The 57671-nt window shown below is 63.7% G+C and carries 49 protein-coding genes (2 of these 49 cut by a window edge); 28 read left to right on the plus strand and 21 right to left on the minus strand.

All coding sequences use genetic code 11. The annotated features are described in order from the left end of the window. From CHB87_RS19420 to CHB87_RS19435, 4 genes are all read left to right on the plus strand, one after another. Positions 1 to 3106, plus strand: partial view of a TonB-dependent receptor gene (locus CHB87_RS19420; protein ID WP_245818108.1) — the 3' portion only. Its footprint begins 860 nt before the window's first position; the window shows 3106 of its 3966 coding nt (coding positions 861-3966); the start codon falls outside the window, past its left edge; its stop codon occupies positions 3104 to 3106. Positions 3107 to 3210: 104 nt separating this feature from the next. Continuing rightward, positions 3211 to 4218: a family 43 glycosylhydrolase gene (locus tag CHB87_RS22790; protein WP_089410173.1), complete on the plus strand. Its 1008-nt coding sequence runs from the start codon at positions 3211 to 3213 to the stop codon at positions 4216 to 4218. Between the two features lie 77 nt (positions 4219 to 4295). Then, complete coding sequence (locus tag CHB87_RS19430) at positions 4296 to 6497, plus strand: glycosyl hydrolase (RefSeq protein ID WP_089410118.1); 2202 nt, start codon at positions 4296 to 4298, stop codon at positions 6495 to 6497. 260 nt (positions 6498 to 6757) lie between these two features. Next, positions 6758 to 8287 carry a hypothetical protein gene (locus tag CHB87_RS19435; RefSeq protein ID WP_142988438.1) on the plus strand — a complete coding sequence of 510 codons (1530 nt, stop codon included), beginning with the start codon at positions 6758 to 6760 and terminating at the stop codon, positions 8285 to 8287. Positions 8288 to 8361: 74 nt separating this feature from the next. Here the strand turns inward: CHB87_RS19435 and CHB87_RS19440 are convergent, their stop codons facing one another. Beyond that, complete coding sequence (locus CHB87_RS19440; protein WP_176441874.1) at positions 8362 to 10677, minus strand: choice-of-anchor D domain-containing protein; 2316 nt, start codon at positions 10675 to 10677, stop codon at positions 8362 to 8364. Positions 10678 to 11204: 527 nt separating this feature from the next. Here CHB87_RS19440 and CHB87_RS19445 point away from each other — a divergent pair. Genes CHB87_RS19445 through CHB87_RS19455 form a run of 3 tightly spaced genes read left to right on the plus strand, consistent with a single transcriptional unit; the run spans position 11205 to position 13316 of the window. Beyond that, positions 11205 to 11855, plus strand: coding sequence for a ParA family protein (locus CHB87_RS19445; RefSeq protein ID WP_089410121.1), 651 nt, complete (start codon positions 11205 to 11207; stop codon positions 11853 to 11855). Between the two features lie 32 nt (positions 11856 to 11887). Beyond that, the gene (locus CHB87_RS19450) at positions 11888 to 12322 is read left to right on the plus strand and encodes a hypothetical protein (protein ID WP_089410122.1); all 435 of its coding nucleotides are present in this window, start codon (positions 11888 to 11890) and stop codon (positions 12320 to 12322) included. Between the two features lie 10 nt (positions 12323 to 12332). Beyond that, positions 12333 to 13316 carry a replication protein RepA gene (locus CHB87_RS19455; protein ID WP_089410123.1) on the plus strand — a complete coding sequence of 328 codons (984 nt, stop codon included), beginning with the start codon at positions 12333 to 12335 and terminating at the stop codon, positions 13314 to 13316. Positions 13317 to 14072: 756 nt separating this feature from the next. On the opposite strand, the gene CHB87_RS19460 is transcribed toward CHB87_RS19455, so the two are convergent. From CHB87_RS19460 to CHB87_RS19470, 3 genes are all read right to left on the minus strand, one after another. Next, positions 14073 to 15080, minus strand: coding sequence for a LacI family DNA-binding transcriptional regulator (locus tag CHB87_RS19460; protein WP_176441875.1), 1008 nt, complete (start codon positions 15078 to 15080; stop codon positions 14073 to 14075). Position 15081: 1 nt separating this feature from the next. Next, a complete protein-coding gene (locus CHB87_RS19465; RefSeq protein WP_089410125.1) occupies positions 15082 to 16650 on the minus strand; it encodes a glycoside hydrolase family 43 protein in 1569 nt (522 codons plus the stop codon). Between the two features lie 161 nt (positions 16651 to 16811). Beyond that, on the minus strand, positions 16812 to 18050 hold the full coding sequence (locus CHB87_RS19470) for a YHYH protein (protein WP_089410126.1): 1239 nt from the start codon (positions 18048 to 18050) through the stop codon (positions 16812 to 16814). 200 nt (positions 18051 to 18250) lie between these two features. On the opposite strand from CHB87_RS19470, the gene CHB87_RS19475 reads away from it, so the two are divergent. Further along, positions 18251 to 19282, plus strand: a complete 1032-nt coding sequence (locus CHB87_RS19475) for an LLM class flavin-dependent oxidoreductase (protein WP_089410127.1) — start codon at positions 18251 to 18253, stop codon at positions 19280 to 19282. On the opposite strand, the gene CHB87_RS19480 is transcribed toward CHB87_RS19475, so the two are convergent. From CHB87_RS19480 to CHB87_RS19495, 4 genes are read right to left on the minus strand one after another with little or no spacing between them, the layout of a single operon-like run. Continuing rightward, the gene (locus CHB87_RS19480; RefSeq protein WP_089410128.1) at positions 19283 to 19678 is read right to left on the minus strand and encodes a HEPN domain-containing protein; all 396 of its coding nucleotides are present in this window, start codon (positions 19676 to 19678) and stop codon (positions 19283 to 19285) included. Then, complete coding sequence (locus CHB87_RS19485) at positions 19590 to 20006, minus strand: nucleotidyltransferase domain-containing protein (protein WP_089410129.1); 417 nt, start codon at positions 20004 to 20006, stop codon at positions 19590 to 19592. Before CHB87_RS19485 ends, CHB87_RS19480 begins: the two co-directional genes overlap by 89 nt. Positions 20007 to 20047: 41 nt before the next feature. After that, positions 20048 to 21016 carry an ABC transporter substrate-binding protein gene (locus CHB87_RS19490; protein ID WP_089410130.1) on the minus strand — a complete coding sequence of 323 codons (969 nt, stop codon included), beginning with the start codon at positions 21014 to 21016 and terminating at the stop codon, positions 20048 to 20050. A 3-nt stretch (positions 21017 to 21019) separates the two neighbouring features. Beyond that, positions 21020 to 22291 carry an amidase gene (locus CHB87_RS19495; RefSeq protein WP_089410131.1) on the minus strand — a complete coding sequence of 424 codons (1272 nt, stop codon included), beginning with the start codon at positions 22289 to 22291 and terminating at the stop codon, positions 21020 to 21022. A gap of 52 nt (positions 22292 to 22343) precedes the next feature. Between CHB87_RS19495 and CHB87_RS19500 the strand changes: the two genes are divergently transcribed. Genes CHB87_RS19500 through CHB87_RS19520 form a run of 5 tightly spaced genes read left to right on the plus strand, consistent with a single transcriptional unit; the run spans position 22344 to position 27136 of the window. Continuing rightward, complete coding sequence (locus CHB87_RS19500) at positions 22344 to 22862, plus strand: nucleoside deaminase (RefSeq protein WP_217897078.1); 519 nt, start codon at positions 22344 to 22346, stop codon at positions 22860 to 22862. A 58-nt stretch (positions 22863 to 22920) separates the two neighbouring features. Then, on the plus strand, positions 22921 to 24246 hold the full coding sequence (locus CHB87_RS19505; RefSeq protein WP_176441876.1) for an FAD-binding oxidoreductase: 1326 nt from the start codon (positions 22921 to 22923) through the stop codon (positions 24244 to 24246). 16 nt (positions 24247 to 24262) lie between these two features. Next, on the plus strand, positions 24263 to 25057 hold the full coding sequence (locus CHB87_RS19510; protein WP_089410133.1) for a creatininase family protein: 795 nt from the start codon (positions 24263 to 24265) through the stop codon (positions 25055 to 25057). A gap of 10 nt (positions 25058 to 25067) precedes the next feature. Next, positions 25068 to 25889 (plus strand): DUF3891 family protein, encoded by an 822-nt coding sequence (locus tag CHB87_RS19515; RefSeq protein WP_089410134.1) that lies wholly within the window; start codon positions 25068 to 25070, stop codon positions 25887 to 25889. 20 nt (positions 25890 to 25909) lie between these two features. Next, complete coding sequence (locus CHB87_RS19520) at positions 25910 to 27136, plus strand: dicarboxylate/amino acid:cation symporter (protein WP_089410135.1); 1227 nt, start codon at positions 25910 to 25912, stop codon at positions 27134 to 27136. Here the strand turns inward: CHB87_RS19520 and kdpC are convergent. The 5 genes from kdpC to CHB87_RS19545 form a co-directional block, all read right to left on the minus strand. Then, a complete protein-coding gene (kdpC, locus tag CHB87_RS19525) occupies positions 27108 to 27662 on the minus strand; it encodes a potassium-transporting ATPase subunit KdpC (protein WP_089410136.1) in 555 nt (184 codons plus the stop codon). The genes CHB87_RS19520 and kdpC overlap by 29 nt on opposite strands. Positions 27663 to 27704: 42 nt before the next feature. Continuing rightward, complete coding sequence (gene kdpB / locus CHB87_RS19530) at positions 27705 to 29735, minus strand: potassium-transporting ATPase subunit KdpB (protein WP_089410137.1); 2031 nt, start codon at positions 29733 to 29735, stop codon at positions 27705 to 27707. A 42-nt stretch (positions 29736 to 29777) separates the two neighbouring features. Further along, the gene (kdpA, locus tag CHB87_RS19535; RefSeq protein ID WP_089410138.1) at positions 29778 to 31535 is read right to left on the minus strand and encodes a potassium-transporting ATPase subunit KdpA; all 1758 of its coding nucleotides are present in this window, start codon (positions 31533 to 31535) and stop codon (positions 29778 to 29780) included. A 138-nt stretch (positions 31536 to 31673) separates the two neighbouring features. Continuing rightward, positions 31674 to 31760 carry a K(+)-transporting ATPase subunit F gene (gene kdpF, locus CHB87_RS22950; protein ID WP_089410139.1) on the minus strand — a complete coding sequence of 29 codons (87 nt, stop codon included), beginning with the start codon at positions 31758 to 31760 and terminating at the stop codon, positions 31674 to 31676. A 162-nt stretch (positions 31761 to 31922) separates the two neighbouring features. Next, a complete protein-coding gene (locus tag CHB87_RS19545; protein ID WP_176441877.1) occupies positions 31923 to 33794 on the minus strand; it encodes a TonB-dependent receptor in 1872 nt (623 codons plus the stop codon). Positions 33795 to 34040: 246 nt separating this feature from the next. Between CHB87_RS19545 and opgC the strand changes: the two genes are divergently transcribed. Next, a complete protein-coding gene (opgC, locus tag CHB87_RS19550) occupies positions 34041 to 35222 on the plus strand; it encodes an OpgC domain-containing protein (protein WP_142988441.1) in 1182 nt (393 codons plus the stop codon). 20 nt (positions 35223 to 35242) lie between these two features. Here opgC and CHB87_RS19555 read toward each other — a convergent pair whose 3' ends face one another. Both CHB87_RS19555 and CHB87_RS19560 read right to left on the minus strand, forming a co-directional pair. After that, positions 35243 to 35962 (minus strand): response regulator transcription factor, encoded by a 720-nt coding sequence (locus CHB87_RS19555; protein ID WP_089410142.1) that lies wholly within the window; start codon positions 35960 to 35962, stop codon positions 35243 to 35245. Next, positions 35959 to 37113, minus strand: coding sequence for a universal stress protein (locus tag CHB87_RS19560; protein ID WP_089410143.1), 1155 nt, complete (start codon positions 37111 to 37113; stop codon positions 35959 to 35961). Before CHB87_RS19560 ends, CHB87_RS19555 begins: the two co-directional genes overlap by 4 nt. 43 nt (positions 37114 to 37156) lie before the next feature. Here CHB87_RS19560 and CHB87_RS19565 point away from each other — a divergent pair, with 43 nt between their 5' ends. After that, on the plus strand, positions 37157 to 38572 hold the full coding sequence (locus tag CHB87_RS19565; RefSeq protein ID WP_245818110.1) for a sensor histidine kinase: 1416 nt from the start codon (positions 37157 to 37159) through the stop codon (positions 38570 to 38572). A gap of 73 nt (positions 38573 to 38645) precedes the next feature. Continuing rightward, complete coding sequence (locus CHB87_RS19570) at positions 38646 to 39122, plus strand: DinB family protein (protein WP_089410145.1); 477 nt, start codon at positions 38646 to 38648, stop codon at positions 39120 to 39122. A gap of 11 nt (positions 39123 to 39133) precedes the next feature. Here CHB87_RS19570 and CHB87_RS19575 read toward each other — a convergent pair whose 3' ends face one another. From CHB87_RS19575 to CHB87_RS19585, 3 genes are read right to left on the minus strand one after another with little or no spacing between them, the layout of a single operon-like run. Next, entirely contained in the window at positions 39134 to 39412 is a 279-nt protein-coding gene (locus tag CHB87_RS19575; protein WP_089410146.1) for a helix-turn-helix domain-containing protein, read from the minus strand. After that, positions 39409 to 39747: a type II toxin-antitoxin system RelE/ParE family toxin gene (locus tag CHB87_RS19580; protein ID WP_089410147.1), complete on the minus strand. Its 339-nt coding sequence runs from the start codon at positions 39745 to 39747 to the stop codon at positions 39409 to 39411. The genes CHB87_RS19575 and CHB87_RS19580 overlap by 4 nt, the downstream gene beginning before the upstream one ends. A gap of 52 nt (positions 39748 to 39799) precedes the next feature. Then, a complete protein-coding gene (locus tag CHB87_RS19585) occupies positions 39800 to 40960 on the minus strand; it encodes a glycerophosphodiester phosphodiesterase family protein (protein ID WP_176441878.1) in 1161 nt (386 codons plus the stop codon). A gap of 69 nt (positions 40961 to 41029) precedes the next feature. On the opposite strand from CHB87_RS19585, the gene CHB87_RS19590 reads away from it, so the two are divergent. Then, a complete protein-coding gene (locus CHB87_RS19590; protein WP_089410149.1) occupies positions 41030 to 41644 on the plus strand; it encodes a nitroreductase family protein in 615 nt (204 codons plus the stop codon). Positions 41645 to 41666: 22 nt separating this feature from the next. Here CHB87_RS19590 and CHB87_RS19595 read toward each other — a convergent pair whose 3' ends face one another. Both CHB87_RS19595 and CHB87_RS19600 read right to left on the minus strand, forming a co-directional pair. Next, positions 41667 to 43922 (minus strand): GH92 family glycosyl hydrolase, encoded by a 2256-nt coding sequence (locus CHB87_RS19595; protein ID WP_176441879.1) that lies wholly within the window; start codon positions 43920 to 43922, stop codon positions 41667 to 41669. 55 nt (positions 43923 to 43977) lie between these two features. Beyond that, positions 43978 to 44838, minus strand: a complete 861-nt coding sequence (locus CHB87_RS19600; RefSeq protein WP_089410151.1) for an inositol oxygenase family protein — start codon at positions 44836 to 44838, stop codon at positions 43978 to 43980. Between the two features lie 324 nt (positions 44839 to 45162). On the opposite strand from CHB87_RS19600, the gene CHB87_RS19605 reads away from it, so the two are divergent. The 4 genes from CHB87_RS19605 (at position 45163) to CHB87_RS19620 (ending at position 47977) form a co-directional block, all read left to right on the plus strand. Further along, on the plus strand, positions 45163 to 45276 hold the full coding sequence (locus CHB87_RS19605) for a translocated intimin receptor Tir (protein ID WP_089410152.1): 114 nt from the start codon (positions 45163 to 45165) through the stop codon (positions 45274 to 45276). Between the two features lie 115 nt (positions 45277 to 45391). Then, positions 45392 to 46693 (plus strand): GRP family sugar transporter, encoded by a 1302-nt coding sequence (locus CHB87_RS19610; RefSeq protein WP_089410153.1) that lies wholly within the window; start codon positions 45392 to 45394, stop codon positions 46691 to 46693. Between the two features lie 31 nt (positions 46694 to 46724). Then, on the plus strand, positions 46725 to 47732 hold the full coding sequence (locus tag CHB87_RS19615; RefSeq protein WP_089410154.1) for a LacI family DNA-binding transcriptional regulator: 1008 nt from the start codon (positions 46725 to 46727) through the stop codon (positions 47730 to 47732). A gap of 65 nt (positions 47733 to 47797) precedes the next feature. Continuing rightward, the gene (locus CHB87_RS19620; RefSeq protein ID WP_142988442.1) at positions 47798 to 47977 is read left to right on the plus strand and encodes a PIN domain-containing protein; all 180 of its coding nucleotides are present in this window, start codon (positions 47798 to 47800) and stop codon (positions 47975 to 47977) included. A gap of 152 nt (positions 47978 to 48129) precedes the next feature. Here the strand turns inward: CHB87_RS19620 and CHB87_RS19625 are convergent, their stop codons facing one another. Beyond that, positions 48130 to 51567, minus strand: coding sequence for an outer membrane beta-barrel protein (locus tag CHB87_RS19625; protein ID WP_089410175.1), 3438 nt, complete (start codon positions 51565 to 51567; stop codon positions 48130 to 48132). Positions 51568 to 51713: 146 nt separating this feature from the next. On the opposite strand from CHB87_RS19625, the gene CHB87_RS19630 reads away from it, so the two are divergent. The 7 genes from CHB87_RS19630 to CHB87_RS19660 all read left to right on the plus strand — a co-directional run. Continuing rightward, complete coding sequence (locus CHB87_RS19630; RefSeq protein ID WP_089410156.1) at positions 51714 to 52808, plus strand: glycoside hydrolase family 88/105 protein; 1095 nt, start codon at positions 51714 to 51716, stop codon at positions 52806 to 52808. Between the two features lie 104 nt (positions 52809 to 52912). Continuing rightward, entirely contained in the window at positions 52913 to 53587 is a 675-nt protein-coding gene (locus CHB87_RS19635; RefSeq protein ID WP_089410157.1) for a dihydrofolate reductase family protein, read from the plus strand. A gap of 25 nt (positions 53588 to 53612) precedes the next feature. Then, entirely contained in the window at positions 53613 to 54062 is a 450-nt protein-coding gene (msrB, locus tag CHB87_RS19640) for a peptide-methionine (R)-S-oxide reductase MsrB (RefSeq protein WP_089410158.1), read from the plus strand. Between the two features lie 4 nt (positions 54063 to 54066). After that, positions 54067 to 54570 (plus strand): peptide-methionine (S)-S-oxide reductase MsrA, encoded by a 504-nt coding sequence (msrA, locus tag CHB87_RS19645; RefSeq protein WP_089410159.1) that lies wholly within the window; start codon positions 54067 to 54069, stop codon positions 54568 to 54570. 181 nt (positions 54571 to 54751) lie between these two features. Then, positions 54752 to 55243, plus strand: a complete 492-nt coding sequence (locus CHB87_RS19650) for a (2Fe-2S)-binding protein (protein WP_089410160.1) — start codon at positions 54752 to 54754, stop codon at positions 55241 to 55243. Beyond that, positions 55230 to 57551, plus strand: a complete 2322-nt coding sequence (locus CHB87_RS19655) for a xanthine dehydrogenase family protein molybdopterin-binding subunit (protein WP_176441880.1) — start codon at positions 55230 to 55232, stop codon at positions 57549 to 57551. Before CHB87_RS19650 ends, CHB87_RS19655 begins: the two co-directional genes overlap by 14 nt. An 86-nt stretch (positions 57552 to 57637) precedes the next feature. Next, positions 57638 to 57671 carry the 5' portion of an SDR family oxidoreductase gene (locus tag CHB87_RS19660; RefSeq protein WP_245818113.1) on the plus strand. Its footprint extends 1028 nt past the window's final position, so only the first 34 of its 1062 coding nucleotides appear in the window; its start codon is at positions 57638 to 57640; the stop codon falls past the right edge of the window.

Raw genomic sequence — 57671 nt, forward strand, 5'->3', positions numbered from 1 at the left:
CGAATATGGCGTCGCTCTCGGCGGCCCGATCACGATTCCGCACCTTATCAACGGCCACGACAAGCTGTTCTTCTACGCTACGTTCGACAAGTTCCGTTCGCGCCTCGCGCCCAACTACGTCCCCAGCTCCATCCCCACGCTGCTGGAGCGTCAGGGCAATTTTCAGGAGTTGCTTCCAATCAACGCCGCCAACCCGGCAGCCGGCGGTCTATGCAATCCCGCCACGCAAACCTGCCTGAACTACGCCATCTACGACCCTACCTCGCAGGCCTCCTGCACCGCGCACAGCACCAACGGCCCGTGCCGATACCAGTATGGATACGGTCCAGGAACGGCCATTGGAATGAACGGCAATCCCGTCCTCAACGGCAGCCCGGTCAACGTAATCCCTACCGGCCAGCTCTCGCCGATCACGCAATACATGGCGAAGTTCCTGCCCCAGCCGCTCGATACCACCATCGGCCATGTCACCAATAACTATTCCAGCGGTGTCCCCACCGGCTTCGACAACTATCTTTACTCTGTTCGCGTCGACTACACCGTTTCGCCCAAGCAGACCCTCTCGGCCGCATACACCCAGGGCAGCCGTCACGCCGTTCCCTATACCTCTTCCTCGGTCACCCCACAGGTCAACGTACTTCCCTACATCCAGACCACGCTCTCGACCATCACCGGCAACATCGTCGACCTGCAGCACACCTACCAGATCACGCCTCACCTCGTGAACCAGGCCCGCTACGGCTTCTTCTACTTCGGTGGCCCGCCGGTCCAGAACATCACCGGCACGACGAACCCCGGCCTGTATGGCCTGGCCGCCTCCGGCATCACCGGTCTGCCTGCGGGTCAGGCCTCCATGAACGCCGCCAACCTCAGCTTCTCGGGCACTAACGCGCCCACCAGCTGGGTCGGCAACACCCCCACCACCACCAGCCGCTCCCTCACCTACGAGGCGCTCGACAACATCTCCTGGACCAAGGGCATCAACTCGATGAACTTCGGCGGCCAGGTGCAGTGGCTGGAAGATAACGCCGACACCGCTGACGGCGCATCGACCCCCACCTCGCTCGCCTTCGGCGTCAACGAGACCGCCAACCTGTCCGGTTCTACCTACGCGACCAACACCGGCTACTCCTACGCCAGCTTCCTGCTCGGCGCCGTCGCCAGCGCCGGCACGACGCAGCAGGCCTTCAGCGTCGTCGGCGGTCGCTTCCGTCCCGCCGCGCTCTACTTCCAGGACGACATCAAGGTCACCTCGAAGCTCACCATCAACGCCGGTATCCGCTGGGACTACATCCCGCCCTACCATGAGACGCTGGACCGCTGGTCGTTCCTGAATCCCAGCCTCACCAACGCCATCACCGGCAACGCCGGCGCCCTGCAGTTCGCCGGCCACCGCGGCGCGGGCCTGAGCTGCCAGTGCACCACCCCCGTCAACACCTACTGGAAGAACTTCCAGCCTCGCTTCGGCTTCGCCTATCAGGTCGATCCGAAGACCGTATTCCGCGGCGGCTACAGCCTCATCTACTCGCATGGCGGCGCAACCGGCGGCGCGGCGGGAGCGGGCACTGGAACCGGTCAGACCGGCTTCAACACCCCGATCTCCTACACCGACAGCACTGCCGGCCCGGCCTTCTATCTGAACAACAACCCCTCTTTCTCCGCCCCGAACGCCAACTTCGGCGGTCCGACGGCGACGCTTCCCGGCACCTCGCCCATCTCCGCCGCTTCACAGACCCTCGGCACCGGCTTCTACACCACCAGCACCGGCGCCTCGGGCGGCAACGGCACCAGCATCAACTATGCCGATCCCTACGTCGGCAGCCGCGCGCCGGAGTTCTCCTTCTACAACTTCGGCATGCAGCGCGAGATCACCAAGGCCATGACGATCTCGCTCGACTACTCCGGCAGCCAGAGCCACTTCATCTCCGGCGCCGCCGGTATCCGCGGCCTGTACGCCGGTCAGCTCAATCCCAAGTACCTCACCGCCTACGGCAACGTCAACTGCAGCACGACCACCACCTTCGTCTCCTGTCTGACGGCCCCTGCGACCGCAGCCAATCTCGCGAAGGTGCAGGCAGCGACCGGCTCGTCCCCGGCCGTTCCTTATGCCGGCTACACCGCGGCCGCCGGCGTCAACACCAACGCGACCCTCGCCCACATGCTGACCTGGATGCCGCAGTACTCCGGCACCTCGGACTTCTGGGGCAACTACGTCGCCAACGGAAACTACAACGCCTTCCAGGTCGCTCTCGCCATGCGCGCAAGCCACGGCCTGACCTTCAACGTCAACTACACCTACTCGCAGAACATCGACGATGCAGGCACCCAGCGCTCGGGCTACGATATCCCCGGATCCGTCCTGCTGAACGGCCAGTCCTACAGGAAGAACCGCATCGATCGTTCGCTCTCCGTCAACGACCAGCCCGAAAGCCTCAGTGTCTATGGCGTCTATTCGAGCCAGTACGGCAAACATAGCTGGGGTGGCGAGCACTTCGTCAACCGGGCGCTCCTCAGCGGCTGGCAGACCTCCTGGATCTTCCAGTACAGCTCCGGCGCGCCTCTCCCCATCGTCGCCACCTGCAACGCGAACCAGAATGTCGGTCAGGGAACCTGCATGCCCGACGTCAACGCCAACTTCACCGGCGATGTCCGCATCAATGGCAAGTGGGGCCAGGGCGTTACCGCCGCGACCCTCGGCAAAACCCAGTACCTGCAGGGCGGTCTGCCGAACACCAGCTCCGGCCACGGCGTCAACGTCGCGGGCGCGGGCGGAACCGACGCACCCACCTGCGCAGGCTCCACCGGACCGTTCTGCAACTCGGGCAACTACATGATCGGCGACGCCGGACGCTTCGCGTACGGTCTGCGCGGACCCGACATCTACCGGCTCAGCATGGCGCTGCGCCGCACCTTCCCCATCCACGACCGCGTCAACTTCATCTTCGGAGTCGACGGTTCGAACCTCACCAACCACACCACCTTCGGCAACAACGCCGGCAACAATACGGTCGGCGTCAACGTCAACAGCCAGGCCACCTTCGGAACCGTCGGATTCGCCAGCGCGGACTCCCGCGACTTCCAATTCTCGGGCCGCATCCAGTTCTAACAATCGCCTCATCCAACCCGACGCCCAGGCTGCTCTCTCAGCCTGGGCGTCGTTTTCTGCATGCTGTTCCGCACTCGAACATGTTTCCCTTTAGGATGGACTGCATGAATCGCCCGCCCTTCCTTCGCGCTTTGCTCCTCGCCATGCTCCTGCTCTCGACCGGTCTGATGCAGGCCCAGCAGCCCGCCGCCAAGCCGCTCTTCCGCGACCCGGTCCACGATGGCGCCGCCGACCCGACCCTCATCTACAACCGCGCGAAGCACGAGTGGTGGATGTTCTACACCAACCGCCGCGCCGACCTCGCCACCGGCGACCCCAAGGACGTCGCCTGGGTCCACGGGACGCGCATCGGCATCGCCGTCTCCAAAGACCGCGGCGCCAGTTGGACCTATCGCGGCGAGGCCGCCATCCCCTACGGCACGCCCGACTACACCCACTGGGCGCCGGACATCGTCTTCTGGCAGGGCAAATATCACATGTTCCTCGTCATCGTCCCCGGCACTTTCAAGGACTGGAACGCGCCGCGCGAGATCATCCACCTGACCAGCCCGGATCTCGAACACTGGAGCTATCTCGGCAAGATCGACTCAGGCTCCGACCGCATCATCGACCCTTCGCTCTTCCAGCTCCCCGGCGGCCCTTGGCGCGTCTGGTACAAGGACGAGCGCGACCACAGCCACCTCTATTCCTCGGACTCAACCGACCTCGTCCACTGGAGCAAAGGCGTCCCGGTCATCACCGACCGCTCCAGCGAAGCCCCCAAGGTCTTCCGCTGGAAAGACCAGTACTGGATGATCACCGACCCGTGGCGCGGCCTCGGCGTCTACAGCTCGAAGGACCTCGAACACTGGACGCATCAGCCGGAAAACATCCTCCAGGCGCCCGGAACCCTGCCCACCGACCGCACCGAAGGCCACCACTGCGACGTCGTCGTCCACGACGGCCACGCCTACATCTTCTATTTCACGCACCAGAAGGGCGCGGACCTCGACCCCAAGCTGCCGCACTCCGAAGACCGCACGGTCATCCAGGCCGGCGAACTCGAACTCGTCGACGGCAAGGTCGTCGTCGACCGCGATAAACCCGTCCACGTCGACCTTGGCACGCAGTAGCGGTATTTTCCCTTTGTTTTGTCATTCCCGCGGGGAATCCGCTTTTGTTCTTGTTTCCAGCCCCAAAGAGGCCACCCATGCATCTCCGCCCCATCCTCGCCCTTCTCGCCCTGACCACCGCCGCCCACGCCCAGCAGCCCTGGCAACACCTGCAGAACCCCACCGCCGCCGAGGTCCAGGCCGCATGGAAGACCCCGCCGCCCGAGTACGGCCCCGAACCCTACTACGGCCTCAACGGCCCATTCGACCTCGCCACCGTCCAGCGCGATCTCGACACCATGCAGAAGCTCGGCTTCCGCGCCGTCACCGTGCAGTATGGCTTCGGCTCGAAATATCCCTACCTCTCGCCCGAGTACATGCAGTTCTTCAAGCTCTTCGTCGACGAGGCCAAAAAGCGCGATATGCGCATCTGGATCGTCGACGACGCCGGCTACCCCAGCGGCTTCGCCGGCGGCAAGTTCACCGCCGAGCACCCGGAGCTGCGCATGCAGGCGCTGGTCGCCCAGCGCATCCCCATCAAGGTCGCCGGCACGTTCGACCAGGCCCTGCTCCCCGGCACGGTCGCCGCCACCGCCATCGATGCGAAGACCGGCGAGTCGGTCGACCTGCCCATCGTCAACGGCCACGCGCACTGGAACGCGCCCTCCGACACCTGGACCGTCTACCTCGTCACGCACGAGTTCAAGACCTCGCCCACGCGCTCCGACACCAACCCCAAACGCGTCAAGGACGGCTCGCAGTCGCTTGAGGACTACCTCGATCCCGCCGCCACCGGCCAGTATCTCAAGTTCACGCACGAGGCCTATAAGGCCGCCGTCGGCGACGAGTTCGGCAAGACCATCCTCGGCTTCCGCGGCGACGAGCCCGACTACTCCATCGCCGGCCTGCCCTGGACCCCGCAGTTCTTCGCCCGCTTCGCCGCCGTCAAAGGCTACGACATCCGCCCCTACGTCGCCGCCTTCCTGCAGCCGAAGGACGCGACCCTCACCCCGCGCCAGCTCAAGGCCAAGGCCGACTACTACGACGTCTTCGCCCTCATGTTCCGCGACGGATTCTTCAAGCCGCAGGGCGACTGGTGCGCCGCCAACCACCTCGAATACCAGGTCCACCTCAACCACGAGGAGATGGAGCTGCAACTCGTCCGCAGCGAAGGCGACTTCTTCCGCGACATGCGCTTCGTCCAGAACCCCGGCATCGACACCATCTGGCACCAGATCTGGACCGATACCGTCTCGGACTTCCCGCGCCTCGCCGCGTCGGCGGCCCACGTCTACGGCCACCCCCGCGCCTTCACCGAGAGCTTCGCCGCCTACCGTCCGCTGCCCGACGTCAACATGGCCCGCTACATCCTCAACGAGCAGTTCGTGCGCGGCGTCAACCTCGTCGAAACCATGTACTTCCCCGCCACCAGCACCCCCGGCAAGGGCGGCCCCATGGACTTCATGCGCGACCCCGCCTATCCCGCGCTCATGCAGTACACCAGCCGTCTCAGCTACCTGATGAGCATGGGCAAACCCGCCGCGTCCGTCGCGCTGCTGCTCCCCACCGCCTCGCTCTGGATGGGCGACACAGCCGCCGACGACGCCTTCGTCTCCACCGAGCGCCTGCTCTCCGAACACCAGATCGACTTCGACAGCGTCGACGAAGACGCCTTCGCCACGGTCCTGAAGCCCACTCCAGACGGCGCCCTCGAAACCGCCAGCGGCAACCGACTGCGCACGGTCATCGTCCCCCATGCCTCCGCCCTCTCGCAGGGCACGCTCGACCGGCTGCGAACCCTCGTCAGAACCGGCGGCCACGTCCTCTTCCTCGGCGGCACGCCCACCCAGATCGCCGCCCGCACCTACCTCGACGACCGCGCAGCCACCGAAAAAGACTTCGCCTGGGCCACCGTCACCAACGCAACGCTGGCCCCCACGCCCACCCCGCCAGCCTATCCGCCAACGGCGCCGCCACCCCCGCAGACCGTCCCCGCCGAACTGCTCGCAGCCCTGAAGCAGGCCGTGCCCACAAGCGACCTCACCCTCGCCACGCCGGACGCGGCCCTGCGCTACATCCACCGCACCCTGAACGGCGCCACCGTCTTCCTGCTCTTCAACGAATCAGCCGCGCCGATCCACAATCAGCTCAGCCTGAAAGCCGAGGGCAGCAAGATCGAGCAATGGGACCCGCAAACCGCAACTACCCAACCCGCCGCCGGAGCCGCCGCCGCAAACGGAGCCGTCACACTCCCCTTGGACCTGCCCCCCTACGCCACCGAGATTCTCGTCGTCCGTTGAAGGCATCTCCAACAGAAGACACACGTGGTCCGATCATGAATTTCCGTCGCGACCTCTCGCCGTTTCGCGTACGTTTTTTGCGGGCCGATATACTGGCTCGCAGAAATGCGTTCCTTGAATGACCAAATCTGAATAGAGGCGACGACTCATGCAGAGAATTTACGTCGAAGACTTCGGGGCGGTTGGTGTCGCGGGTCAAAAACGATCAGCCGGCAATCCAGGCAGCCATCAATTTTTGCGAACAATACGGATACACAAGCTTGTACTTCTCCAAGCCTTATTACGAGCTGTGGTGTCCGGTTCGCACCTCTCCTGTCGACAGCAAATTTTCGACAGATGGGCATCCGATTGTGATTCAAAATACGTTGTCGCTGATCTCCGAGGCGGGTACCGTCCTGAACCTGCTTGGGCTGGACGGAGCCGACCCCGAGACCTCCCCGCAAACGGTCGATGGCGATGTCTGGCGTGGAGGCGGAATCTTTCTACTCGGCAACGAGGACACCGCTCCCGTTGCGCCGCTGGCGATCGAGTACTTCGTCATGGACGGACTCACCCTCCAAGGCAACCGTTCGCGCACGGGCGACTGGGATGTCACCGATAAAGGATTCTGGATTCAGGACAGCACCGTGGGCCGGCTGTCTCTGGTCAACGGCGGTATCTGGGGCTTCAAGGGAGAGTTGCTGTATACCGGCGGAGAGCAGGTATTCACCTTTCTGTTCATGGACAACTTTTATGCCCACACCACGGACGGCGACGTTTTGAACGGCACTGGCTGCGGGTCGCGCTTCTATATCAGCAAGAGCTGCCGGTTTGGCAATGGTTATCAGGCGATGGAAGGTTGGGGAGGATCCGGCGGCAGCTTTCTGGGTGGCGTGTTCTACGACTGCGAGAAGGCTGGCACCCTCTGGGGAGGCATCCCTTCGGGCATTTCCGCTGCTTACAACTTTCCGACACGTCCGGCGGATGGCGTCCTGCCGTGGTGCAATCTCGATATCGAAATCGATAACTGTGGCACATGGTATCCGGGACCGTGGCTGCGCGGAAAGGTCAAGCTCACCGATACCAATGTCGCGTTTGATTGCGGCCAATATGGATTCTTATCGGATATCCAGCTCGATCTCGATTTGACGGCCGATAAAACTGCAAATGCCCAGATCGGTATTTATGGCCCGCCCGATCTTGTAACTCCCTTATATGAGGGCAGCAGCGATTACCAACAGCCCATGGCCGACATCCAATTGAGGATTAGGGCCGGGTTGACGGCGGAAGCCGCCGCTGCAGGAATCTCGCTCGATGCGCCGGTAACCTGGAGCGGCATCTTTAGCACAACGAACCCGGTCGATGTTCGCCTCGAGAGCGCTTGTCTCTGGCTGACCCCACACAGCGATCCCGGTTGGGTCAATGCGCCGCTCGTCACGCTCCAGAACTTCGCGGCCGCCGGATACGCTAGCGCTCCGCTCGCAGCCGCGCCGACCCTCAATACATTGAATACGGCGCTTGCCTCGCACATCGCCCTGGTTGCCGATGCCGCTGGCGACTATATCTGCACCCTAGCCACCTCGGCGGCGACCACCGGGCCATCCGGCGCGACGACGGTGGGCGTCGTGCCAGGACAAAAGGTAAAGATCGAAAATAGTTATCCCATGACCGTAACATTCACAACCGATGGGAATCAGAAGATCCCCGGCGGCTCACTCACGTTGAACCCAGGCGACTACGCGATCTTCGAGTATGTCACGTTGTGGTCGTTGGGGTCTTATTGGGTGGTCGTTCAATCGCAGCTGAGTTAAAGCGAAGGCCTACGCCTTGGAATCGAGACGTAGGCCTTCGAGATGTCCCAAAGTCGTCATGCCGGTACAGTCGATCAGTACGGCGAAGCCCCCGCGTAGTCGCTCGTCATCGCCGTATACAGCGCCTGCACGCTCGCCGGATCGGTGATGTACAAGCCCAGCTCGCGATTCTCCGTCATCGACGCCGTCGAGAAGTTGATCGAGCCCATGTACACGTTCTGCGTCGACAGCCCATAGTCCGCGACCAGCGCCTTCGCATGGATATAGAGCGCGGTCGCGTTATCGGGATACGTGTGGACGCCGCAGCCCGCGGCCTCCAAAGCGCTGAAGTTCGCATGGTACGAGCCCGTGTCGGTCATGGCGATATGCACGACCACGCCGCGCGCGCACGCCGCCTCCAGCGCTGAAACGATGTTCGTCGCGCTCATCTCCTCGTTCTCGACCAGCAGCGTCTTGGTCGCGCCGTTGATGACGCCCAGCAGACTCGACTGCGCGGTCGTCGGGCTCCAGATCAGGTCCGTGCCCGTCGGCGGCGTGTAGCTGTAGTCGGTCGTCGAACCGTAGTCCGTGTTGAAGGTCGTCTGCACCGCCGCAATGTCGCCCGGATCGCTCTCGATGAACGCAAAGTCGCGCGTCGTGTTGTAGTAGCGGCTCGTCAGGTTCAGCGACATGATCGCCAGCGTCGTTCCATCGATGATGAAGCTCTTCTCGTGCGTCGCCTGGAAAGCCGGGTTCGACCACGCCGCGCTGCAGTTCGTCACCGCGTTCAACTGCGTGTAAGCCGGCGTGTTGCTCGACTTTTCGAGGCTCTGGTCGAGGATCACCCGCACCTTCACGCCGCGGTTGCATGCCGCGACCAGGTCCGCCTGGAAGGTCGTATCGACCAGCTCGTACATCGTCATGTCAATCGTCTTCTGCGCATTGTTGATGAGCGTGTAGAGTGGCGTCACGCTCAGGTCCGTCTCCGGAAATGCGTATAACGTGGCGCCGCCGGTGCTCTTCGCCAGGCCCGAACCAGTCAGCGCGATCGTCTGGGGCGAGCCGGCCGCGTTATCCGCAATCGTGATCGTCCCGGTGTACGTCGAGGCGGCCGCCGGCGAGAAGGTCGCCGAGATCGTGCAGCTTGCGCCCGCCGCAAGGCTCGTCCCGCAGGTGGTCGTCTCGGCAAAGTCCGCTGGATTCGCTCCGCCCAGCGTAATGCCCGTGATGGTGAGCGCGGCGTTGCCGGAGTTCGTCAACGTAACGCTCTGCGCCGCGCTGGTCGTGCTGAGCGTCGTGTTGCCGAAGGTGATGCTCGCGGCCGAAAGCGTCGCCACCGGCGCGGGAGCAGGCGTGCCTGTGCCGCTCAGCGAAGCCGTCTGCGTCAGGCCGGCCGCGTTGTCCGAGACGACGAGCGTCGCTATCTGCGTGGTCGGTGCGGTAGGCGCAAAGCCTATCGCGATATTGCAGCTTCCGCCTGCAGCCAGCGTCGCGCCACAGGTGGTTGTCTCGCTGAACGAACTGCTGCCAGCAATAGAGATCGCGATGCCCGTCAACGTCGCATTTCCGGGATTCGAAAGCGTAATGCTCTGAGCGGCAGCGCTGCTCCCCACGGCGGTGGAGGCGAAGCTGAGCGACGCGGGCGAAAGCACCGCCTGCGGGACAGGCGTCGCGCTCGAGCCTGAGCCCGACAGAGCAACCGTGTTCGTGCTCGCGGCGCTGTCGGTCACCACCAGCGTGGCCGTATAGGCCGTACCCGCCGTCGTCGGCGTAAACGTCACTGCGATCGCACAACTCGCGCCCGCCGCCAGCGTCGTCCCGCAGTTGTTCGTCTGAGCGAACGCACCCGGAGGCCCGACACCGATTGCGACGCTGGAGATGGTCAGGGCCGCCGTGCCAGGATTGGTTAGGGTCACGACCTGCGCCGCAGCCGTCGCGCCAGGCAGCGTCGCGGCAAAGGTCAGCGAAGTCGGCGAAAGCACCGCCTGGGCTACCGGCGCGGTCGTTCCCGTACCTGTCATGGCGATCGTCTGCGGAGAGTTTGCCGCGCTGCTTGTAATCGTCAGCGTCGACGAGAGGCTGGCTGCGGACTGCGGTTTGAAGCTCAGGGTCAACGTGCAGCTCGCCGCGGGCGCGAGCGTCGCCGCGCAACCGTTCATCAACGCGAAGTCCGTTGTATCGCTCAAGGTGATGCCGCTCAGCGTGGCCGTCGCGCTGCCCGTGTTGTTCAGCGTGACGGTCTGCGACGCGCTCGTCTGCCCCACCGTCACGGATCCAAAGCTCAGCGTCGAGACGTTCAGCGCAATCTGCGCCGTCGCGGCAGGAGCGGTAGTGGTGCTTCCGCCGCCGCACCCGGCAAGGGACAACAAGGACATCAACAGGACGACGACAGCGACGGCGGAGCGGATCACAGGTACCTTCAACATAGGTTGGATTGGCAAACCCCAATTCTAGCTCCCGCCGATCATCGCGCAACATCTTTCTTGTACGAGACTAAGACCGGCTCCATTCGTGCGCTTTCGCGCAGCTATCCCCGACCACCGGAATGGCCCTTCATTGCTGGGATTTTCCCGGTTTAGACCGCTTCCCTACAGACTTAGCCCCTTCGCCTGTTCGAAACCGCCCCCCCCATCCCCGGAGTACTGAAAGATCCACAGGCCGTCCTTTTTCGATGCATATTGGGATTGAATATGCAACCATTTAAATATTTACATATTTAAATGCTTGCATATTCGCACTCGCAAATACTCAAACGTTCAAAACTTTCCATCTGCAAATGTTCTAATATATATATAATTCGTTCATAACAAACGCTTTTATCAGAAGCGGCGGCATCCGCATATCCGAACCCGTGCAACTGTAGGTTCCCGCACATTTAAATATGTGAACTTGCGGATATGCACAGGATGGGTTGCATCCATAATGGTGCAGGTTCGCTATGGCCAAAAAGATCATCACCGTCACCAGTCTGAAGGGCGGCGCGGGCAAGACCACCACCGCGCTGCATCTCGCCGCCTATCACCAGCAGTTCGCGCCCACGCTGCTGGTCGACGCCGACCCCAACCGCTCGCTGCGGGAGTGGGTCTCGCGCGGTCCCGGCATGCCCTTCGCCGTGATCGGCGAGGCCAGTCTGGCGAAAGAGGCCGGCAAGTACGACACCATCATCATCGACACCAAGGGACGGCCCGAGCGCGACGACCTGAACGACATGATCGTCGGCTCCGACCTGATTGTCGTGCCCTGTCCGCCGGACGCGCAGGCCGTGGCGACTCTGCGCATGCTCTTCGCGCAGTTCAAGACCATGGACGCCAGCAACTACCGCGTCCTGCTGGTGAACGTGCCGCCCCCGCCGCAGCGCGATGGCGAGGAGTACCGCGGTCTGCTCGCCGACCTGCAGATTCCGACCTTTCAACACAGCATCCGCAGCATGAAGGCCTTCAAGCGCGCGTCCGTGCAGGGCTGCACGGTCGACCAGGTCGCCGGCGACCGCCGCGCCGCGCTGGGCTGGATGGACTATGAGGATGTCGGCGTCGAGATCGACAACATTCTGAACACGCGCAGCAATCTCCGCGCCCTGCGCGCGTCGTAACCCATCCGCAGGAATAGAACGAAGGAGTCCACATGGCAGGCAATCGCGCATTCAAAGGTCTGGCCAGTCTACGCGCCGGCTTCGATCAGCCGTTCGAGGACGATATCCCCGAGCCCATTCCGGCGCGTCCGGAGCCAGTGCTCGAACGCGTCCAGGCCACGGTCCACCAACCCGAGCCGCCGCGCATGATGCCGCAGCCGGTTGCGGTCGCTCCTGTCCATTCCGAGCCGCGCCAATTCGGCGGTCCGCAGGCGGTTTCGCCGATCACGGGAAAGGTCGACCGCAGGCGTCTGCGCAAGGTGCTGAAGACGCCCTCGGTCTCGCTGAGCGTGGCTGTGCGGGCGGAGCTGCATGAGGAGGTCAGCGCGCTGCTCTTCGCGCGCAAGACCACGTGGATCGCGACGCTCGACGAACTCCTGACCCAGTATGTCGCCGAGGCCAAAGCAACAGGACGTTTCCCCCGCTAAGAGGTGTGCCGTGACGAAGAACGCATCTGCTCTCAGGAACTACAGCATCGAAAAGTCGGCCGGCCGCGGCAATCTCGCGCTGCGCATGGTCGAGGTGAAGGAGGCGCGGTACGAGGCCTCGACGATGGAGCTGATGCTCATCGCGCAGATCATGGTCTTCTGCGGCCTGCCCTACCGGCGCAACACCGACCGGCGGATCGTCCGCAAGGCGCGCACGGGCAAGGGAAGCACCGTGACGGTCACGTTTCAGGCCATGGTCGACGGCGTCGACATCCCCTTCGGCTCCGACCGCACGCTGCTGCACTGGGTGACGCATCATGCGCTGGTCACGCGCAGCCCGTTCGTGCCGCTTTCGAGCGCCAGCCAGTTCCTGCGCGACATGGGCATGTCCACGTCGGGCCAGAACATCCAGCGGGTGAAAGAGGCCTTTCGGCGCATCGCTTCGGTCGCCATCGTGGTCCAGCGGGACGACGACAAGAGCGTCAACACGCAGCAGATCATCATGCCGATCGCGCGTTCGGCCGCCCTGCCCAAACGTCTGCGTAAGAAGCCCGCACCGGAGCAGATCAGTTTACTGCCCGACGGACCCGACGAAAGGGAAGAGAGCCCGTTCGACGAGCCGGCCGGCTTCCGGCTGGACGACGCCGTCTTCCGCGAGTTCTCGCAGTTCCACGTACCCACGCTGCGCAAGCTGTTGGAGGTGACGCGCGAAAGTCCGCAGATTCAGGACTACATGATGTTCCTGCAATGGCGCAGCTTTTCGGCGAGGGAAGAGAGCCTGATCCCATGGGCGCAGATGCGCGAGCAGATGTGCCAGGACGACTCCAACCCCTACCGGATGCGGGCGCGCTTTCAGGAGGCGATCGAGGCGCTGCGCATCGCGTGGCCCGCGCTGAACGCCACGGCGGAGACCAAGGGCCTGCGCATCGGACCACCATCGCGCGGCGAGCAGTTCCTGATCGACGGCGCCCAGCGCAAGCGCGCCTTGAGCTAATTCTCTACGCGGAACATCGGATGCTCTGGTGTTCCGCGTGGCTTTCAAGACGCATCCTGCCTACCTCGTCCGTGTTCTACCCGGAACATCGAATGGCTTCGGGAATCGTTCCGAACGGAAGGATTTCTACTCGGAACATCGAATACACGCTCCAGCAACGCCCTCTCCGCTCCGCAATCTACCTGAAACATCGAATCCAGTGCTTGGAAGCAGCGTCTTTGCTGGAGATTTTCATTCTCTACGCGGAGCATCGAAGGCCAAAGTTCTGTCGCAGCTCGCTTCTACGCGGAACATCGAATAGCCTTCGTTTGCCCTCTGAGATGAAGAACGAATGGCCTCAAACACGAACAAACAACAACCAAAGCGAGAAGCAGATCCTTCGCTTCGCTCAGGATGACAGGCGGTTTGGGTCGGAATGACAAGTGTTTTGGATAGCTGGTGCGCCGATGGCAATTCGTTCTACCTGGAACATCGAATCCAGCTTGCCCCGCCGATGCGAAACTTCGCCATCCACAGCGTACGGACGATTTTCACGATGTTCCATGTAGATTCCACGATGCTCCGCGTCGGCTCGCACGATGCTCCGGGTCGAATCCTCGATTCTCCGCGTAGAGATTGTCGATGCTCCGGGTACTGCTTAATAAGGAAGCAAGACATACAAGACAGACATGAGAGACAAGAGGTTCACGACAGAGGCTTTTGCTCATGTGTAAATCGATAAGGAACGGTTAGGTCGATGTTCCGTGTAGAAGCTGTTCAATCCCGATAAGCGCATCCGCACGATGCGCGCACGACGAGTTCCGCCGCGAGCAGGCGTTGTTGCAAAGGCGTGGCCGCCTCTTCCGTGAGCCGCTGCACCAGCAGAGCCACTGCTTCATGTCCGAAGGCCTCGGTCGGCTGGCGTACGACCGTGATCGCGGGTTCGACCAGCGTCGCGAAGTCGACATCGTCGAAGCCGATCATGGCGACCTCGCGCTCACCTTCATGCTTGACGTCGCGGATGGCCTGGACGACGGCGAAGGTCGCCATGTTGCTGAGCGAGATGATCGCGCGCAGTGTGGGGCGTCTGCGCAGAGCCTCGCCCGCCGCCGCGCGCAGCCGGGTATAGTCCTCGGCGAGGATGAGTTCATCGCCGAGCCCGGCGCGGGCCATCGCCGCGCGGTAGCCCGCAATGCGTTCGACGAAGGAGTAGATCTCGGGCGACGCGGTCGCGCAGGCGATCTCGCCGTAGCCGTGGCCGAGCAGGTGCTGCGTGGCCATCTCGGCGGCCTCGCGGTTGCGCAGCATGACGTGGTCGACGCCGGTCCATAGCGGCCGGTCGAGCGCGACGACGGGCATGCCGTGCAGCTCCTTGCGCACCTGTTCGGGGTCGCTGCCGGGCGCGGGCGTCAGGATGACGCCGTCCACGCGCGACCGCCGCAGGACGGCCAGTTGCTTCGACTGCTGTGCGACCGACTCCTGGTGCGAGAGCAGCATCACGGTCCAGCCGCGGCGCGTGGCCTCCTGCTCGATCTGCTGGATGCAGAGGCTGAAAAACGTGTTCGCGATATGCGGAAAGACGACGCCGATGGTGTTGGTGCGGCCGCCGCGCAGGCTGCGCGCGACCTCGTTCGGCTCATATCCCAGCTCGGCGATCGCACGCAGAATGCGCTCCTGCACCTCCGGCCGCAGATGCGGGCCGCCGCGCAGGCAGCGCGAGACGGTGGAGGCGCCAACCCCGGCCAGGCGCGCGACATCGAGTACGGTGGGCCGCGACGATCTCATCTTATTGGTCGGCCTTTTGATAGTGCGCCCAGTCGAAGTCCACATGGCCCGCGTCGCCGCCGGCAGCCGTCGTCCAGGCGAAGAGCGCGGGCCGCGAGCCCTTCCACCAACTGAAGGCGATCGGCATGGGCTCGCCGAGCGGCTGGAAGCTCTTGCCGTCGTCCAGGCTATAACTGTAGCTCGCTTTGTCGACCGAGATGTGTACGCGAAGCTGCAGAATGGCGCCGGTCAGTGTGGGGCCGCTGGTCCGGTCCTTGTCGTGGAAGAGGCTCAGCGTCCGGACGGCTCCGGTCTGCACGACCTCCAGCCCGCTGGCCGCTTTCTCGAACATCGCAAGCCCGGTGCGGCCGCCGTCCTTCAGGCCGCTGACATCCAGTCTGGTTGTAAATTGCAAAGACTCGTCCTGCATCATCTGGGTCAGGGTGTTGTGCGCGGTGAAGAGGCTGGTCGCGGCGGTGGGATGCAGCCGCAGATAGCCGGGCCGCTCGGTCAGCGACCAGCGCGCGTCGTCCGGGTTGTGGTTCCACTCCCACTGCTGGCCCAGTTCGTGCGCCGTGAACTCGTCGGAGGTCTGGGGATGCTGGCCGTCGGCCTGCGCGACCAAGGGGCCGGGATGCCTGGGGATGGGCGCGTAGGCCACGGGCTGGCCGGTCTTCTCGCCCGGGGCGGCGTCGCCCATGACGGGCCAGTCGTCATCCCAGCGCACCGGCTCCAGGTGCAGGATGCGGCCGTGCGGGCCGCGCGATTGAAAGTGAAGGAACCAGCCCTCGCCGGTCTGCGTCTCGATGTAGCCGCCCTGGTGCGGGCCGTTGATGTCGGTCTTGCCCTTCGCGAGCACGGTGCGGTAGTCGTACGGCCCGTCGATGGACTTCGACCGCAGCACCGCCTGGGCGCCCGTGCCGACGCCTCCATAGGGCGCGAAGATGTAGTAATACCCATGCCGCTTATAGATCTTCGGTCCTTCGAGCGTGCGCAGATGCACCGGATCGCGGACGATCTCCTTGCCCTCGTCGAGCACCGATTTGCCGTCCGGCGCCATGCGATGCAGGATGAGCGGCCCGGCGCCCAGGCGCGAGTGAACGAGGTAGGCCTTGCCATCGTCGTCCCAGAACGGGCACGGGTCTTCGAGGCCGAAGCCGGCCATCACGGCGACCGGGTCGGACCACGGCCCGGCGATCTTCGCCGCCGTGCTGACGAAGATGCCTTCGTCAGGCGTGGGGAAGTACATGTAGAAGAGGCCATTGTGCTTGCGCAGCGCCGGCGCCCATACGCCGCGGCCATACCGGTCGCCGCCGGTCATGTCGTACTTCGGATCGAGGTGAATCTTGGGCAGCACATGCGCGACGATCGTCCAGTGGACGAGGTCGTTCGACTGCAGGATCGGCAGGCCGGGCACGAAGGCGAAGGTGGACGCGACGAGATAGTAGTTGTCGCCGTCGCGGATCACGTCCGGATCGGAGTAGTCGGCGAAGAGCACCGGGTTGCGGTAGTCGCCCTTACCCTGCGCGCGTCCGGCGGGGCAAAGAAGACCGAAGATCAGAACGCACACCGCCAGTAGCCGAAGCCTCATTGTCCCTCGCACCGATTCGTCACCTCGAATATGGGTTGTCGGAACGATTGTACGTGCGGGGAAGGAGTTTCGCTTGGCGCGGTGAGACGCGTTCACCTGTTCAAACCGCTCATGATGACGAGCATTTGTGGTGCGTATGGGGCCCGGTATCGCGATACCTGCTACTCGTCTGCCTGCGCGCTGTAGGACCAGCTATGGAAGTCGAGGTTGTTGAACATGGCCACGCCGTTCACCCAGCGGCCCTGCGCGCCGCCGCCGGTTGCGGTCTTGGTGGTTGCGACCGAGGGCGTGATGGGGATGCGGGAGAGCGCGTTCTGGTTCGAGGGATAGTTGGGGAAGGCCTGCGTCTTGGCTGCGTCCAGATACCACGGACCCATCGTGTGCGAGGCGAGTCCAGAGGTGTTTATGTAGGCCCATGTGCTGGAGTAGCGGATCTGCTGGATGTCGGCCAGCACCGGCGAGGTCGTGCCGGACCAGGTCGTCTGCGCGCCGGCCGCGGTATTCGATTCGCTGATGACCTTGGCGTACTGGGCCGCGTACTTGGTGAGCCAGGAGTATACGGTCGGGTTGGCGCTCGAACCCACGGCGATGGTTCCGTTGTTGAAGTAGGTGGTGGTCGTCTCGGTAACCGCGCTGACGGCCCCGCCGCTGGCAGTGCCATAGAACTGCGAGGCGATGTAATAGGGGAAGGCCGGCGCGCCGGTCGAGTCGATGGTGACGAAGTAGGCGTAGGTGCCGTTGGGGAAGTCCGGCGTGACGGTGAAGCGACCGTTGTACTGATCGAGATCGCCCGCGCCGGCGGTGTAGTCGAAGTCCTCGATGTAGCGGCCGAGCGGGTAGGTGGTGGAGACGACGGGGCCGTACTGCTCGGGGGTGAGGGTCGTGCTCATGTTCTGCGCGGCGGCGGCCCATGCGGGCAGGGTCTGGCGGACAGTGATGTTGCGCAGGCTGTAGCTCGAGACCATGCGGCGGACGCCCGAGGTCGCGGACGCCGGGTTCGAGTAGCCGTACGGCCCGTAGACGGGGTAGCCGTCCCAGGTCCAGCCGAGGATCGGAGAGTGGGTGAAGTTGGCGCTGACCTCCGCATACTGCGGGTTCAGGTCGGAGCTGCCGAGCTTCTGCACGTTGTCGCCGAGCTGGTAGCGCAGGCAGATGGGGTTGTCGTGGTAGTGATACTCGCCCGAGCCGGGCTGGTGCGCGTTGCAGGGATCGAAGGTGACGGCCTCGGCGTAGACCGCGTTGCGCCGCCAGATGCCGTCGCCGCCGCCGGTCCAGCCGCTGGAGTTGGTGCTGCCACCGGTTCCGCCGCCGGTGGTTGTGCCGGTGCTGGAGGTGGTTCCGCTGGTGCAGCCGAGCATGAGTCCGATGAAAAGAGATGCCGCGAGGAAGGTTTGGCGCATGTCGTGCCTCTTTCAAATGTCATTGAAAAGCATGGCCCTTGCGCTGCGAAGCGCGTACACCGGATGAAGACGCCGGATGCCCGTCGCAAGAGTACAGCGCGAGCGGATTTGTTTTGCGGGTCGTGAGAGCATGAGGAAGACCGGGTTGCAACTAAATGTTGCAACGCGCATCTGTTGAGTGGGGCAGCTGGAGGCAGCACATGGAAATCGGAATCGACAGCTTCGTCGTCAACTCGCCCGAGCCAGGCACGGGGGTGGTCGCCAGCGGCGTGGACCGGATCGCGCATTTGCTGGACGAGATTGCGCTCGCGGACCGGACGGGCCTCGATGTCTTCGGGCTGGGCGAGCACCATCGCAGCGAGTTTCTGGACTCGGCGCCGGCGGTGATCCTCGCGGCCGCCGCCGCGCGCACCAAGCGGATTCGTCTTTCGAGCGCGGTGACGGTGCTGAGCGCGGCGGACCCGGTGCGCGTCTTTCAGGAGTTCGCCACGCTGGACCTGATCTCGAATGGGCGCGCGGAGATCGTCGCCGGACGCGGCTCGTTCATCGAGAGCTTTCCGCTCTTCGGGCTGAAGCTGGAGGACTACGACGATCTCTTCGCCGAGAAGCTGGACCTGCTGCTGGAGCTGCGCGAAAACACGCACGTCCACTGGCAGGGCAAGCACCGTGCGGCGTTGACCGGACAGGGCGTGTATCCGCGGCCCGCGCAGGCGCGGATGCCGATCTGGCTCGGCGTGGGGGGCACGCCACAGTCGTTTGCGCGAGCCGGGGCGCTGGGGCTGCCGCTGATGGTCGCGATCATCGGCGGGGAACCGCACCGCTTTCGTCCGCTGATCGACCTGTACCGCGAGGCGGGCAAGCGCGCGGGCGTCGCGCCGGAGAAGCTGAAGGTCGGCGTGCACGCGCTGGGCTACGTCGCCGAAACGGACCAGAAGGCGGCGGACGACTTCTTTCCGGGCTACGCGGCGGAGTTCACGAAGATCGGCAAGGAACGCGGCTGGCCGCCGGTGACGCGTGGGCAGTTCAACGCGCTGCTGGGGCCGACCGGCGCGCTGATGGTGGGGGATGCGAAGACCGTCGCGGCGAAGGTGCTGCGGATGAGCGAGGCGCTGGGCGGGATTGAGCGCGTGAGCTTCCAGATGAGCGTCTCCGCGCTGCCGCATGCCGAGATGATGACGGCGGTGGAGCTGCTGGGGACGAAGGTCGCGCCGCTGATCCGGGCCGGGGCGTAATTACGGGATACTTTCGAGCGCGAGGATACGGGTGACGATGTGCTCGCGCAGGAGGACGACGGCGTCACGGATTGCAGTTCTTTCATCCGGAGAGAGTCGATTGCTCGTGTCATAACGAAGCTGCACGGCGTACGGCTCGAGTCGTTTGAGATCGAACGACGTTACCGGCAGCAGTTCGTTATGAACAGTGAGTTCTTTTATCAATACCGCGAGAATGTGGGTAAAGGGATAAGCCACACCATGAGCGGTGAGCAAGGCCTTCATCAGCTTCTCGCAACTCTGTTGAGCATGGAAACCGTAAATCTGATCAGGCAGCGGATACTGTAGCGTCGACTCGTCGTCCCTGGCCAGCGTGCAGAGCATCTGGGCGTGCTGATTCTGGATGCTCCCGATCATAGAGAACGACTCCTTCCCGATCGATGTAATTGAAGACACTGTTGAGCCAGGGCCGATGCAGATCGTACTTTTGCTTCGAGACGACGATCATATCGACCGGCATCTGAATCCCCTCAAATACGGCATAGGTCACGAGCCGGTGAACCTCGTTATCTGGAGCGTCGAGGATCACAGCTATATCCAGGTCGCTCTCCGGTCGATGGTCGCCTCGTGCGCGAGATCCAAAGGCGATGATCTGCAGAGGGTGGCCCGTGGCGATGATGCGGCGCACCGCTTCATCCACCTTCTGAGGCGTCACAAACCATTCTGGATCGATCCAAGCCGCCATCTACCTCGCTGCCTCTGGCGATCATTCTACCTCCGAGCGCACTATTTTTGATACTGCGTCGTATACGCCTGCGCGGGGTCGATCGGCTGTTTCAGCACCTTCAGGTCGAGCAGTTGCTTGTAGAGCGCGTTCCAGCGCGCGGGGTCGAACCGCCCGGTCTGGGTTCCATCCGGGCCGTCGATGAAGTGACCCTTCTTCAGGGCGTTGTAGCTGAAATTCATCCAATCCGGATTGAGCGCGGGGTTCTGCTTCAGGATGGCGGCGTTGGCCGGCGCCGGGTCGGCGAGGTACTCCTTCCAGCCTCGGATGCTGGCGCGCGTGAACTTCGCGACGACGTCCGGATGCTCCTTCGCGTAGCTCTGCGAGGTATAGAAGACACGGTACGGATCGTAGCCCGCGGCGGAGTTCAGCAGCATGCGCGTCTGCACGCCGGCCTTGCTCGCGAAGTAGGGCTCGGAGGTGACGAAGGCCTGCTGGATGTAGTTCGGATCCTGCAGGAAGTTCGCCACCGAGTAGGTGGCGGGCGTCTCGCGCACGTGCGTGAGGTTGAACTTCTTGACGATGAACTCCCACCAGGTCGAGCCCGGCTTGACCGAGACGGTGTGGCCTTCGAGATCGGCCCAGGCGTGTACGGGCGAGCTGTCGCGGACCATGATGCCCTGCGGATCGTGCTGCATCGTCGCGCCGACGGCGACCAGCGGCTCGCCCGAGTTGGCGATCGACTCCAGCACGTGGTCGGAGGAGTTCATGCCGAACTGCACGGCGCCGCTCGCGACCAAGCTCTCGCTGGTCACGAACGGGCCACCGGGGATGATCTGCACGTCCAGCCCCTCGTCTTTGTAATAGCCCTTGACCAGCGCGGTGTAGAAGCCGCCATGCTCGGGCTGCGGGTACCAGTCGGCCTGCAGCTTCACCTGCGTCAGACCACCGGGCGCGGCCTGTCGCTTGCAGGCGGTCAGGAGAAAGGGCAGAAGGCAGAGGCTGAAGACGAACGCGCGCTGGAGTCTCATGCTTCAGAGCGTAGCATCCGCGAGGCTGGCGCTGAGAGCGAGAAGTTCGGCGTCGGCGCCAAGCCGCCCCACGAGCTGCAGCCCGCCCGCCCTGCCGGGCAGCGTCACGACGGGCAGACCCGCCAGCGAGATGGGCGAGGTATAGCGCAGGATGCGCACGCGCGTCTGCGACTGATCTTCGCCGGCGAGCAGCGCGGACATGGGACAGGCGGGCAGCAGCAGGTAGTCGAAGTGCTGGAAGAGCGCGCTCATGCGGGCGCGGAACTGCCACAGGCGCAGCATCTGGCGACTCAGTTCGTCCGCCGGCAGGCTCGCGCCCCAGGCAAGCCGCTCCGCGATGCCGGGCTCGAAGTGCTCGTAATGCCCGCGATGGATGGCTGCGGCCTCATGCGCCTGAATGGGAGCAAAGATGCTGAAGGCCGTGTCCCATGCGGCTGCGTCGAAGCCTTCGACGCGCGCCTGTCTACCGGTGAAGAGTTCGCGTCCGTACGCCAGCGTCGCGAGCACGTCGGGTTCGCAGTCGTGCAGGAATGCGTCGGTCGGGATGCCGATGCGCAGCGCGGCAAGCTCCGGCGCTTCGGCCTTCGGAAGATCGAACAGGGCGCCTCCCAGCAGAGGCCCATCGGCCAGGTCGGGGTAGAGCCAGCCGATGGTATCGAAGGTGGGGGCGAGGTGGCCGCCGCCCTCCCACAGCCTGCCTTGCAGCGAGATGGAAGACCGGTACCCGGCGATGCCGCACAGCGCGGCGGGCACGCGGATCGACCCGCCTGTGTCCGTGCCGATGGCCGCCAGCGCGGAGCCCTCCTGCACGCTCGCCGCCGCGCCGCTGGACGAGCCGCCGGTCAGCCAGCGCGGATTGCGCGGCTGCACGCAGTCGCCGAAGTCGAGGTTCTCGCCGGTGATGCCGTAGGCGAGTTGCTGCATGTGCGTCTTGCCGGTGATGACCGCGCCCAGAGCCTTCAGACGCTTTGCCAGCGCGGAGTTCCGCTCGGCGAGCCCCTTCGTCTGCTGGTAGTAGCCAGAGCCGCAGGAGGTAGCGAAGCCTTCGAGGTCGAAGCAATCTTTCAAAGAAACGGGGACGCCCCAGAGCGGTTGCGTGGCTCGCTGCGCCTTGTCCAAAGCGAGCGCCTGCCCGCGCGACCATTCGGCATGCTGCGCCAGGTAGACATTGCGGCCGGCGTTGCCATTGGAGTTCGCCAGCGCGGCGTCCAGCTCGGCCAGAGGCGTTGTTTCATCGTGAAGATAATGCTCACGCAGGTTCTCGATCGCACTCATGCGAGGATTTTATCCCTGCGGAGGCGAGGCTGGCCTGTGCTAGGTTTTAGCTATGACCACGACGACTGAATCGGAGGCGCTGCGCCTGGACGCGGCCCGCATGCGCGCCCTCGCCGCCTGGACCGGACGCACGCTCGACACGCCCTCGCCCGTGCCCTTCGGCGCGGAGATCGTCTCCACCGCCACGGGCAAACGGCTGATGCGCGCGACCAATGCCGTCGCGAAAGAACACGACCCAAGCTCGCACGCCGAGGTTCGCACCGTGCGGCTGGCGTGCAAGAAGATCAAGAGCTTTTCGCTCGCCGGGTACACCATGTACACGACCTGCGAACCTTGTCCCATGTGCATGGCGAACGCACTCTGGGCCGGGCTCGACCGCGTCGTCTACGGCGCGACGATCGAGGACGCGAACCGCTTCTGCCGGCAGATTCAGATCGCCGCGACCGAGGTCGAGCGGCGGTCGGACATGCGCTGTGAGGTGGTGGGTCCGGTCGAACGCGAGGCTTGCCTTACACTCTTTACACATCCGAACATGCAGAAGACGTTTTTGACCTGGAATTCAAAGAAGTAGGAGTTCGACGAAGCAGCGCGGGGTGGCGATGGAGCTGGCGGCAGAACTGTTGGATTTGATGGGCGATGAAACGCGCGTGATCACGCAGGCCTCCGTGGTAGAGCGGCTGTCGCGCGACTTTTACTGGTACTCGCCCGTGCTGCGTGAGCTGCTCGACGGCAAGCGCGCGGATGTGGTCGTGCAGCCCGTGAGCACGGACGAGATCCGCGCCGTGCTGCGTTATTGCCATGCGCATGACGTGCCGGTGACCGTGCGGGGCGCGGGCACCGGCAACTACGGACAGTCTGTGCCGCTTGCGGGCGGCGTCCTGCTCGACCTGCAGCGCATGGACCGTGTACTCGACATCAGCGACGACGGCGTTGCCGAATGCGAGCCTGGCGCGAGGCTCGGCGTGCTCGAAACCACGGCGCGCGAGAAAGGCTGGGAGCTGCGCTGCTATCCGTCGACCGTGGTGAAGGCGTCGGTCGGCGGCTTCCTCGGCGGCGGCTCCGGGGGCATCGGGTCGGTTGCGCATGGCGGCCTGCGCGACTTCAACACGGTGCGCGCCATCGAGGTCGTTACGATGGAGGCCGAGCCGCGCGTGTTGATGCACGAAGGCGAAGCCGTCCACGACATCCTGCATGCCTGGGGCTCCAACGGCGTCATGACGCGCATCTGGCTTGCACTTGCTCCCTCGGTCGAGTGGGCACAGTGCGCGGTGAGCTTCCGCAGCTTCGAGGCCGCGTTCGCCTTCAGCGAGCAGATCGCGGTGCGGAGTCACTGGACAAAGCGGCTGGTGACGGTCTTCGAATGGCCCATCCCGTCCTTCTTTTCGCCTGTCAGGACGCTGCTGCGCGAGGGCGAGGCGGCTGTCTTCCTCATGATCGCCGAGGCTCAGCGCGCGAAGCTGGAAGACGCCGCCATGCAGGCGAATGGGAATGTAACACTTTCCGTTGCATATGGCGGATTGAAATCCACGCCTCTGCTCTCGGACTACACCTGGAACCACACCACTCTGTGGGCCATGAAGGCTGATCCCACATGGACCTATCTGCAATGCGGCTTCGACCCCGCGCGCGCGACGGAACAACTGGCGCTGCTGAAGACGAAGTATGGCGCGGACTTTCTCCACCACATCGAATGGATGAAGAACGGCGCTGGCGTGGTCTTTCCCGCGGCGATTCCGGTCGTACGCTTCTCCACCGCAGAGCGGCTGAACGAGATGATCGACTACTGCCGGTCCATCGGCGTCGGCGTCGCAAACCCGCATGTGAACCATGTCGAAGGCGGCGGTCGCTACCGCGAAGACAATGTGCAACTGCAGGCCAAATATCGCTACGACGCGAAGGGCCTGATGAACCCCGGCAAGATGGCAACCTTCGAGCGGCGCGAGGTGACGGCATGAAGACCCAGGTGGCGCCATGAAGACGTGGATACCCGATATACGCAACTTCGCTTATTTGAACTGGAAGCAGGTCGATGCGCTGTCGCGTGAGTCCACGCTGCTTGTGCTGCCCACCGCGGCGATCGAGCAGCATGGCCATCATCTGCCGCTCGCGACCGACACGCTCATCAACAACGTGGTGCTGGGTCGCGCGCTTGCGCTGCTGCCCGCCGCGATGAGCATCTACGCGCTGCCGCCGATCTGCTATGGCAAGAGCAACGAGCACATCGGCTTTCCCGGAACGCTCTCGGTCTCGGCCTCGACCTTCATGGCGGTCGTGCGCGACATCGGCGCGAGCGTCGCGGCCGCGGGCTTCAAGAAGCTCGCGCTCTACAACACACATGGCGGCAACAGCTCGCTGGTCGATGTGATGGCGCGCGACCTGCGTGCGGAGTTCGGTCTGCGCACCTTCACTATCTTCGGCTCGGCAGGCGCGAAGTTCGAAGGTCTGAACCCACAGGAGGCGAAGTACGGCTTCCACGCGGGCGAGGTGGAGACGGCCTTCCTGCTCGCCGCGACGCCGGAGCTTGTCGACACCGCGGCCTACACGGTCAACTACATCGCGCACATCGACGACGAGACGGTGCTGGCGCCGGAAAATGGCTCCGCCAACTTCGCATGGCTGACCCGCGACATCGCCGAGACCGGAGTGCTCGGCGACCCGCACCCTGCAACGGCCGGGCGTGGCGAGCAGTGGTTGAACGCCGCGGCCGCAAAGGTCGCGGCAGGTCTTGAAGCCGCATATTGTTACCGGAACCATTACAAACCATAGAAGAGGCAAGATGCTGCGATTTGAGACCGAAGACGGTTGGTGGCTGGTGACGCATCCGGACCATGCGCGGTTGGCGGGCGACTTCAGCGCGGTCTGGGGCAACGCTCTCTTCGCAGCGCCAGAGCCACGCGAGCATGTGCTGCGCGGCATCCACGCGCACGACGACGGATGGGCCATGCGCGATCGCAAGCCGGTCGTCACACGCGAGGGCAAGCCCGCGGCCTTTTCGACCGAGCTCGTCGGGGCCTATTCGGCGTTTGAAGAGATCGATCTCGAACAGTATCTCGCCGTACGTCGCGGCGCTGTGCAACTGATGGCCGATGAGGATGCCTACGCCGCCATCCTTATCTCGATGCATACCTACAACCTGCTCTCCGAACGCGCGGACCGCAGGACCATACGCGCGGAGCAGTTGCCTTTGCTCGACACTTTTCTCGAGGAGCAACTGGAGCTGCAATGGCGGCTGCAGAAGCAGCTTGTCGGCGAAGGCGAACTGCTGCCGGAGTGGATCACGTGGGACGCACTGAAGGATAACTTCCGCCTGTTGCAGGCGACCGATAACCTGTCGCTCCTGAGCTGCGTGGACTACGCTGGAAGGGCCACGCTGCTGCATCCCCTGCGCAAGGTCGATGGCGCGGCGCAGGAGATCGTGGTCGCGCACACCGGTGTGCGCAGCTTCCGTTTGACGCCTTATCCATTTGCAACCGATGAAGTTACATTCGAACTCAAGGCGCGTTTTGTGCCTGGACCCCGCTTCACCTCTTCGGAGCAGTTGCAGGCGCTCTTCGACGCCTCGGCGCCGGTGTTGCTGCGGGTTACGATTCACGCGTAGCAGCATGGACAGGTGGCGCAATGGGAAACTCCGGCAGCGGCGCGATGGTGCGGGTGACATGCGGTCTGGCGGCGGGTTTGCTGGCCGGCTGGGCCGTCTCGGCGGGGCATGCCGCGTGGCTGCCCGCGCTGCTCGAACCAGTCGGCACGCTCTTCGTCAGCGCGATCCGCGTGGCGGTTATCCCGCTGGTGGTATGCGGCTTGGTGGCCGGTGTGGCGGCCTCCAGCGGCCGTGAAGCGCTGGCAAGGATCAGCGGCAGAGCCGCGGTTGCAATGCTGCTGGTACTGATCGCGTCGGCGCTCTTCGGCCTTGCCGTGGCCGCCCCTGCGTTCTCGCATCTGGAGACGACTGTGCCGCTGCCTGCGGGTGATGCTCCGCCGGCGCCTCCGAGTGTTGGTCGCTGGTTCAGCGAACTCATGCCTGCGAATGTATTCAAGGCAGCGGTGGATGGCGCCTTGCTGCCGCTCATCGTGGTGGCGATCGGCTTCGGACTGGCTCTCGCTCGCGTGGCCGAGGAACGTCGCGCCGCGGTCGTCCGCGTCTTTCAGGGCGTTGCGGACGCGGCGCTCGTATGGGTGGCGGTTGTGGTCCGTCTCGCGCCGATCGGGGTCTTCGCACTCGCTACCTTGTTGACGGCGCGACTGGGTGCGGGCGCGCTGCGCGCCGTCGCATGGTATGTCGGAGTCTACGGCGTGGCGTGTATGTCGTTCGTGCTGCTGGTGCTGACGCCTTGCGCCGTGCTGTTGGGTCGTGTGCCGATGCTGCGGTTCGCGCGGGCCGCAGCGCCATCACAGGCAGTGGCGCTGGCCTCGCGCTCTTCCATGGCGGCTCTGCCCGCCGCTTACGAGGGCGCGCTCTCGCTCGGGCTCATGGAGGAGGTTTATAGCCTCTACCTGCCGGTTGCCGCTTCGCTCTTTCGTGCCGGCGCGCCGATGGCGCAGGTAGTTGGCGTCGTCTTCCTGGCGAAGCTCTACGGAGTGACGTTGGCCTCGTCGCAATATGTAACGATTTTGGTTGCAAGCGTATTGACGAGTCTTACTGTGCCTGGCGTGCCGGGCGGCTCCATCCTGGTCATGGCGCCGGTGCTTGCGGCGGCCGGCATCCCGGTGTCGGGGATCGCGCTGCTACTGGGCGCCGACACGATCCCCGATACCTTGCGTACACTGGCCAACGTCACTGGCTGGCTCAGTGTCGCGGCATTGTTGCCGCGAGCGTCCGTCACCTCAACTGAGCAAGTGCGAGGTTGAGCGCAAGCACATTCACGCGCGGCTCGCCCAGCAGGCCAAACTGCCGCTGTGTTACATGCCTTGCGATGAGGCCGTTCACCGCGGCGTCGGAAAGGCCACGCTCCTTCGCGATGCGCGCGGCCTGGTAGTAGGCGGCCTCCGGCGTGATGTCGGGATCGAGTCCGGAGCCCGAGGCGGTCACGAGGTCGACAGGCACGGGCGCTCCGGTCTGCTCGCTCGCGACCGAAGCGGCAACGCGATCGGCCAACGCCTTGCTGGTCGGCCCAAGGTTCGAGCCCGAGGAGTTAGCCGCGTCGTAGCCCGCGCCTGCTGCCGAAGGGCGTGAGTGAAAGTATCCCGGCCCGGTGAAGGGCTGGCCGATGATGGCCGAGCCAATCACCTGGCCGTTCTGTGCGATGAGCTGGCCGTTCGCCTTGTCGTGAAAGAGCGCCTGCGCGATGGCGGTGATGGCCAGCGGATAGCCGATGCCAAGTGCGATCGCGGTGATGACGGTGTAGAGAATGGCGGTGACGATAGTGCGCTTCATGACATGCCTCTGACTGTGCAACGATATTTGTAACGGAAGTGGTTACGCTAAGTGGATCGCGGTGATGACCATATCGATCAGCTTGATGCCGACGAAAGGCACGACAATACCGCCCAGCCCATACACCAGCAGGTTGCGTTGCAGCAGGGCCTCGGCGGACATGGCTTTGTAGCCCACGCCGCGTAGCGCCAGCGGGATCAACGCAATGATGACCAGCGCGTTGAAGATGACGGCCGAGAGCACGGCCGACTGCGGCGTGGCAAGATGCATGATGTTCAGCACGCCGAGCACGGGAAAGACGCCCGCGAACATCGCCGGGATGATCGCGAAGTACTTCGCCACATCGTTTGCGATGGAGAAGGTGGTGAGGGCGCCGCGCGTCATCAGCAGTTGTTTTCCGATAGCGACGATCTCGATCAGCTTGGTCGGGTTGGAGTCGAGGTCGACCATGTTGCCGGCCTCCTTCGCGGCCTGCGTGCCGGAGTTCATCGCGACGCCTACGTCTGCCTGGGCCAGCGCCGGCGCGTCGTTCGTGCCATCGCCTGTCATCGCGACGAGCTTGCCTTCGGCCTGCTCGCGGCGGATGAGGTCCATCTTGTCCTTGGGCTTGGCCTCGGCGAGAAAGTCGTCCACGCCTGCCTCGCGTGCAATGGCCGCGGCGGTCAGCGGGTTGTCGCCGGTGATCATGATGGTCTTGATGCCCATGCGCCGCAGTTCGGCGAAGCGCTCCTTCATGCCGCCCTTTACGATGTCCTTCAGTTGAATGACGCCCATGCAGCGATTGCCGTCGGCGACCACCAGCGGCGTGCCGCCGGAGCGCGCGACCTCATTGACCTGCTCGCGCACCTCGCGCGGAAAGCTGCCGCCCAGCTCGCCGATGTAGCGCTCGATCGCATCGGCGGAGCCCTTGCGTACGATGCGTCCGTCCAGGTCCACGCCGGACATGCGCGTCACCGCGGAGAAGGGGATGAAGGTCGCATGCAGTGTCGCAAGCTCGCGTCCACGCAAGTTGAACTTCTCTTTGGCAAGCACCACGATGGAGCGGCCCTCGGGCGTCTCATCGGGAAGCGAAGAGAGCTGCGCCGCATCGGCAAGCTGATCCGCGCTGACGCCGGGTGCGGGCAGGAACGCAACTGCCTCGCGATTGCCGATCGTGATGGTGCCGGTCTTGTCGAGCAGCAGTGTGTTCACGTCGCCGGCCGCTTCGACGGCGCGTCCGCTCATTGCAAGCACATTGTGCTGCACCAGGCGGTCCATGCCTGCGATGCCGATCGATGAGAGCAGACCGCCGATGGTTGTAGGGATCAAGCAGACGAGCAGCGAGACCAGCACGAAGACGGTCTGCGGCGCGCCGCTGTAGATCGCGAAGGGCTGCAGCGTCACCACCGCAAGCAGAAAGATGATCGTCAGGCCGGCAAGCAGAATGTTGAGCGCGATCTCGTTCGGGGTCTTCTGCCGCTCGGCGCCTTCGACCAGCGCGATCATACGATCGATGAAGGTCTCGCCGGGATTCGATGTTATGCGTATGCGGATCTGGTCCGACAGCACGCGTGTGCCGCCGGTCACAGCCGAGCGATCGCCGCCCGCCTCGCGGATCACCGGCGCGGATTCGCCTGTGATGGCCGACTCATCGACCGACGCCACGCCGGAGATGACCTCGCCGTCGCCGGGGATCATCTCGCCTGCCGCGACCACGACGAGGTCGCCTACGCGGAGCATCGTGCTGGCGACCTCTTCGATGCTCTCATCCGCGCGCAGCCTGCGTGCGACGGTCTCGGACTTGGCGCGGCGCAGCGTGTCGGCCTGCGCCTTGCCGCGTCCTTCGGCCATGGCTTCGGCGAAGTTGGCGAACAACACCGTGAACCAGAGCCAAAGCGTGATTTGGAGGTTGAAGCCCTGGTGTGCTTCGTGTCGCGTAAGGTTGACGATCAACAGCAGCGTCGTGAGCACACTGCCTACCTCGACGATGAACATGACGGGGTTCTTCATCATCAGGCGTGGATCCAGCTTTACAAGCGCATCGACTGAAGCGCGGCGTACGATGGCGGGATTGAATAGTGCTGTCTTCTTCATAGTGCCTCTGGGGCTTGCTTATCCAGTGATTGAGTTCGCGAGTTAGTAAGTGCGGCCGGCGTGCATCTGCAGGTGCTCCAGGATTGGGCCGAGCGATAGCACGGGGAAGAAGGTCAGTGCGCCCACGATGAGGATGACCGAGCAAAGCAGCACGACGAAGAGCGGCGTTGTCACGGGGAAGGTGCCCTGCGATGCCGGAACGATCTTCTTGCGCGCCAGGTTGCCCGCGATAGCCAGCATCGGCACGATCATCAGGAAGCGCCCGCAGAACATGGCAACGCCAAGCGATGAGTTGTACCAGGGCGTGTTCGCGTTGAGTCCAGCGAATGCGCTGCCATTGTTGCCGACCGCCGAGGCGAAGGCATAGAGGATCTCCGACAGGCCGTGCGGGCCCTGATTGCCAAGACTCGACGTGCCGAAGGTAGGCGCGAGTACGGAGACCGCGGCGAGCGACAGAATGATGAGCGGGAAGATCAGCAGGTAGAGCATCGAGAGCTGCACATCGACGGCTTCGATCTTCTTGCCCAGATACTCCGGCGTTCGACCGACCATCAGGCCCGCGAGAAAGACCGCGAGGATGACGAAGATCAGCATGCCGTAGAGACCGGCGCCCACGCCGCCGAAGACGATCTCGCCCAGCAGGATGTTGGTCAGAGGAACCAGCCCGCCAAGCGGTGTGAAGCTATCGTGCATTGCATTCACCGCGCCGCAACTGGCGTCGGTCGTCACGGTCGCGAAGAGTGCGGAGTTGGCTACGCCGAAGCGCACCTCCTTGCCTTCCATGTTGCCCTGCGTCTGCGTGACGTGATGCATCATGGGGCTCGGTTGCGACTCGGCTTTGTAAGCAGCCGTCGTACCGAGGAAGAAGAAGACCGACATCGCCGCGAAGACGGCCCAGCCATGCTTCGTCGAACCGACCATGCGGCCCAGCGTGACTGTCAGGCCTGCTGGGATCAGGAAGATCGACAGCATCTGCAGGTAGTTGGTGAAGGGCGTGGGGTTCTCGAACGGATGCGCGGAGTTGGTATTGAAGAAGCCGCCGCCATTGGTGCCCAGCATCTTGATGGCTTCCTGCGACGCCACCGGACCCTGCGCGATGGTCTGCGTGGCGATGCTTGTCGTGGTCTTCTTTCCATCTGTGCCTGTGGTCGTTACAGACTGCGCTTCGACCAGCTTTACCGTATCGTAAGGCCGCAGATTCTGCACCACGCCCTGCGATACCAGCACCGTGGCATAGACCACGCAGATGGGCAGCAGCACGTAGAGGATCGAGCGTGTCATATCGACCCAGAAGTTGCCCAGCGTGCTGGCCTCGCGCCGCGCGATGCCGCGTATGAGCGCGACCGCAAGCGCCATGCCGACCGCCGCCGACCAGAAGTTATGCGTCGCCAACCCGAGCATCTGGGTCAGGTAGCTCATCGTGGTCTCGGGCACGTAGGACTGCCAGTTCGTGTTGGTCGTAAAGGAGACGGCCGTGTTCCATGCAAGTCCAGGCGCGACGCCAGGCAGATGCTGCGGATTCAGCGGCAGCAGACCTTGCAGCCGCTCGATCGCATAGGTGAGGAAGAGGGTCGCGGCGGAGAAGATCAACATGGCGATGGCATACTGCTGCCATCCCATCTCCTCATCTTCCTTCACGCCGGTAAGCTTGTAGAGCAGCCGCTCCAGGGGTCTGAGAGCGAAGTCGAAGGGGGTGGATGTCCGCTCGAACACCTTGACCATGTACAGGCCGAGAGGCTTCGCGAGCAGCAGGACCGAGGCGAAAAAGAGGAGAATTTGCAGCCAGCCGTTACTTGTCATCGTGAGACCTGCTTCGTGCGCATCTCGAAGGTGCGGTGCGCGACAGAAGATGTTGCATGTGGGCACACCGCGACTGACCCCGGAGGGTCCGTCGCTGTGGCCGAGTTGATTGCGTAAGAGGCGTCCGGTGCGTCTGAGCTAGAACTTCTCGGGTCGCAGCATGGCGTAAACGAGATAGACGAACAGCGCGGAGCAGAGGGCGAGGAGCAGTGCGTTTTCAAGCATGGTTGGGTTTTCCTTTCAGGCTTTCGCACGCGATCACATAAGCATGTGCGGCGCCGAAGCAAAGGAGCGTGAGGGCGGTGAAGATCAGGTCTGCCATGGTGTTCTTCCGTTCGGGGCCGGTTCCAGCGAGAGGCCGGAACCGGCCGGCAAGCAGGTTAGGGGTTAGAAGTGCCAGATCAGGTCGGCCGAGAGGGTAATAGCCTGGTTCTTGCCGAGACCGAGGGGATTGGGGGTAAGCGCCTGTCCTGTGGCGGCTTCCTGAGCCAGCGTCTCGAGATTTGAGATCGATGCGCCGGGGGCGATGTTCAGGCCGCTGACGCCATACCGGGTGAAGGCATGGGTGTAGCTGACCTCGGGACGGAAGGTGATGGTGGAGCCGGCCCAGAAGTCGAAGCCGACCATGTGCTCTTCAAAGACCGCTGGAGTGCCGGTGCGCTGGCCCTTCATATCGTTCATGAACTCGTTGCGGATGTTGAGGGAAGCGGTGTTATGCCAGAAGTTGTGCTCGACATAGTTCACCAGCGCGTACTCGGGCGCCAGGCAGCGCGACGGCTGCAGGTTTGCGGGCTTGCGCGGATCGGTGCAGACCGCGCCGAAGTTCAGGTTGACAGCGCCCTGCCCCGGACGCTGGAAGGTAGCCTCGGGCCACGGATGAGCGGCCGTCGGTGCGTACTGGATGCCGGTGTTCGGGTCGGTTCCGTTGAACCAGTACATATTCGGCACCTCGCGCATGTACTGGTACCAGAACTCGGTATCCGTGTGCCAGGTCGCGCTGAACCGGTGGTAGTAGGTCTCGTAGAAGGCCGACAGGTTGTTGTATGCATACTTGCCGTCATTGATGCTGTTGGCGCAGGTGTTGACCGCGTCGCCGCCGTGCGACCAGGTGTAGGTCGCGCAGAAGTTTCCGGTCAGCTTCGCATCGGTCGTCCACGGCATCACGTCGCAGCCGGGCGAGATGCCGGCCTGCACCGTCCAGTGGTCGCTCGCCTTCACCGTCACGTTCATGCCCGTCTGCGTGTAGCAGTCGAAGGTATACAGGATCGAGTGCGAGTACGTGTAGTTGTTCGGCGCAAGCTGCGCTTCGATGTCCGGCAGCGAGATGTAGCGTCCGATGCGGATGTCCATGCCCTTACCGACGTGCGGCACGTAGATGTCCACGTAGTCCATGACCGGGTCGAAGCCATACTGGTTGTTCTTCAACAGCAGTTGCTGGCTCAACATGCCTTTGGCGGTGGTGAAGCGGTAGTCGACGCCGTACAGCAGCGTCAGACGATAGCCGATCTCGACATGGTCGGTCTGCGCGGTGTTGGGCAGCTTCTCGAAGTAGAGCGCCGCCTGGTCCAACTGCACCGTGTTCGCATACTCGTCGTAGGCGGAAGGGAAGTTGGAAGCGATACCCTTGCCGGCGTTGGTCTTGTTGTTGGAGGAGCCGTTGGCGCCTACCTCCAGCCAGCCGTAGATCTTGCTGCGGCTCTTGTTCTTATTCAGCGCTTCCATCAACGGGTAGGTCTGGCCATCGGGAACGCCGATGGTCGGAGTGCCGCCGATGGGCCAGTCGGATGCCGGGTACGGAGGCGATGCCAGCGGCGCGGGATAGCCGCGGCGCGCTTCCTTGGTCTCGGTGCCGGGTCCATTGCCGGCCCAGTCCGCGACATAGGCGCGGCCCAACCGGTGCATGAAACCGTTATCGAGCTTAGGCGCGGCAGCCGGCTCGGGCGCGGCCGGGGTGGAGCTCTGTACCAGGACCGAGGCGACCGCGTCGTGGCCGGCAACCACCGCCACCTGCACGGCATTCAACTGGGGCGCGCCGCTGGAGCTGGCCGCCACCTCATACACACCGGGCTTCAGCGAGCTGTCGCTGAACTCCCCATCTTTACCGGCGGTCAAAACCTCATGCACGACGCCGTCCGCGTTGCGGATCGACACCTGCATGCCAAGGGCGGAAAATCCGTCCTCGCGCCGCACCGTTCCATGAAGCGAACCAGTGGTGGCGTGTGCGGCGATCTTTGCATGGCCCGAGGGCAGCTTCGGCATTGCATTCACCGAGCTGGTTAAGGTTTGAGCGAGGGTAGGCTGTGCGGCGGACATGGCTAGCGCAAGCGCAATGAAGCAGCGATTCATAGTGGACCTCTAAGACTTGAGTAGAAAGCGCCTATCCATAGGAAGTCCGTAGGATCGGCGTTAAGAAGTCGTAAGTACGAGCCGTTCCCACCTGCATCCAAAGATTCACGCAACTCGCCGCTGGCAAATGCGTCTGAACAGGGAGGTGAAGAGCGTTTGTTGAATGAGGGTCTAACCCGTCCCAAACCGTTGCGGTCGATCCTGCAGCGCGTCCAGCGTCCGCTGAAGCTGGAGCGCAGGCCGGAGTTCGACGCGCTGCGTGGACTCTTCCTCGTCTGGATGACGCTCACGCATCTGCCCACGCGCCTCAGCGACCTGGTCAATCAACCCTTCGGCTTTCTCTCCTCGGCCGAGGGCTTCGTCTTCCTCTCCGCGCTGCTGGTGGCGCGGCTCTACATCCGCAAGGCCGCCGAGGACGAAGGCGCGCTGCGCGTGAAGCTGTGGAAGCGCGCGCTCAAGATCTACGGTTACCACGTCGTGCTGTTGATGCTTGCGTTCACGATTGTCGCGGCGTTTGCCGTACATCGGCATAAGCCCGCGCTGATGAACCTGCTCACGTTTTATCTGGCGCATCCCTTCACGGCTATCGTCGGTTCGCTGCTGCTGATCTATACGCCGCCGCTGCTCGACATTCTGCCCATGTACGTGATCTTCCTGCTTGCAACGCCGTATCTGCTGGCGATCGCGGCGCGTCGCGGCTGGCGGCCCATCCTCGCGGGCAGCGCGACGATCTGGATGCTGGCGCAGTTCGGTCTACGCAACTGGGCGCATGGCCTGATCGTCCACGTGACGGGGCTGCATATTCCGCTGCAGGAGACCGGCGCCTTCAACCTCTTCGGCTGGCAGATCGTATGGGTGACGGGCATGGTCCTGGGCGCGGCCTCGGCTGAAGGCCCGCTGCCGCTGCGCCGTCTGCCGGCGTGGGTCTTCTGGCTCAGCGCGGCCATCTGCCTGTTCTTCATCGGCGTGCGCCACGACTGGCTGGGGCCGCACCTGAGCACCGAGCGTTTCGGCCTGCTGCTCGATAAGTGGCAGATCGGAACGCTGCGGCTGGTGAACCTCGCGGCCTTTGTGCTGGTTGCGTACTGGGCGCGCGGCCTGGTCAAGCGCGTCGTGCTGGTCGAGCCGTTTCTCACTTTGGGCAAGGCGTCGCTCGAGGTCTTCTGCGCGCACCTCGTGTTCGTTTTCGTCGGCCTCGCTCTGCTTTATGGCGAGGTGGAGCAGCTCCACGGCTGGCTCGCGGCCTTGCTGGTTGGCATCACCTTTGCCGGGCTGTTTGTCGTTGCGGTGCGGGATATTCGGAAGAAGCGCCTGGAGAAGGCGGCTGCCGCGCAGAATTGAGCAAGAAGCAACGACTGCTCTCAAGCCTCCGCCGCATTGCCCTCCGGCGTGAACCGATACCCCACCCACGGCTCGTTGCGAATGTAGCGCGGCTCGACCTTGCCTGGAGCGACGGGTTCGATCTTCTTGCGAAGCTGCGCCACCAGCACGCGAAGATACTCCGGCTGGTTGTCGCCGCTCGGCCCCCAGATGGCGCGGAGCAGCACCTTGTGGGTCAGCACGCGATACGGGCTGCGCGCAAAGAAGACCAGCAGGTCGAACTCCTTCGGCGTCAGGTGGACCTCCACCCCGCTCACCATTACCTGATGCTTGTCGATGTCGATGGAGAAGTCGCCGGTCTCGATCGTCGCAAGCTGCGGCTGGGCCGGCGCCGCCTCCGTGCGCCGCAGATGCACGCGCACGCGCGCCAGCAGCTCCTGGATACTGAACGGCTTCGTAATGTAGTCGTCCGCGCCCTCGTCGAGCGCCGTAACCTTCATGGCCTCCGCATCGCGCACGGAGAGCACGACGATCGGCGTGCGATGGTTGACCCGCACCGCCCGGGTCAGTTCGATGCCGTCCATGTTCGGCATGGCGAGATCGGTGATGATGAGGTCGAAGGGCGCTCGCTCGAAGAACTCCAGCGCCTGCACCCCATCGCGCGCGACGGTGACAAGATAGCCGCTCGATTCCAGCGACGTACGCAGCACGCGCGAGATCTGCGGCTCGTCGTCGACGATCAATATCCTGCGTTGGCTCATGCCTGTTCCTGTGTCACGATGTGCAGATCGGCGTGCGGAGCGCCGGTCATAAACCGTTGAATCGCCAGGTAGTAGAGATACTTCTTCAACCCCGTCACCGCCGACCGGCCGAAGATCACCTGCGTAATGCGTTCCTTCGAGACCCACTCGGCGGTCGCGCGCGCCACGCTTGTCGCCTTCAGTTCGATGTTCTTCGCGCCCAGATTTTCGGCAAAGCGCAGGTTCGCTTCGAGCGACCGCACGCGGTCTTCGGCGGGCGTATCCCCACGGTTCACATGCACGACGAAGAACTCCGCGTTCAATCCCTCGGCCAACCTTGCGCCGCGTGCGATCAGTTGCCGCGCATGCGGGCTGGCGCTGACGCAGACCGCGACCTTCTCCCGCACGCACCACTCGCCGCCCAGCCGCTTGCGCTGCATGTAGTCGTCCAGGTTGCGGTCGACCGCGCGCGTCACCTGCTTCAGCGCCATCTCGCGCAGCGCGATCAGGTTGCCGCGCCGGAAGAAGTTTCCCAGCGCCCGCTCGACCCGCTCGGCCGGGTAGATGTCGCCGCGCTTCATGCGCGTCTCGAGCGCCTCCGGCGTCAGGTCGGCCAGCACGATCTCGTCCGCGCGGTCGAGCACCCAGTCCGGCACGCCCTCGCGGACGGTGATGCCCGTCAGCGCCTGCACCTGCGGGGTCAGCGATTCGATATGCTGAATGTTGACCGTGACGAGCACGTCGATCTTCGCCTCCAGCAGCTCCATCACGTCTTCGTAGCGCTTCGCATGGCGGCTGCCCTCGATGTTCGTGTGAGCCAGCTCGTCGACCAGCACGACCTCCGGCCGCCGCGCGAGAATCGCGTCAATGTCCATCTCCTCGAAGAGCGTGCCGCGATACTCCAGCGCGCGCCGAGGCAGCACCGGCAGCTTGTCGACCAGCTCGGCCGTGGAGGGCCGGCCGTGGGTCTCCACAATGCCGATCACCACGTCCTCGCCGCGCGCGCGCCGCCGTATGCCCTCGCTCAACATGCTGAAGGTCTTGCCCACGCCGGGCGCGTAGCCGAGAAAGACCTTCAGCCGCCCGCTCGCTCGCGGGCCGTCTTCGAGCGCGTCGGCGTGTTCGAGCCACTGCTCGGGGGTCTTGCCGGGATTTTGCGGGCGCGTGGACATGGGTACAATCGGATGCGTGACTTCCAGCGTAACCCGAGCGACGGTGCGATGGGCGACAGCCGCGGCATTTCTCGCAGCCATCGTCTTCGCGTACACCCATCTCACCCACGTGAACCCGACGACGGTGGCGCTTACGCTGCTGCTCTATATCCTACTGCTCGCCGCGGGCTGGGGCTTCCGTTACGCGGTCGTGGCGTCGTTCGCATCGGCGCTCTGCTTCAACTTCTTCTTCCTGCCGCCGATCGGCGCGTTGACCATCTCCGACAGCCAGAACTGGATCGCGCTCTTCGCCTTTCTGGCGACGGCGCTGATCGGCAGTAACCTGTCCGACCGCATCAAGACCGAGGCGGCCGCTTCCAACCGCCGCCGCCGGGAGCTCGAGCTGCTGTACGATTTCGGCCAGCGGCTGCTCTCGACCGAAGGCGCCACCGACCTGCGCAAGGCCATCCCGCAGAATATAGTCGCGGCGTTTCGCACGCAGGGCGCGGCGCTTTATCTCTCGGCCGGGGACCGCGTCTACCGCTTCGATACCGCCCGCATGGCGGTCGATCCGGAGCGCATGCGCGGCGCCGTTCACGCCGGGGTTTCGTACAAGACGGCTGGGCCGGAGACCGCGCTGCTGCCGCTGGCCGTCGGCGTCCGCCCGGTCGGGTCGATCCTGGTTGAAGGCAACCTGCCTTCGCAGGAGACGCTGGAGGCCATGAGCAGCCTCATCGCGATCGCGATCGAGAGCGCCTCCGCGGTCGAAAAGCTGGCGCGCGCCGACGCCGCCCACGAGAGCGAGCGCCTGCGCTCCGCGCTGCTCGACTCCGTCACCCACGACCTGCGCACGCCGCTGACCTCGATCAAGGCTTCGGTGACCAGCATGTTGACGCAGGGCGCCCTGACCGAGGAGCAACGGATGGAGCTGCTCACCGTCATCGACGAGGAGAGCGACCGGCTGAACCACCTGATCGCGCAGGCGACCGAGATGGCGCGGCTCGACGCCCGCGAGGTCGCGCTCGATCCCGCCGCCTACACCGTGCAACAGTGCGTCGAACGCGCGCTCGAAGAGGGCCAGGCCGCCCTCGCCGGTCGCGCGGTGGAGGTGCGTCTGGCCGACACCCTGCCCCGCGTCTGGATCGACCTCGACCTGATCGTCAAGGTGCTCGGCCACCTGCTCGAAAACGCCTCCAAATACTCGCCCGCCGACTCCCCCATCTTCATCTCAGGCGTGGTGGAGGGCGGAGAGCTGGCCCTCAGCGTCGCCGACCGGGGCGCCGGGATCGACGCCATGGAGCAGGAGATGATCTTCGACAAGTTCTACCGCGGCCAGAGCCAGCGCTACCGCGTGCAGGGCACCGGCATGGGCCTCGCCATCTCGAAGGCCATCATGGAGGCGCATGGCGGCTCCATCCGCGTAACCAGCCAGCCCGGCCATGGGTCGGTCTTCACCATCGGCCTGCCGCTGGCGCGCTGATTCCATACCCTTTATTGGCATTCCCGCAGGGAATCCGCTTCTGCCTTTGTCTTTGTTCTGGCATGCTATCCCTATGGAACTGAACCCCTACGTAAAATTCCTCGGCGACCGCGACGCGGTCGAGGTTATCGGCCACACCTGTGCCCAGCTTGTGAAGCTGATGGAGAAGATGCCCGAAGCGCAGCTCGCACTCGCTCCGCCCACCGCCAGGTGGAGCGCACGCGAGATCGTCGCGCACCTCGCCGACTGCGAACTGGTCTTCGCCTTCCGGCTGCGCCAGACGCTCGCCGAAGAGGCGCCGATCATCCAACCCTTCGATCAGGATCGCTGGGCCGCGCGCTACGCCCCCTGCGACGCCGCCTCCGCAATGCGCCTCTTTGAGAGTCTGCGCACCTGGAACCTGCTGCTGCTCGACACGCTCAAGCCAGCCGACTGGGATCGCCCCACCACGCATCCCGAACGCGGCGCCATGACCTTCCGCACCATCGTCGAGACCATCGCCGGCCACGACCTGAACCACCTCGGCCAGCTCGAACGGCTGATTGGGTAGCCGTCAGCTCGTCAAGCGGCCTTGGCGATATGCAGTTCTACATGCATTCCGGCAGTGCCGAGCATACCCACAAGTGAGTCGATCGCGAAGAGATCGATGCGGCCACGCATCAAGTCGGAGATGCGTGGCTGTGTGACGCCAAAGATCTTCGCGGCCTCTACCTGGCTAAGACCCTCTTTCTTGATATGTTCCTGAAGCGCGATCATCAACTCCGAGCGCACTTTCATATTCTCCGCCTGCGCAGGAGTATCTTCGAGAGCGTCCCATACATTGGCAAATCGTTCTCTCATCTGCTTTGCTCCTTCTGTAGCTCTTTATAGCGTTTTATGGCGACGGCAAGATCGCCGAAAGCCGTCTTTTGCGTCTTCTTTTGAAAAGCGTGCAACACAAAGATTGCAGACGCGAATTTCGCTACATAGATAATCCGATAGATGCCTTGCTCATCCCGAATGCGGATCTCCGATACGCCCGCTCCAACGGACTTCATCGGTTTCCAATCCGCAGGGTCAAGACTCATTTGTACGCGACGAAGCTGAAATCCAGCTTCGCTTCGTGCAACCGCAGGAAAGCTTCGGATCGACTCCAGAGAATCGCCGAGAAACTCAATTTCTTTTCGCGGCTCCATGCTGTTTTATACAAATAATTGTATAGGTAGTCAACTTATCTGCAGTCCGAAGCTACTGTCGCAGCGCAGCCGGCACAAACTCACTCGCCAGAATCTTCGGATTATCCGTCAGGTAATACGTCGGAATCTTCGGGAACTGCTCCTCCACCAGAATCAGCGTGCGGAAGTCGAAGCTCTGCACATCCGCGCGCGACTCCAGGTGATGCCGCGCGATGGCGCCGCAGAGCGTGTCGACGAAGACCTGCGGGCTGACCGTATGGTTGTCGAACATCTCCTTCGGCACATTGACATCCTGTGCGCCGGCAACTGCGGGAGGCAGACGATCCGGCAGGACCTTCGTCTCAAGATTGAAGTGAACGCGCGCTGCCGCCGCGGCGCGAGCCTTCGCCTCGGGATGCGTCTTGCCCGGACCGGTCTTGTAATACTCGGCGTAGAAGTCGGCGAAGCGGAAGAGCTGCTCGGCGTAGGTGGGAACGTACGGACTCATCAGCTTTTCCTTCGCCGCAAACGCCACCGCGACGGGCGACAGCGCGAGATCGTTCTTCTGGTCCGCGCCGAAGTGCAGCTTGTCGCAGATGAAGGTCGCCTGCGCGTCGGGCATTGAGATATCCCGAATGTATACGCGGTTTTCGAGCGTATACGGCTGACCATCCGCGCGGCGGCACGACTGCGGATTCAGAAACTGGTCGTGCCAGATCAGCGATACGTGGTCCGTCGTCACGCCGGTGTCGGTTTCGATCGTGTCGATCAGGCTGTCGAGTCCGGCTTCGAAGGCGGGCAGCGTGTTCTCCGGACGCAGACCGCGTCCGCCGCGATGGCCCGAGACGTTGAAGTTCTTCAACCGCGCTGCGTTCGCGGGCGAGACCGCGCGCTCCTCCGCCAGCACGCGCTGCAGAATGTCCGGCCGGTCGGAGATCAGTCCGTCGATCGCGTAGCCCTGATCGGCGCCGACGCGAATCATCGCGCGAATCTTCTCCGGATCGTTCGTCGTCCAGGGCACGACCTTGATGCCTGACCTCTGCAACTCGGCGACCGGTACGGCGCCGTTCAGAATCGTCGCGTCGTTGGGCGAAAGTGCGGGCTTCACCGCATGGTGCGCCGCTGCATGCGCATCGGCCTTCTGCATCAACGTCGTAAAAGGATTCATCTGCTGGCCCTGCAGGGAAACGGTGAGCGAAGCGCTGAGCAAAAAGGCGGCGAACGAACGAGGCATGCGTCTCATGAAAACGACCCTACCAGCAGCATGTTAACACTCGTTAAGATGAAACTCTGGAGGAAGCACATGATCGACCTTGAAGTATTGAACCAGTCCAGGCGCGCCCCGGTGTCCGAAGGAGTCCTCGATGTCATCGCGGGTCGCTGGAGTCCCCGCGCCTTCAGTGCGCAGCCTGTCTCGACCGCGGACCTCACCGCCGTCTTTGAGGCCGCCGCCTGGGCCCCGTCCTCGCTCAATGAGCAACCGTGGCGCTTCCTTATCGGCCGCCAGGGAGACGCCACCTACGCGAAGATCTTCGACGCGCTCGTCGGAGCAAACCAGAGCTGGGCGAAGGCCGCGCCGGTGCTGATCCTCTCGGTCGCACGCGCGGCGTTCAGCAATGGTTACGGCGCCAACGGCTATGCGCTGCACGACACCGGCGCGGCCACCGCGTATCTCGCGCTGCAGGCCTCGGCGCTCGGGCTGCATGCGCACTCCATGGGCGGCTTCGACCGGCAGAAAGCGCGCGACGCCTTCAGCATTCCGGATGCCTTCGAGATCGGCGCCGTCACCGCGCTCGGCTATCTTGGCGACCCCGATATGCTGTCCGAAGCTCTGCGCGCCAGGGAGACGGCGCCCCGCACGCGGCGTCCGCTCGCTGAAACCGTCTTCACGGAGTGGGAGATCGCTGCGACTCTCTAAAACCTCCGAAGCATAAGCTGTCTCAGTCTGCACTCTGGATCAGCTTCCAGACATCCGCTCCACTCGGCGGAGGGATCTTATCCCACCTACTGGGTTTCTCGCCCATGATGAGGATAAGTTCGCCTCCGCCGATCACCTCGGCATGTGTAAGCCACGCACGTTCGAGCGGCTTTCCGTTCAGCGTGGCGCTTTGAACGTAGATGGCCGACTTACTTCCGCCCTGCGCCCGAATGGTAAAGCTCCTGGCATCGCCTAAGTGCAAGGTCGCAGAATCAAACACCGGGCTGCCGATGAGATACAAAGGCTGCCCCGCGACCGGGTAGAGTCCAATCGCGCTCCACAGATACCATGAGGACATCGTGCCCGCGTCGTCATTGCCCGGAAGCCCTGCTCGTCCGGTGTGATACTCGCTCTTCAGGATGGCGCGCACGCGTTCCGCCGTGCGATCCTGCCGGCCGGTATAGATGTAGGTGTAAGGCGCGAGAATATCCGGCTCGTTGCCCTGCGTGTAGAGCTTCTGGTCGAAGAGCCGGTCCAGCCAGGTTGTAGCTGCATCCTTCCCGCCGAGTAACTCGATCAGGCCGGAGATATCCTGCGGGATGTAAGTCGAGTATTGCGCCGAGTTGCCCTCGTAAAACGGAACATCCCACCAGAGTAATAAGTAGTCCGGATATAAGTGGTCGCAGTCGAAGTTCTCAAGATAGCTCCCATCCGCATAACGTGGATGAATGCACTGCAACTTACGATCCCAGAGGTTCCGCCAGTTGCCGGAGCTTTTGAGGAAACGAGCCGCATCCTTCTCCTCGCCCATGAGATGCGCAACCGTGGCGACCGAGTAGTCATCCGCCGCATACTCCAGCGTGCGTGAGGCCGAACGCTGATAGCTGAGAGACATGTAGCCCAGCCGGCTCCACTCGTCGAGCTGCCGGCCCTCATTCCAACCCTCATCGCCTGGTGGCACAGAGCTGACCTCCGCGTCCTTCTTCACCGCCGCATAGGCCTGCTTCCAGTCGACGCCCGGCAACCGCTTCACCAGCGCGTCGGCGATGACCACATCGCCGTTCGAACCGCCTTGCACCAGGCCGTTCGCGCCTGCGATACGCGCGTCCGGCAGCCAGCCCGTATGGGCGTAGGTATCGAGCAGAGACCGCACCATCGCGGTCTGGCGCTCCGGCTCGATCAGCGTGTAAAGCGGATGCAGCGTGCGAAAGGTGTCCCACAAGGTATAAAAGTCTTCGTAGTGAGGCGCGTCGCTCTTCCACCAGACGTTCTCGCCCGTCAGGTCGTGCGGCATCGTGTGCGCGCGGTAGAGCGCGGTGTAGAAGATGCGTCGCTGCTCTTCGCTGCCGCCCTGGACGTCGATCTTTTCGAGCGTCCGCGACCATTGCTCCGCGGCCTGCCGGCGCACTCCGTCGAAGGTCAGGCTTCTCTCATCCGCAAGCGTTCGCCTGGCCTGCGCGACGCTGACCCATGAGACCGCGAGCCGCATCTCGACCGTTGTGGGCCTGACGTCTTCGAAGGTGAAGTACGCTCCAAGCTGATTGCGGTAGCCCTTCGCCCGCTGGTCGACGCCCCGCGCGGTTGTACGACCGGGGTATGTTTTGTTCTGGTCCCATGTGCCGTTGGCCGACGCATCGCGATCGAGTTCCATCGCGAAGTAAAGCGTGTAGGGCGCGGGGTTCCAGCCGCCGGCGACCGTGACCGAGCCCTCCGCATGGCGCGCATCGGGGATGGTCACGGACGCGTCGGTGGCGGCCTGCGGGTAGCTCGACACGCCGCTCGCGCCGCCCTGCATCCGCAGGCGCGACGAAACATCGAGCAGCAGGTTTGCGTGGCCGGCGGGGAAGCTGTAGCGCGAGTATCCGACCATGCGCGTCGCGGTGTGCTCCGCGCGGATCGCGGCCTCTGGCTTGCCGATCGTCACACCATAGAAGCCGGGCTCGGCGTGTTCGTCTCGCCATGGGTAGATCAGATTGCGCGGTGACAACTCGCCCATGGTGGGCGTCACGCGGAAGTTGCCGTACTTCGCCTCACCGCCCGTACCGCTCTCATGCGTGTAGGAGAAGCCGATCATCTCTGCGTCGGGATTGTAGCCGTTGGTCACGCCGTGGTCGACATCGGCGGTGTCGGGCCCGAGCGAGATGAAGCCGAATGGAATCTGCGCGCCGGGCGTGGTGTTGCCGCCGTTGGTCGAGCCGACGAGCGGATCGACCAGCGCGAGCCTCGTCTGCGCCGGCATGCTTGCCGCGAAGGCGAAAGAAAGGAGCGCCGTCGCCACGAGTATCAGGTTGCTGATACACGCGCGGCCGCGCTCCAGGTTGCCGCCTGTCTTGTTACCAGGCCAGTGTCGGCGGCAGAAACTCTGCGAACAGATCGTCATAGTACGGCTTCAACTCCTGCATGTTCGGCTTGGTATGGCCCTTGGAGTATAGGTCGTACTGGTTGAACTTGAGAACCCAGTCGAGCATCGAGCGATCCTTGTCCGTGCAGAGATGATCGTACGCGCCATGCTTGTGCCACGGATAAAACGAGTGGAAGCGCAGCATGTAAAGCGACTCGTCGCGCAGGTAAGGCTTCATCACCTCGGCGATGTAGCCGTCGTGTCCGAAGGACATGTGGACGTTTTCGAGGCCGCAGTTGGGTTCGTAGATGCCGTACTTCGTCTGATACTTCGCAACGTTGCGGTCTGGGTTCTTCGCGAAGTACTCGGGGAAGACGATGTCCTTCGACCACGCGCAGCCGACCGGGAAGGTGTCGCCCACGACGCCCCACTGCGGCTCGCCGTACAGGCAGAGACACTTGCCGAGATCGTGGATGAAGCCGGTCAGGATCATCCAGCGCGGCTGGCCGTCGCGGCGCATGGCCTCCGACGTCTGCAGCAGATGCTCGATCTGGGTCAGGTCCGTGTCCGGGTCGGAGTCGTCGACCAGTGTGTTCAGAAACTCGGCCGCCTCCCAGATCGTCTTCTGGCCCTTGTTCAGGCTGAAGTAGGTCTTCTCCCGCTCCATCACATAGTCGACCGTCTGGTTCTCGTGGTTGAGCCGGTAGAACTCCGCGACGCCCGGCGTGGCGGTCGCGTCATAGACACGAAACTCTTCCTCGGACTTGCCTTCCTTGTAACGTCCTTCGAGAAAGTCGTCCCAGTCGTCGAGGTCTGCAAGCGGGTTTTGCTCTACGGCGGTGGTGGTGCTCATGAGATTTTCTCCAGTGCGGGAATTTTGCGGTGCGGACGGTGGAGCGGAGACGCCATCAACGTTACCGCTAACTTACTCCACCCCACGAAACTTGCGCAAGCGAAAAATGCAAACCCCCGGTTGCGGCCAGCTCCAGCGTTCTTGCTTCCTTGTTGCGTTTCTTGTTTGTCATTCTCGAAGAGGATCCGTTTGTGCGTTACGTCTCTTGCCATCTCGACGAAGGCCCTTGACAGCGCTGACTCAAGGTCGATAAGGTGCTTCGGACGTAACCGCTAACGCAATCCGCGCACTGAACTAAAGTAAGAGGAGGAGTCCGCGCATCCGATGAACGCAAAAACCCCATCCCAGACCGTTGTAGCGATCCTCACCGACATCCAGTTCTGGATTCCTGCCCTCGTGCTTGTCGCGGGGATTGTGCTGCTGGTCGTGCTGCACTAGAGATCGTCGCCATCCTGAAAAACAGGTTTTTCGCTGCGCTCAGGATGACAAATTTTCAAGCTCGGATCTTCGAAGATCGAGCTTTCAAGACCTGACACAAGAGAGAAGAAAGATCATGGCTACCGTCAGTGCAGTTCCCGCCAAAACAGCTTCGACCTCCGGGTCGCTCCATCGCCTGGGCGTCGTCTGCGGGTTGGCGGCGGGCGTCTGGCTGGGCGCGGCGGAGGCGCCGACGAAGCTGGTGAACGCCGGCTTCTCGCCCTTCGCGATCTCGCTCTGCATGGTCGCCGGCGTCTTCACCGCGCGCTGGACCTTTCCCACGCTTTTGAAGGGGACGAGCTACGTCTTTGCCGACCTGATGGCGAAGAAGCACCTGATCGTCTGGGCGATCCTCGCCGGTTGTCTCTGGGCGGTGGCCAATACGCTGACCGTCTTTGCCGTCCGCGATGTGGGCCTCGCGACGGCCTTTCCGCTCTGGAATACGAACTCGCTCATCGGCCTGCTTTGGGGGCGCGTGCTCTTCCGCGAGCTCGAAGGCGCCGGCGCGAAGAACACCCTGAAGGTCGTCGTAGGCGGCATTGCGATTGTGATCGCGGCGATCATGCTGGGCTTCAGCACGATCCAGGGCGGCGGCACGTCCGCGTCGCCGCACGCGATTCACGGGCTGATCGCCGCCGCCGGCGCATCGCTGATGTGGGGCACGATGTACGTGCCGTATCGCAAGGCCTACCTCAGCGGGATGAATCCGCTCTCCTTCGTCACCGCGTTCACGGTCGGTGAACTGGGCATGATGGGCGCGCTGACCTGGACGCTCGACGGCGGCATCCACTCCTCGGTCTTCCAGCTCGCGCACAGCCGGCAGATGCTCTTCTGGCTGTTTCTCGGCGGCTTCGTCTGGGTGATCGGCGACCTGTTTCAGCAGTTTGCGACCAAGTATCTCGGCATCGGACGCGGCATTCCGCTCTCGAACACGAACCAGATCTGGGGTCTGGCGTGGGGCGCGCTGGTGTTCGGCGAGCTGGCCTCGGCCAATCGCGCGCACCTGACGCTGGTGCTAGCGGGGTCGGTGCTGATGATTCTGGGGGCCTTCGCGATCAGCACGGCGGCGGCTTCGTCGGGCGAGCATCGCTCGAAGAATGAGGCGCTTGAGCGCGAATGCCTACGCTACGGCATGGACTATCGCGAGGTGCTGCTGGCGCAGTCGGGCGACGAGTTCGGCAGCCGCACGGAGCGCAAACGCTGGTGGGATGTGGCGATCGTCGCGGCGGCGACTGGCGTCTTCATCTGGCTGGGTGTGAACGCGGTCGTGCCGGCGCTGGCGATGAACATGGGCTGGATCGGCGTGCTCGGCGTGGTGCTGGTCGCCGCGCTGGTCGGCGGCGGATGGGCTTTGTGGAAGGAAACGAGCTTCAGCTAAATTTCCGGCGTAAGCTATTCAGGGAACCCATATGGCTGTCCGACTGAAAGATATTGCCAAGGATCTTGGCGTTTCGACCGTCACCGTTTCGAAGGTGCTGCGCGGCAACACCGACATCGGCGAGCGCACGCGGCAGCTTGTGCTGGACCGCATGCGCGAGCTGAACTATCAGCCAAACATGATGGCGCGCGGCCTCGCGAGCGGCCGCTCCTACACCGTCGGTCTGGTCGTGCCGGATCTGGTGCATCCGTTCTTCGGCGAGTTTGCCAAGTCGCTGGGCGGCGCGCTTCGCCGCAGCGGACGCGCGCTGATCATCGCGTCGTCCGAGGAAGATCCGGAGATCGAGCGGCAGGAGATTCGCACGTTGCTGAGCCGCGGCGTGGACGTGATGCTGGTGGCCTCGTGCCAGCCGCATCCGGAGGCTGCGAGCTTCAGCGGCGAACGTGTGCCGTTCGTGCTGATCGATCGCAACTTTCCGGCGATGGAGGCAAACTTCGTCGGCTCGAACGACGTCAAGGTCGGCGAGCTGGCGACGCGACACCTCATCGAGCTCGGCCGGCGGCGCATCGCACACATCGGCGCGCAGGAGATGAGTCCGTCGCTCGACCGTCTGACCGGTTACAAACGGGCTCTGGCCGCGGCGGGGATTCCCGCGCAGAAACGGCTGGTCGTCACACGCAAGCGGTTTGAGGAGACCGGCGACTCGGTCGGCTACCAGGCGATGCAGGAGCTGCTGGCAGGCAAGGTGCGGCCGGACGCGGTCTTCTGCTACAACGACCTGTCGGCCATCGGCGCGATGCAGGCGGCCATGCATGCGGGGCTGCGCATCCCGCAGGAGATCGCCTTCGTTGGCTGCGGCAACCTGCGCTACGCCGAATATCTGAAGATTCCGCTGACCTCGATCGACCACGCAACGGACAAGATGGGCGAGGTCGCGGCCAAGCTGGCGCTTGAACTTGCCGCCGATCCGAAGCAAACGCCGCAGACCGTGCTGCTGGATCCGAGGCTGGTGGTGCGGCAGTCGAGCGCGGTGCTGTAGAGCTACCGGTTCCCCTACGGACCACTCTTCGTTCGCACGATGTGCAGCTCAAGATCGAGCATGAGATGAATGTGCGTGTCTGCGATCTTCCGTTTTCGCTTGTGACGAACCTTGCGCTTGGGGAGAAGTGGACAGGCGATCCGTTCGATCGGATGATCGTCAGTCATGCGAAGGCGAACGGGTTGGCGGTGCTGATCTCTTCCGATGAGAAGATCGCGGAGAACTATCCGCGTACTGTCTGGTAGACGCTGGAACCGCAGATCCTCTTCGAGGAGGACAAAGCAGGGAGCAAAGATTCCCTGCGGGAACGACAAACCAGAGGGACATAGGCCAGAACAAGGACAAAGGGCAGGCTCAAACTTCGAGCCTGCCCTTTTATCCTTCACCGACCTGGGAGTTAGAAGGTGAACTTGGCCGCTGCCTGGAAGATGCGCGGGTCGTTGGCTGCGGTGGCATATCCGAAAGTCGCGGAGTTGAGGGCGGTCGAAAAGGTGTTGAAGAACGGGTGGTTAGCGAGGTTGAAGACCTCCAGGCGCATGTTCAGCTTGAGCCGGTCATACACAGGGAAGGTGCGGTTGATGGAAGCGTCGATGTCATAGTAGTTCGGCCCGTGGAAGGCGTTGCGACCGAGGTTGCCGAATGTTCCTGCAGGCTGTGCGGCGAAGGCCGCTTTGGTGAGATAGAAGCCAGTCGCCGTGTTCTTCTGGGTGATCTTACCTCCGTTGTAAACGATGGAAGCATTGACGAGGTTTGGACGATCGAGACCCTGGCTGTTGAGCGAGACGTCCTGACCGGTCGTTACGTTGATGGGAGCGCCACTCAGAATACGAACCAGCGGAGCGATCTCCCAATCGTTGACGAGCGCGCCGGTAAAGCCGTGCAGGCTCTTGAAGTTGCTGCGTGCGATGAAGGTGGTGTTGAAGATATGACGGATGTCGAAGCCGCAGTTGGCACGGTCTCCACGGGGGTTGGCGGGATTCTCGTAGACCGGCGCGGAGACGTCGCCGTTGGCGTCGCCGGAGGCGATGCAGTGCGACCAGGTGTAGTTGGCGAGGAAGCTGAAGTTATGCGACATGCGGTGCTGGACAGCCACGATGACGCCGTTATAGCTGGAGTTTGCGCCGTCGTCGACCGAGGTCATCGTGGGGCTGTAATACGCGCCCTGTGCCGGGTTGATGAGCGACAGGACCGTGCGGTTGTTGGCGTTGGCGGTCGAGGAGCAGAGCTTGCCCGCGGCCGGCAGGCCGGTCGTCGGGGTCAGCGCGCCGCAGGAGCCGGTGACGCCGGTGGATGTGCCCGGGATGTAGACCGCCGGGTTGACGGCCTTGCCCAGCCACAGGTGCGAGTTCTTGTTGCCCAGGTAGCTGAGCGACATATTCCAGCCTGCGCCGAGATCCTGCTGAACGCTGGCGGTCCACTGGTTCACGGTCGGGGTCTGGATATGGCGCGGGATGACGATGTAGAGAGTATTGGTGGGGAAGGTGGCGGAGGAGTTCGGCGGGAAGACGCCGGGGAACGGGTCGCCGCCGGGATAGCTGGCATAAGGGTTGGCAAGAGAGATTTTGCCCGTCTGGTCGATCTCGTCGGTATAGGGCGGGTTGGAGGTCAGACGCTGGGTGGCGAAGAGGCCGGGGCTGTCGTACATGATCGCGCCGCCGAGGCGGAAGACGGTCTTGCCTTTGCCGAAGGGATCGTAGGTGACGCCGAGGCGCGGGGAAAAGTTGGCGAGGCGGTTGTCGGTAAAGGACTTGGGGACGCCTGCGTCGCCGAAGAACGACGAGCCGGCCGGAGCGTTGGGGAAGACTGTGCTGTGCTTGCCGGCGATGAAGTCCGCCATGGAGAAGCTGCTGCCGCGGCCGAACTTATCCTGCTGGAAGAGGTTGGGCTCCCAGCGGAGTCCGACGGCCAGGGTGAGTCTGGGAGAGGCATGCCATGTGTCCTGCGCGTACATGCCGAAGATGGTTTGGCGATAGGTGGTCTGCTGAGCGCGGCTCTGGCTGAAGGCGTTCATCTGGCCGGTGAGGAAGTCGATCATGCCCTCGCCGGTTGCGGTAACGCCGGTGGTCGGGTTCGTGACGCCGCTGTTGAGACCACTGAAGCTGTAGTTGCCGTTCTGCAGATAGCCAGAGCTGGTGTTGTCGCCGGTGCGCACCAACTCGACGCCTGCGGCGAAGGCGTGCTTGCCTCGCAGATAGTCGATGTCGTCTGAGAAGTCCTCGGTATTGGTATTGAAGAAGCCGGGCGAGCAGGTTCCGCAGCCGACGGAGAAGCCGTTGGTGACGGTCAGCCGCAGGTCGGCGGGGACGTAGGTGAAGAGATTTGCGCCGATGGTGTTGGCGTTGATCCCACCAGCGGTGGGTCCGCGGGTATCGCGGCGACGAGCGTAGGTGCCATGGAAGGTGTTGACGAGGGTTGGGGTAACGATAAACGTTTCGCCGAAGGTGAAGCTCTGGACGCGCTCGTCGTTACCGGCAGAGGTGGTCAGGAGCAGATTGGTGGGCGAGTAGTAGGCAGGCGCGTTGTAGTTGGTGAGATAGTAGCGCGCGAACATGCTGTGCTTCGCATTCAGCGTGTAATCGACGCGGCCGATGTACTGGTCTTCCGAGTAGTTTGCTGGCAGGGCAATGCGAATGAATCCATATTGATCGGCCTGGCTGAGCGGAAGGTACTTGGTGAGTGCAATCGCCTGTGGACTGAGCTCGCTGACGCTGGTCAGCATGCGGGTTGCCGAGATATTCGCGCCGCTGATCGGGTCGGTGATATTGGCTGCATTGATTCCGCAGTTGCTTCCGGTCGCTGCGGTGCCCATCTGGCTGAAGTCGCCGGCCAGCTCGGCCGCCGTCGGGATGCAGTAACCCGTGGCGTTGCCAACCTGCCGGTTGCGCGTGCCCTGGTAGCCGCCGAAGACGAAGAGCTTATCCTTCAGGATCTTGCCGCCGAGCGTGCCGCCGAACTGGTTGCGCTTGAGCGTGTCCTTGGCTGAGGAGAAGAAGTTCGTCGCGTTGATGATGTTGTTGCGGATGAAGTCGAAGGCCGTGCCGTGCCACTGGTTCGTGCCCGAGAGCGTAACGACGTTGACCAGCGCGCCGGGGTGCAGACCCGCGCGGGCCGGCAGGGAGTTCGACTCGACCGAGAACTCGCGGAGCGCGTCGGGGAAGGGATAGGGCAGGTTGGTGTTGGTGAAGGTGTCGGTGTGCGAGCCGCCGTCGAGCGTGTAGTTGTTGTAGTTGCCCTGCGAACCGGCGACCGCGATGACGGTCGAGGTCGCGTAGGTCTTCGAGCCGACGAGGTCGCCGGTGGGCGCGGTCACGGCGCCGCCGGAGACGAGGATCAACTGCGTGGCTTGGCGGCCGTTCAGCGGCATCTCGGTGATGCGCGCCTGGTCGATGACCTGTTTATAGCTGCTGGTTTCGGTCTCGAGCGCGCCGCCGGCCTGCGAGGCGTCGACCTCGATCTGCACGTCGGACGCGCCGAGCTTCAGCGTGGCGTTGATCTGGATGTTGTTGCCGACCTCGAGCACGCCGTGCTGGATATAGCCGGAGAAGCCAGTCGCGGTGACGGAGAGCGCGTACGGGCCGACGGGAACGTTCGGCAGGCTGTAGATACCGGAGTCGTCGGTGACGGTGGAGCGCGAGGTTCCGGTCTCGGAGTTGGTCAAAGTGACCTTCGCGGCCGGCACGGTTGCGCCGGTCGGGTCGGTGACGACACCGGCCACGCTGGCGGAGCCGGCGGTCTGGGCGAAGAGGCTTGTGGAAAACAGGAAGACCAACGCCAGCATGGCGAGCGTAAGATTCCGGAGGCGTTCCGTTGCGTGTAACTGACCCCTGAGGTTCATGTCGTGCTCCTTGTACAACTTAGCGGCGCTGCGGTCGCTGTTTTTCGCTACGAAACAATTTCCTTATTTCGTGCGGGACAGAATATAGTTACCGGTAACGTGAACTGTCAACTAGCGCACGTCACAAACGCACAGGCGGGACCATCATGAAACGAATCAGCCAGTTAGCTCCCATTTTTGCCGCGGCCGCGCTCGCCTTCGCAGGCGTCGCACCCGCCCAGACCGCCGGATCCGGCTATTTCACGAACTGGCCCAGCGGAACCTCGCCCGAAGAGGTGGGCAAGGCCGTCTCCGAGCACTTCGTCACCAGCCCGCACCAGTACACCGCGACGATCCACTACTCCGAGGCCAATACCTGGTACGGCGCGCTGACCTTCGCGCAGCTCACCCACGACCCGGCGCTCCAGAAGGAGCTGATCCGGAAGTTCGAGCCGCTGATGCCTGGCGGCGCCGAGGCGGCGCGCATCCCCACGCGGCGGCATGTGGACGACTCCGTCTTCGGCATCGTGCCGCTGGAGATCGGCCTTGAGACCAAAGATCCGCGCTTTCTCGCCGAGGGGAAAAAGTGGGCCGATCGCCAGTGGGAGAATCCGCAACCGGATGGTCTTTCCGCCGAGACCCGCTACTGGATCGACGACATGTACATGCTGACGATTCTGCAGCTTGAGGCCTACCGCGCCACCGGCGACAAAAAGTATCTCGACCGCGACGCGAAGGAGATGGTCTCCTACCTCGACAAGCTGCAGCAGCCCAACGGCCTCTTCTACCACGCGCCGGACGTGCCGTTTTACTGGGGCCGCGGCGATGGCTGGGTCGCGGCAGGCATGGCGGAGATGCTGCGCGAGCTGCCGGCGAATCACCCGGACCGGCCGAAGATTCTCGCCGGCTACAGGAAGATGATGGCCTCGCTGCTGAGGTATCAGGGCAAGGACGGCATGTGGCGCCAGCTTATCGACCACGACGAGGCGTGGCCGGAAAGCTCCAGTTCGGCGATGTTCGCCTTTGCGATGATTACAGGCGTGAAGTCCGGTCTGCTCGAAGGCGCGACGTACGGTCCGGCGGCGCGTAAAGCCTGGCTCGGAGTGGTCGGCTACATCGACCAGAATCACGACATCACCAGCGTCTGCGAGGGTACGGGCAAGCAGAACGACTTCGACTATTACATGGCGCGCAAGCGGCGCACGGGCGACTTCCACGGGCAGGCGCCGGTGCTGTGGGCGGCCTCGGCGCTGCTGCGGTAGCCCCAAGGGTTTGTCATCCTGAGCGAAGCGAAGGATCCGCGTTTCGCTCGGGATGGCGATGATCTCTCCAACCGGATACCATTCTCCCCGGGAGGAGATTCGTGATGGGGAAGGTGCGTGTCGCGGCATTCGGCGTCTCGCTGGACGGTTTCAGCGCGGGGATCGAGCAGAGCCTTGAGAATCCGCTGGGCAAGGCCGGCCCGGAGATCTTTTCATGGTTCTTCCATACCAGGACCTTCCGCGAGATGCATGGGGGCGAGGGCGGCGATCTCGACGCGGACGACGTATTCGCAAAGCGCTCGTTCGAGAACGTCGGCGCCTTCATCCTGGGGCGCAATATGTTCGGCCCGGTGCGCGGGCCCTGGCCGGACGACTCCTGGAAGGGCTGGTGGGGCGAGGAGCCGCCGTACCGTACGCCGGTCTACGTGCTGACGCACCATCCGCGCGAGCCACTGGTCATGAAGGGCGGAACGACCTTCCACTTCGTCACCGGCGGCATCGACGAGGCGCTGCGGCTGGCGAAGGCGGCCGCCGGTGAGAAGGATGTGCGGATCGGCGGCGGCGTCGCGACGGTGCGGCAATATCTGCAGGCCGGATCGATCGATGCGCTGCATCTGGCGTTTGCGCCGGTCCTGCTCGGCCAGGGCGAACATCTCTTCCACGGCCTCGACCTGCATGCGCTGGGCTACGCCGTGACCGAGCGGGTGGCGACAGAATTTGCAACGCATATCGTGCTGGAGCGCTCTAACAGTTCGGTAGACGCGGCAGCGGTAAGCTAGCTGAAGAGCGTCGAAAGAGGATTTCATGGCGAAGTACACAAAGAGCGCGGAGGCGATCGCACAGCTTTCGCCCGAGCAGTTTCAGGTCACGCAGCGCAGCGGCACCGAGCGTCCGTTCCAAAACGAGTTCTGGGATCACGACGAGCCGGGCCTGTACGTGGACATCGTCTCCGGCGAGCCGTTGTTCACATCGCTCGACAAGTTCGACAGCCATTGCGGCTGGCCCAGCTTCACCAAGCCGGTCGTGCCGGAGCACGTCGAAGAGCTTGTCGACACCAGCCACGGCATGCGCCGGGTGGAGGTGCGTTCGCTCCATGGCGACAGCCATCTGGGTCACGTCTTCGACGACGGCCCGAAGGCGACCGGCGGGTTGCGTTACTGCATCAACTCCGCCTCGCTCCGCTTCATCCCGCTCGACGAGCTGGAGAGCGAGGGCTACGGCGACTACGTAAAGCTGTTCGAAGGCAAGGAGTAACGACATGGCGATTGAAAAGGCAGTGCTCGCGGGCGGCTGTTTCTGGGGCATGCAGGATCTGCTGCGCAAGCTGCCGGGGGTGATCTCGACGCGCGTCGGCTACACCGGCGGCAATGTGCGGAACGCGACGTATCGCAACCACGAAGGCCACGCCGAGGCGATCGAGATCGTGTTCGACCCGGCGAAGATCACCTACCGCCGGTTGCTGGAGTTCCTCTTCCAGATCCACGATCCGACGACCAGGAACCGGCAGGGCAACGATGTGGGAACCAGCTATCGGTCGGCGATCTTCTACACGACCGACGAGCAGAAGAAGATCGCCGAGGACACGATCCTCGACGTCGACGCGTCGGGTCTGTGGCCGGGCAAGGTCGTCACGGAGGTGACCCCGGCGGGCGATTTCTGGGAGGCGGAGCCGGAGCACCAGGACTATCTGGAGCGGATTCCGCATGGCTATACCTGCCACTATATCCGTCCGAACTGGGTGCTGCCGAAGCGGGTGGCTTAGGAGTCTGGTGGAAGCATGGGGAGTGGCCCCGTGCTTCCACCGGAAAAGCGTTTTGCAGGCTGTCTGATCGAGCATCGGCTATAGCTCCCATAGCTGGGCCGAGCGCACGAGAACCTACGGTCTCGACTGCGTGCTAACCTTCGGCTGACGCCTTCTCGCGTCGCTCCGAGGGACACGCCGTATGCCGCCGTACAAGCTGAACATCAATAAGAAAACAGTCTCCGTCGACGCGGTGGACGACATGCCGCTGCTCTGGGTGCTGCGCGACGTGCTCGATCTGAAGGGGACGAAGTATGGTTGCGGCGTCAGCGAGTGCGGCGCCTGCACGGTGCTGATCGACGGGCGCAGCGTGCGCTCGTGCCAGATCGCGGTTTCGGAGGCGCAGGGCGCCATCACCACGATCGAGGGGCTGGCGGAGAACGGCAAGCTGCACGTCGTCCAGCAGACCTGGGTCGACCTCGACGTCGCGCAGTGCGGCTACTGCCAGGGCGGACAGATCCTGAGTGCGGTGGCCCTGCTGACCGCGCATCCGCAGCCGACCGACGCCGAGATCGATACCGGCATGTCGCATAACCTCTGCCGCTGCGCGACATACAACCGCATCCGCGAGGCGATTCACCACGCCGCCGGCATGAAGTCCGCGGCGAAGGGAGATGCTCATGCCGGTGCTTGAGACTCCCTCGACCTACGCCGAGAAGCTGGCTGAGTACGACGCTGGGATGCAGGCTCTGGTCGCCGAGATTCGCGGCGTTACCGTTCCTGCCGCGACCGGCGCCTCCAATATGGGCCGGCGTTCGTTCCTGAAGAAGGCGGTCTTCGCGGGCGGCGGCCTCGCGCTGCTGTTTACGCTCGATACGCGCCGCGCGCGCGCAGCCGAAGGCGAGGCGCCCGAGCCGCATGCGGAGACCACCACGCTGAACGCCTTTGTGCGCATCGCGCCGGACAACACCGTCACGCTTTACTCCAAGGGCCCGGAGATCGGCCAGGGAATCAAGACCGCCTTCGCGCTCATCATCGCCGAGGAGCTGGACGCGGACTGGAAGACCGTGGTCGTCGAGCAGGCGCCGGTGAACCCGAAGGTTTATGGCTCGCAGAGCGCTGGCGGTTCGACCTCGATTCCGCGCGGCTGGGACCAGCTTCGGCAGGCCGGCGCGACGGCTCGCGCGATGCTGATCGGCGCGGCGGCGAAGCAGTGGGGCGTCCCGGCGGCGGAGTGTACGGCTTCGGAGAGCGTCGTCACGCACAAGCCCTCGGGCCGCAGGCTGACCTACGGTGCGGTCGCGACGGCGGCCGCCAAGGAAGAGGTTCCGGATGCGAAGACCCTGCCCCTGAAGGCGCGCGCGGACTACAAGCTGATGGGCAAGCGCATCGGCGGCGTGGACAACGCGAAGATCGTCACCGGCAAGCCGATCTTCGGCATCGACGTGCAGATGCCGGGCATGGTCTACGCGAACTACACCAAGTGCCCGGCGATCGGCGGCAAGGTAAAGAGCGCGAATCTGGACGAGATCAGGAAGCTGCCCGGCGTGGTCGACGCGTTCCTGCTCGACGGCACCGGCAACCCGGCCGAGGTGATGCCCGGCGTCGCGATCATCGGGCAGAACACCTGGGCGGTCTTTAAGGCGAAGGCCGCGCTGAAGGTCGAATGGGACGAGACCGGCGCCTCGCAGGACTCGCTGACCGCCGCCGCCGCGAAGGCGAAGGAGATTTCGGCGAAGCCGCCGACGCCGCAGACCAACACCGGCGATGTGGACGCGGCGTTCGCCTCCGGCGCGAAGGTGGTGGAAGCCAGCTACGAGTATGCGATGGTCTCGCACCAGCAGCTTGAACCGGAGAACAGCACCGGGTGGTGGCACGACGGCGTGATGGAGCTCTGGACGCCGAGCCAGACGGCCGACCGCGGCATCTCGCAGGTGGCGAAGCTGCTGGGCATCGCCGAGGAGAAGGTGACGATCCACCAGATGCGCGCCGGCGGGGGCTTCGGCCGCAGGCTCTCGAACGACTACCTGTGCGAGGCCGCGGCCATCGCGATGAAGGTCAAGGGTCCGGTGAAGCTGCAGTGGATGCGCGAGGACGACTTCGCCTACGACTTCTTCCGCGCGCCGGGCTTCCACTATCTGAAGGGCGCGGTCGACAAGTCGGGCAAGCTGACCGCCTTCCAGAACCACCTCGTCAGCTTCACTGCCGGCGGCGACCGCCCCGTCTCGGGCGGCGGGCGCAGCAACAACAGCTTCCCTACGGACATGGCGCCGAGCACTCGCTATGCCGTCAGCCTGATGCCTTTGAAGATTCCCTGCGGCAGCATGCGCGCGCCGACCGACAACACGCAGATGTGGGTCGCGGGCAGCTTTCTGCACGAGCTTTCCGTCGCCGCCGGTCGTGACCACGTGGAGTTTCTGCTGGAATGGATCAACCGTCCGCTGGCGCCGGTTGAGGCCGGACGCGGCGGCGAAGGACGCATTGGCTTCGACCCGAAGCGCGCGGCGGGCGTGCTGAAGCTCGCGGCTGAAAAGGCTGGATGGGGCAAGAAGCTGTCGCCAGGCCAGGGCATGGGCATCGCCTTCAGCTTCGCCTATGGCGGACACGTCGCGGAGGCCGTCGAGCTGAGCGTCGACGAGAAGAAAAAGATTACGATCCACAACATCGTCGCGGTCGCCGACATCGGTCCGGTGGTCAACATGAGCTCGGCGGAAAACCAGGTGCAGGGCGGCATCATCGACGGCCTGTCGACGGTGATGGGACTTGAGATCGAGGTCGAAAAAGGCCGCATCCAGCAGACGAACTTCGACGGCTATCCGATCCTGCGGATGAAGGCGGCGCCGAAGGTCGAGGTCCACTTCATCCAGTCGGACTTCCGTCCGTCGGGGCTGGGCGAGCCGTGTTTGCCGCCGCTGGCGCCCGCGCTCGGCAATGCGATCTTTGCCGCTACCGGCCAGCGCGTACGCACGATGCCGTTCAAGCGGGCGGGTTATTCGATCTGAGTGTTCGCTGCTGAGTCGATCCGGGCTGCCGGCCATCTTATCTGCGTAAGAAGCGTTTCAGTTTGCGCGGCATGGGAGAACAGGCATTGAAGACAGCTTTGATCGTAGGCGTTTCGGGCA

It is taken from the genome of Granulicella rosea (assembly GCF_900188085.1).
GTDB lineage: Bacteria > Acidobacteriota > Terriglobia > Terriglobales > Acidobacteriaceae > Edaphobacter > Edaphobacter rosea.

Coding starts and splice junctions, on each gene's coding strand:
- CHB87_RS22790 (WP_089410173.1), top strand. CDS start 3,211: ATGAATCGCCCGCCCTTCCTTCGCGCTTTGCTCCTCGCCATGCTCCTG.
- CHB87_RS19430 (WP_089410118.1), top strand. CDS start 4,296: ATGCATCTCCGCCCCATCCTCGCCCTTCTCGCCCTGACCACCGCCGCC.
- CHB87_RS19445 (WP_089410121.1), top strand. CDS start 11,205: ATGGCCAAAAAGATCATCACCGTCACCAGTCTGAAGGGCGGCGCGGGC.
- CHB87_RS19450 (WP_089410122.1), top strand. CDS start 11,888: ATGGCAGGCAATCGCGCATTCAAAGGTCTGGCCAGTCTACGCGCCGGC.
- CHB87_RS19460 (WP_176441875.1), bottom strand. CDS start 15,080: ATGAGATCGTCGCGGCCCACCGTACTCGATGTCGCGCGCCTGGCCGGG.
- CHB87_RS19465 (WP_089410125.1), bottom strand. CDS start 16,650: ATGAGGCTTCGGCTACTGGCGGTGTGCGTTCTGATCTTCGGTCTTCTT.
- CHB87_RS19470 (WP_089410126.1), bottom strand. CDS start 18,050: ATGCGCCAAACCTTCCTCGCGGCATCTCTTTTCATCGGACTCATGCTC.
- CHB87_RS19475 (WP_089410127.1), top strand. CDS start 18,251: ATGGAAATCGGAATCGACAGCTTCGTCGTCAACTCGCCCGAGCCAGGC.
- CHB87_RS19480 (WP_089410128.1), bottom strand. CDS start 19,678: ATGATCGGGAGCATCCAGAATCAGCACGCCCAGATGCTCTGCACGCTG.
- CHB87_RS19485 (WP_089410129.1), bottom strand. CDS start 20,006: ATGGCGGCTTGGATCGATCCAGAATGGTTTGTGACGCCTCAGAAGGTG.
- CHB87_RS19490 (WP_089410130.1), bottom strand. CDS start 21,016: ATGAGACTCCAGCGCGCGTTCGTCTTCAGCCTCTGCCTTCTGCCCTTT.
- CHB87_RS19495 (WP_089410131.1), bottom strand. CDS start 22,291: ATGAGTGCGATCGAGAACCTGCGTGAGCATTATCTTCACGATGAAACA.
- CHB87_RS19500 (WP_217897078.1), top strand. CDS start 22,344: ATGACCACGACGACTGAATCGGAGGCGCTGCGCCTGGACGCGGCCCGC.
- CHB87_RS19505 (WP_176441876.1), top strand. CDS start 22,921: ATGGGCGATGAAACGCGCGTGATCACGCAGGCCTCCGTGGTAGAGCGG.
- CHB87_RS19510 (WP_089410133.1), top strand. CDS start 24,263: ATGAAGACGTGGATACCCGATATACGCAACTTCGCTTATTTGAACTGG.
- CHB87_RS19515 (WP_089410134.1), top strand. CDS start 25,068: ATGCTGCGATTTGAGACCGAAGACGGTTGGTGGCTGGTGACGCATCCG.
- CHB87_RS19520 (WP_089410135.1), top strand. CDS start 25,910: ATGGGAAACTCCGGCAGCGGCGCGATGGTGCGGGTGACATGCGGTCTG.
- kdpC (WP_089410136.1), bottom strand. CDS start 27,662: ATGAAGCGCACTATCGTCACCGCCATTCTCTACACCGTCATCACCGCG.
- kdpB (WP_089410137.1), bottom strand. CDS start 29,735: ATGAAGAAGACAGCACTATTCAATCCCGCCATCGTACGCCGCGCTTCA.
- kdpA (WP_089410138.1), bottom strand. CDS start 31,535: ATGACAAGTAACGGCTGGCTGCAAATTCTCCTCTTTTTCGCCTCGGTC.
- kdpF (WP_089410139.1), bottom strand. CDS start 31,760: ATGCTTGAAAACGCACTGCTCCTCGCCCTCTGCTCCGCGCTGTTCGTC.
- CHB87_RS19545 (WP_176441877.1), bottom strand. CDS start 33,794: ATGCCGAAGCTGCCCTCGGGCCATGCAAAGATCGCCGCACACGCCACC.
- CHB87_RS19555 (WP_089410142.1), bottom strand. CDS start 35,962: ATGAGCCAACGCAGGATATTGATCGTCGACGACGAGCCGCAGATCTCG.
- CHB87_RS19560 (WP_089410143.1), bottom strand. CDS start 37,113: ATGTCCACGCGCCCGCAAAATCCCGGCAAGACCCCCGAGCAGTGGCTC.
- CHB87_RS19570 (WP_089410145.1), top strand. CDS start 38,646: ATGGAACTGAACCCCTACGTAAAATTCCTCGGCGACCGCGACGCGGTC.
- CHB87_RS19575 (WP_089410146.1), bottom strand. CDS start 39,412: ATGAGAGAACGATTTGCCAATGTATGGGACGCTCTCGAAGATACTCCT.
- CHB87_RS19580 (WP_089410147.1), bottom strand. CDS start 39,747: ATGGAGCCGCGAAAAGAAATTGAGTTTCTCGGCGATTCTCTGGAGTCG.
- CHB87_RS19585 (WP_176441878.1), bottom strand. CDS start 40,960: ATGCCTCGTTCGTTCGCCGCCTTTTTGCTCAGCGCTTCGCTCACCGTT.
- CHB87_RS19590 (WP_089410149.1), top strand. CDS start 41,030: ATGATCGACCTTGAAGTATTGAACCAGTCCAGGCGCGCCCCGGTGTCC.
- CHB87_RS19600 (WP_089410151.1), bottom strand. CDS start 44,838: ATGAGCACCACCACCGCCGTAGAGCAAAACCCGCTTGCAGACCTCGAC.
- CHB87_RS19605 (WP_089410152.1), top strand. CDS start 45,163: ATGAACGCAAAAACCCCATCCCAGACCGTTGTAGCGATCCTCACCGAC.
- CHB87_RS19610 (WP_089410153.1), top strand. CDS start 45,392: ATGGCTACCGTCAGTGCAGTTCCCGCCAAAACAGCTTCGACCTCCGGG.
- CHB87_RS19615 (WP_089410154.1), top strand. CDS start 46,725: ATGGCTGTCCGACTGAAAGATATTGCCAAGGATCTTGGCGTTTCGACC.
- CHB87_RS19620 (WP_142988442.1), top strand. CDS start 47,798: ATGAATGTGCGTGTCTGCGATCTTCCGTTTTCGCTTGTGACGAACCTT.
- CHB87_RS19625 (WP_089410175.1), bottom strand. CDS start 51,567: ATGAACCTCAGGGGTCAGTTACACGCAACGGAACGCCTCCGGAATCTT.
- CHB87_RS19630 (WP_089410156.1), top strand. CDS start 51,714: ATGAAACGAATCAGCCAGTTAGCTCCCATTTTTGCCGCGGCCGCGCTC.
- CHB87_RS19635 (WP_089410157.1), top strand. CDS start 52,913: ATGGGGAAGGTGCGTGTCGCGGCATTCGGCGTCTCGCTGGACGGTTTC.
- msrB (WP_089410158.1), top strand. CDS start 53,613: ATGGCGAAGTACACAAAGAGCGCGGAGGCGATCGCACAGCTTTCGCCC.
- msrA (WP_089410159.1), top strand. CDS start 54,067: ATGGCGATTGAAAAGGCAGTGCTCGCGGGCGGCTGTTTCTGGGGCATG.
- CHB87_RS19650 (WP_089410160.1), top strand. CDS start 54,752: ATGCCGCCGTACAAGCTGAACATCAATAAGAAAACAGTCTCCGTCGAC.
- CHB87_RS19655 (WP_176441880.1), top strand. CDS start 55,230: ATGCCGGTGCTTGAGACTCCCTCGACCTACGCCGAGAAGCTGGCTGAG.